The sequence below is a fragment of the Robertmurraya kyonggiensis genome (genome assembly GCF_005116465.1).
In the GTDB taxonomy this organism is placed as follows: Bacteria; Bacillota; Bacilli; order Bacillales; family Cytobacillaceae; genus Robertmurraya; species Robertmurraya kyonggiensis.
In genome coordinates this window covers 519,044-576,714 of the sequence record NZ_SWBM01000001.1, presented here as the reverse complement: position 1 = coordinate 576,714, position 57,671 = coordinate 519,044, and the positions used below count along the sequence as shown (strand labels likewise).

Genomic DNA, 57,671 nt, shown 5'->3' with positions numbered 1-57,671 from the left:
AGTCATGTCAGCGATTATTTTCTCAGGTGCGATACCTGTCTTTATTCATCCAGAAGTCGATGAGCGCTTAGGGATCTCCCACGGGATCACTACAGAGTCAGTTGAGAAAGCATTGGAACAACATCCAGATGCAAAAGGAATACTGGTTATTAATCCAACTTATTTTGGAATCTCTGCTGATTTAAGAAAAATTGTTGAAATTGCTCATTCACATAATGTGCCTGTCTTAGTTGATGAAGCACATGGTGTTCATATTCACTTCCATGAAGAATTGCCGATGTCCGCAATGCAAGCTGGGGCGGATATGGCTGCAACCAGCGTTCATAAGCTTGGTGGCTCAATGACTCAAAGTTCTATTTTGAATGTTAGAGGCAACCTTGTTTCTCCAAAACGAGTACAATCCATATTAAGTATGTTAACGACGACATCCACTTCATACTTACTATTGGCCTCTTTAGATACTGCACGTAAGCAACTTGCGATAAAAGGTCACGAACTGATTGATAGAACCATTCAATTGGCTAATTATATTCGTAATGAAATCAATGAAATGGAGCATCTATTTTGCGTCGGGGAGGAAATTCTCGGTTCAAAAGCAACGTTCGATTATGACCCAACCAAATTGATTATCTCTGTAAAAGAACTTGGCATTACTGGATTTGAAGTCGAAAAATGGCTAAGAGGAATGTACAATATTGAAGTTGAACTTTCCGACCTGTATAACATTCTTTGTATTGTCACACCTGGTGATACGAAAAACGAAGCCGACATTTTATTAAAGGCACTTCGCGAGCTATCAACAATGCGTATTGAAAAAACGCAGGCACTTGATGCTAAGGTACTGTTACCGGATATTCCATTACTCTCTTTAACACCTAGAGATGCATTTTATGCAGAAACTGAGCTTGTTCCATTTGATGAATCAGAAGGAAGAATTATTGCTGAGTTTATTATGGTATACCCACCAGGTATTCCAATTTTCATCCCTGGTGAAATTATCACAAAGGATAATCTCCTTTACATTAAGAAAAATATTGAAGCTGGCCTCCCTGTTCAAGGACCAGAGAACTTTGATGCACGTATGCTAAGAGTAATAAAAGAACATAAGGCAATCGAATAACATTAAAATCGGCATTATTGCCGATTTTTTTATGTCTTATTTTTCATAAAAAAACTTAAATGTGTTATACAATTTATCCTTGAAATATTAATAGTGTTATATTATTATTGATTTATAGATAATTAAACGTTTTCAAAATCGTTGTTTCCTTAATAAAATCCCTACTTTTTATTATGGGAAGCAATAATTAAAATAAATTATAAATAAAGGATCTTACAAAGGAGAAGTGAGAAAAATGGGCACTATCGTTTGCCAGACATGTGAGGCTACTATCGATCATTTTGAAGATGAAAAGGTAACTGTCCTTTACGCAAAGTGTGGATGCTGTGACTCTCCAAAAGAAGAAAAATAATTTCTATTCCTTTATTTACACGGAGCACTCAAAGAAGTGCTCTTTTTTTATGTTCAGAATTTTTTATTCTCGCATCAAATGATATTTTTTTACTTGGCATATCTCCGTCCAGCTCCATAAGGAAATCATCGATAGCTTTTAGTTGGAGCGCCAATCGCCTAGCAAACTTCAGGTCCCCAGGTAAAAATTGAAGTGCATTTTTACTACCTACCATAAGTCAATTGTAAATTGCTTGCAATTCAAATTTCCTTTATAGAAAGAACAGGCCCTTCCAGTTTGTACGGCGATGTTCAAGACGCTTGCGCTTTTGTACTTGTCACCCCTTTCAAAACTTTGCTAGAATATAATTGTATTAAAATTGATAAAAATGTATGGGAGAATTGGGGGAAGCAAAATGTCTAGTCATGCATACATAAAGCTCGTACCTTCATCTGAAAAGGGAAGCGTTACCACTGAAGATGTTATTGAATTGTTTCAGTATTATAAGGATATAACCGGAAAAACAGGGAAACAACTCGATTGGCAATATGGGGAAGCCTCTTTTCCTTATGAAATCAAAGAAAAACCTGAAGGAAAAGGCAAATGGTTTTATCTTAAATCAGAACAACACAATTATCATATCATGCTTCTCGGTGTTGATAATGAGCTTGTGCGTGATGAAGACGGTACAGAACGAGAGCAAACTTATATCCAAATTACCCTCCCTGAAACATCAACCTTTGGGGATAAAGGAAAGGCAAATGAATTTAGTAAATTCCTTGCCAAAAAGCTCAAAGGGGAATTACATTTATTTAACGGAAGAATCATGTATTTTTATCCTAGAAAATGACCGAAGAGGACGACACATTTACTGTCGTCTTCTTTTATCAATTTAGAGTTTTAATTAAGTCTGTATCCACAATTTGATACCCCTTTCCTTCAAATCCTCTAACAATATCAGCGAGCGCATCATTGGTCCATTTCCGGTCGTGCATGAGTAAATTTGCCCCATTATGAAGAAATGGTGAATTGACCATTATTTCTGTGATGGCATCCTTAGATTGAAACTCTGGAACCCAATCGTATCCGTATGTCCAATTCATCATAACCATTTTCTCTTTTGCTGCAATCTTTCTTGAGACATCTGTATTTTCTCCGAAAGGAGCTCGGAAAAATTTTGGCCTTTCACCAATAATCTTTTCAACTCGGTCATTTAACGAAACAATTTCTCGGTACTGTTCCTTTTCCGTTAATTCCGCTAAATGACTGTGAGAATAGGTGTGATTTCCAATCGGAAATCCTAAATCATGAATTTGCTTAAGAACCTTTGCTTCTTCTTCTGTATCAATAAAATGCCCATTTACAAAAAATATTGCTTTAACACCTAAAAATTTAAGCGTATTTGCCATCTCTAGAGCATACTTATCGGGTGCATCATCAATTGTCAATAACACAACCTTTTGATTTGCATCTCCTATCGGCTCCACAGCCCACGAGGTAGGATTAATACGATAAAGAGGTTCCTTTTGTACAGATACAACTGTCTCATCTTCTGGTAAAGACTCATCCACTGACTCTAATGCTTCTTCTTGTAAAAGCGTGGCACTTTTCTCTACTTTTTCTACATTAGTCGCTTCAGCTTCTTTACTAAATAACTCCTCTTTGTTACTACATCCAAATAGCAATAAAATAATGAGCACTGCAAGTATTTTCTTCAAAGCTGTCACCTCAAGATTGTCATTGTCTATTATTATTGTAAGCAAATAAGAGACTTTCGGCTAGAACTGATTCAAGGTGACGTGAATCGAGCTATAAAGTATTAAGCTAGCTAGGGTAATTAATAGAGTCTTCTTCGTTGATTTTAGAATATAATTTCCTAAAATCACAGCTATATAGACGAAAACGAAAAACATTAAAATATTGTAAATAATTTGGTCGTCCTTTGACAGCCACTCAGTCAAAGTATAGCCACTCCAAAGTATTAAATGTAATAAAAGGACAACGTAATTCTTCAAAACAACCACCTACTAATTATTTTTCAGACCAAGTTAAAAGGAAAAATTACTATTCCTGCTTGAAAATCAACCTTAAAAACAAACTACTATTATTAGTGTATGACAAATTTGCAAATGATATTTTTCATTTCTTTAACATTTGGATGACATTGCCTTTTTTGGTTATCCTCTATGTTACTATAAAAGAAAATTGGAATTTGAAATTTATGTAATCTGCAGTGCAATTGATCGATAATTTATTGAAGGAAATGTGAGGCTATGCTATGAAGGTCTTGCCAATAATATTGATGGCCCTATTCTTATCTACTTCATGCGCGAACAACGAAGACGCCCCTTTAGATTTGGACAGTAGTATGAAGCAAATTATTTTTTTATCTGATGAAACAGAATCTGTTAATCTGCAAACGGAAGCCCCCTACTACAATGCGATAATTGAATTGAGACAACAATTCCCGAACGAATTCAAAAACATGAAAACCTTATCTCCAAATAAAGTAGAGGATTATTTTGATTCCATTGAAATAAAAGAATGTCCAGCTCTCTTAGTCATCCAGAACGACAAGGTTTTAGTAAAAATTGTAGGTGAAAGTAGTAAAGAAGAAATCATTCAACCCGTTGAAGCAGCCCTAACTAATTGATTCCATACAAAAAGTCCTTCTCAATTCATCGAGAAGGACTTTTTCATTCTTATTCGGTGTTTTGGTAATGATTGTGTTTTTTCTCGTAAATGTCCAACGGCCGACATTTACACCTCCTATGAGGTTCCTATTCACACATTATTTTTGCTCGGCACTTTTCGCGGCCATCGGTCTTTTAATTGAGTTTAAATTTGAAATGCACTTACCAAGTTATAACTCAAAAGCAACAATGTTTGCGAAAAGAGCCTTCTTATTTAATGATATGGATTGGGCTACCTAGAGCAACTTCTGCAGCTTCCATTGTAATTTCACCTAAAGTTGGGTGAGCATGGATAGTTAGAGCTAAATCTTCAGCTGTCATACCCGCTTCGATTGCTAAACCAAGTTCAGCGATCATATCAGAAGCACTTGGACCAGCAATTTGTGCACCAATTACTAATCCATCTTCTTTACGAGTTACAAGCTTAACAAAACCGTCTGTGCTATCAAGCGCTAATGCACGACCGTTTGCAGCAAATGGGAATTTCGCAACAACTACTGCAATTCCTTCATCCTTCGCTTGCTTTTCTGTATAACCAACTGTTGCAAGTTCTGGGTCAGAGAATACAACTGCAGGGATTCCAAGATAATCAATTTGTGCATTGTGTCCAGAAATAGCTTCAGCAGCAATTTTACCTTCGTAAGAAGCTTTATGTGCAAGCTGTGGTCCTGGAACAATATCACCGATTGCATAGATGTTAGGGATATTTGTGCGGCATTGGTTATCAATGTTGATTACACCACGATCAGTCATTTGAACACCAACTTGCTCAAGACCCATTTCATCTGTATTTGGACGACGTCCAACTGTTACTAAAACATAATCTGCTTCAATTGTTACTTCTTCACCTTTTGCTTCATAAGTAACTACAACGCCATCTTCTTTTTCAACAACACCTTTAGCAAGTGCTTTTGTTACGATTTCAGCGCCTTTTTTCTTCAGGTTACGTTGAACGATAGATGTCATTTGCTTTTCGAACGCACCAGCAAATAACTCTTCGCTTCCTTCAAGAATTGTTACTTCAGTTCCGAAGTTAGCATAAGCAGTTCCAAGCTCAACACCGATTACTCCACCACCGATAATAACTAATTTCTTAGGAATTTCAGGTAAGCTTAAAGCACCAGTAGAATTGATAACACGATTCGTATACTTGAAAGTAGGAATCTCAATCGGACGAGAACCAGTTGCGATAATCGCATTCTTAAATTTATAAGTTTGTGCAGAATTATCATCCATAACACGAATTGTATTCGCATCAACGAAATAGCCTTCTCCACGTACGATTTCAACCTTATTTCCTTTTAAAAGGCCTTCAACACCGCTAGTTAGCTTGTTAACAACGCTAGATTTCCATTCTTGAACCTTTGTGAAGTCAACTGTTACGTTTTCAGCTTTAATTCCAAGAGACTCTGAATGTAATGCTGTTTCATAACGGTGACCAGCTGAAATTAACGCTTTCGAAGGAATACATCCAACGTTAAGACAAACACCACCAAGGTTTCCTTTTTCTACGATTGTAACTTTTTGTCCAAGCTGAGCTGCACGAATTGCAGCTACATAACCACCAGGACCTGCCCCTAAGACAAGAGTATCTGTTTCAATAGGAAAATCGCCAACTACCATTTTATTACCCCTCCATTAACATTAATTCTGGGTCATTTAATAAACGCTTAATATGGTTTAGAGCATTTTGAGCTGTAGCACCATCGATCATTCGGTGGTCAAAGCTTAAAGATAAAGCAAGAACAGGAGCAGCTACAATTTCACCATCTTTAATGATTGGCTTCTCTGCAATACGACCGATTCCAAGAATCGCAACTTCTGGATGGTTGATTACTGGAGTAAACCATTGTCCACCAGCAGAACCAATATTAGAAATTGTGCAAGATGCACCTTTCATTTCGTCCGGAGCTAATTTACCATCACGAGCTTTAACTGCAAGTTCATTAATTTCTGCAGAGATATTGAATACAGACTTACGGTCAGCATCCTTTACAACTGGAACTAATAAACCTTTTTCAGTATCTGCTGCAATACCGATATTGTAGTAGTGCTTATGAATGATTTCACTTGTTGCATCATCTAATGATGTATTTAGTGCTGGATACTCACGTAATGCACTTGTTAAAGCTTTTACTACGTAAGGAAGGAATGTAAGCTTAATTCCTTTGTTAGCAGCTACTTCTTTGTACTTCTTACGGCTTGCTACAAGCTTCGTAACATCTACTTCATCCATTAAAGTAACGTGTGGAGCTGTATGCTTAGAGTTAACCATCGCCTTAGCAATCGCCTTACGGATACCGCTCATTTTTTCACGTGTTTCAGGATATTGACCTGCAGGAATTGGAGCTGCTGCTGGTTTTGCAGTTTCTGCTTGTGCAGCTGTTGCTTCTTGAGTTGTTGCAGCCGCTGCTGGTGCTGCTCCACCATTTAAGAATGTATCGATATCATCTTTAAGTACACGACCATTGTCGCCAGAACCACTCACTTGACGAATATCTACACCTTTATCACGTGCATATTTACGAACTGAAGGCATTGCGATAATGCGACGGCTTGGATCGCTTGAGTCAGCGTTTGCTGCTGTAGCTGCAGGTGCTGACTCTTCCGCTTTTGCAGTTGCTGCTTCTGCAGGTGCATCATGGCCTTCGTCACCTTTAAATTTAAGATCTTCATATCCTGGTGCATCGAAGGTAATAAGTACTTGACCTACTGTCGCTACTGTACCTTCTTCAACTAGTACTTCTAGAACTGTTCCTTCTACTGGAGATGGAATTTCAACGACTGCCTTATCATTTTGAACCTCACAAAGCACGTCATCTTCTTGAACTTTATCACCTGGTTTTACAAACCATTTTACGATTTCACCCTCATGGATACCTTCACCAATATCCGGCAATCTAAATTGGAAAGCCATTGATTCATCCTCCTAAAATTCATGTTTGTTTGCTGTTCCGATCAAATTTAAGGGTAAATGGAAGCCCATTTCCCTTAAACCCTTTTAATATTTGAAACTAACGATTCTAATTAAAATTAGAAATTAAGTACTTTTTTACTTGTTTCAATAATATCTTGTACGTTAGGAAGCCATACAGATTCAGCTTCCGGGAAAGCAAATACTGTATCTGGAGCTGCAACACGTAATACTGGAGCTTCTAGGCTAAGGATTGCACGGTCGTTAATTTCTGCAACTACATTAGCTGCTACACCAGCTGATTTTTGTGCTTCCTGTACAACAATTGCGCGGCCTGTTTTTTCAACAGAAGCAATGATTGTATCAATATCAAGTGGGCTTACTGTACGTAAATCTACTACTTCAACAGAGAAACCTTCTTTTTCAAGCTCTTCTGCTGCCTTGATTGATTCATGAACCATTGCACCATAAGTAATAATAGAAAGATCTGAACCTTCACGCTTCACTTCTGCTTTTCCTAGTGGAATCGTGTATTCGCCTTCAGGTACTTCTTGTCTGAATGAACGATAAAGCTTCATATGCTCAAGGAAAATAACCGGATCGTTATCACGAATTGCAGAAATTAATAGACCTTTTGCATCGTAAGGTGTTGATGGAATAACAACTTTTAAACCTGGTTGTTGAGCCATTAAGCCTTCTAAGCTATCTGCGTGCATTTCTGGTGTATGTACACCACCACCAAATGGTGAACGGATTGTAACAGGTGCATTATAACGGCCGCCAGAGCGATAACGCATACGCGCTAATTGACCAGAAATAGAATCCATTACTTCATATACGAAACCAAAGAACTGGATTTCAGGAACAGGACGGAAGCCTTGTAAACTTAGACCAACTGCCAATCCACCGATACCAGATTCAGCTAGAGGCGTGTCAAATACACGATCTTCGCCGAATTCTTGTTGAAGACCTTCAGTAGCACGGAAAACCCCGCCGTTAACGCCTACGTCTTCTCCGAAAATTAATACGTTCGGATCATTTCGTAATTCAGTACGTAACGCATCCGTGATTGCTTGAATCATTGTCATTTGCGCCATGGCTTACTTCGACTCCTTCTCTTTATATATTTCATTTTGCTCCACAAGGTTTTGCGGAAGCTCTTCATACATAATTGAGATCAAATCCGTTACCTTTTGCTTTGGAGCACTATCTGCTTCTTTTATAGCAACTTTAATATCTTCTTTTGCTCTTTCAATTGTTTCATTTTCCATTTCTTCATTCCAAATTCCTTTTTTCTCTAGGAATTTACGGAAACGAACAAGTGGATCTTTCTTTTCCCATTCGTTATCTAAATCAGATGTACGGTAACGAGTTGGGTCATCTCCAGCCATTGTATGTGGACCATAACGGTAAGTCATTGTTTCGATCAATGTTGGACCTTCACCGTTTACTGCACGCTCACGAGCTTCTCTAACAGCTGCATATACAGCAAGTGGATCCATACCATCAACAACAACACCTGGGATACCAGCAGCAACTGCTTTTTGTGCTAATGTTTTAGCAGCAGTTTGCTTTTCACGTGGTGTTGAAATCGCGAATTGGTTGTTTTGAATAACGAAAATAGCAGGAGCTTTATATGCACCAGCAAAGTTAATTCCCTCAGAGAAATCACCTTGTGAAGTACCACCGTCACCAGTGTAAGTAATCGCAACTGATTTTTGACCGCGCTTCTTCATTCCAAGAGCAACTCCTGCTGCTTGAACATATTGAGCACCAATGATGATTTGTGGAGAAATAACGTTAACGCCTTCTGGAATGTCTCCACCTTTAAGATGTCCTCTTGACCATAAGAACGCTTGAGATAGCGGTAAACCATGCCAAATCATTTGAGGCACATCACGATATCCTGGAAGGATAAAGTCTTCTTTTTCTAAAGCGAACTGGGAAGCAAGCTGAGAAGCCTCTTGACCAGCAGTTGGTGCGTAGAATCCAAGACGACCTTGTCTGTTTAAAGAGATAGAACGTTGGTCAAGAATACGTGTGTATACCATACGTTTCATTAGCTCTTGTAATTGTTCATCACTTAATTCAGGCATTGCAGCCTCGTTTACGACCTCTCCTTCTTCATTCAGGATTTGAATCGTTTGAAACTGTTCTTCTACTTTTTCAAGCTGCTTCATTGCATCTAAACTTGCTTTATTAGTTTTAGAAGCCATTAAAAAGTCCCCTTTCATATAAAATAGGATATTGTTTTTAAATTTTTGGTTTCTCAGGCATTATGCATTTTTATTTCTTGTCATTATGTAGGATAAGTAGCCGTAATTTGGCACTTTCTTATTGTTTAGAAACAACGCATTCTGACCGAAAACCGCGAAAATAGTGGAAAGCATACTACCAAAAGTAGTTTTCCACAATACTGCTCAAATAAAACGCGCGTTTTATACTTGCTGATAGTATAAGCTGTATTATAATTTTTGTGAAACAAATTGATACAACTACGAACTTCGTTTTAAGTGTACACCAAGCAATTCAGCATAGTCAATTACTTAGTATCAAGTTTTTTCAATCTAATCATAGTTTTTATCTGATCATGCATTTTTCAAACTGTACCATAAATAATTGACTTCTGTACTATAAAAATCAGTACAATTCGACACTGTTATAATAAAGATATTTATGTAATAATTATTTTAAAATAAAGCGTTTTAATACGAAATGCGGAAGCGCCTGGGCATCACCGTACAAACTGGAAGGGTCGCGACTGAGATATAGGAAACTTGCAGCGCATTGTTGACTTATCGTAGGGAGGGAACCTGAAGTTTGCTAGGTGATAGGCTACTTTCGCTAGACAATTCTCCATTGTACTGTTCATTTTTACTATTTTAGACAAAAATATAAGAATCGACATAGTTGTCGATTCTTATTGACTGTTTCCTTCTTCGTCTACTTCAATTCCTGCTGCTTTGTAAAAATCAAGTTTTATTTCATTATATTTTTTCGTATGCTCATTAAATTGTTCATTTGACTCTAAAACAATTTTGTACGTGTCATTTATTTTAGTAATTTGCTCTTCTAATTGTTCGATCGATAATTCTTCTTTTTGGAACATTTCGTACAGTTCTTTATCATATCCTAAACCTTTTGTGTAATTTGCAAATAAAGCATCATGACTTTCATATCTTTCCATCATCGTGTCATAAAGCTCATTGGCTTTCTTTTTTAAGTTTTCGTCCTCTAATTCTCCAATCAAAGGTTTTAGCTTTCCGAATTCCTTTTTGGATGCTTGAATACTATCTTCTTCTTTTTGCATGAATTCCTGACGCTTTCCTACGATGGTTAGAGCCTCATTTGAAAGGGAAACAATTTGATCGAATTCCTTCATACCCAACGCAATAATTTGGCTATAAATATCCTTCTCTTCTCTCTCTAATTCGACTAATGGTTCTTGTTGATCCTCGAATTCCTTTTCAAGTGACACCACATTTTCTAATACTTCGTACATTTCATCTTCTGTTGATGTTCGATTTAGACACCCAGACAAAATAGTCGAACTAATAAATAATAAAAGAAACAAATAAATACTATGTCTTTTTAATGTCGACATTTTGCAACCCCCTTATTTTAACATTTATTACTATATCGATTGTTCGGTCTTATTACAATATCCCGAGGGAAAAATTGTAAAAATAATTTCTAATGCATGTCCAAAGGTTGTCAACTCTACTATTTCTTCTACTAATTCATCCTATTCAAATCTAGTAGCATTTATGCCAGATTCAAAATGATATTTTAGTGATAAAAATCATACACATATTATTGAAAGCATCCATCTGTACTGGATTTTCAATTTCTGTTAAAATAATGCCATACAAAAATGAGAGTTAAACTTGGGAGTGAATGGAATGCTAACGATGGAAGACATTATAAGAGACGGTCACCCCACTTTGCGTACAGTCGCAAAAGAGGTTCCGCTTCCAGCATCTGAAGAAGATAAGAAGATATTAAAAGACTTGCTAGAGTATGTTATCTCGAGCCAAAATCCTGAAATAGCGAGTGAAAAAGGACTTCGCCCAGGTATCGGTCTTGCTGCTCCACAAATAAACGTGCCAAAGAGAATGCTTGCCGTTCATGTAACAGATGAAAAGGATAACCTTCACAGCTATGCGCTGTTTAATCCCAAAATCATTAGTCATTCTGTTGAAAAAGCTTATTTAGCTTCTGGGGAAGGATGTTTATCCGTAGATGAATCTATTCCCGGATTTGTTCCGCGTTATGCTAGGGTGACGGTGAAGGCAACCACTCTTGACGGTGAAGAAGTCCAACTTCGTCTAAAAGGACTCCCTGCTATCGTCATTCAACATGAAATTGACCATTTGAATGGTGTTATGTTCTATGACCATATCAACAAAGATGCACCATTTGAACCAGTCGAAAATTCTATAGCTATAGAAAGATAGAAAAAGAAGTTGTCCCAAGAGCGGATTCACATGAAAAATCGATCTTGAGGACAACTTTTTCAATACAGACTTTATTCTTCAGATAACCAGCAGCTTTAAATCACTTCGCCATTTTCCTTCGAACACTATCTATCCTTATTTTTTCAAAAACTCCGTTATTAATTTGTACCATCTTTATCCATGAAAAAAATCAGAGATAAATTCACATAATATAAATAAGAAAGGACTCGTAGGGACTTTACTTTGGACAAGGATCGTATATTATAAGAAGTAAGGAGATGATCCACAATGTTAAAGAAGCTAAAGAAAAAGCTTGTTGAACAGTGGAAAGATTTGCTTCGAAAAAAATCAATTGCCTAAATTTTGAGCCCTTCTAGCTTGCGGAGGGCTCCTTCTTTATAGTAAATTGGATATTGTTGTTTATTACATACATGTAAAAAACTATTCAATACAAGCTTTTTATAAAATGTCAAGAAGAATAAATAAGTAAAATAAATGAAATTAAAGGTATTTTTATATATAATATAAAAAGTTACCATTGATTCGGAAATCTAAAATTTTTTTGAGTCTACAATCTGTACGGAATAATTTGAAGTACATTAAATGAAAATCAACTTTATAAATAGATTAAGGAGAGATTATAAATGATTTTTAAAGTTTATTATCAAGAATTAAAAACAGAAGTACCTGTTCGCGAAAAGACACAAACTGTTTTTGTAGAAGCGGGATCAGTGAGAGAAGTGCGCTCAAATTTGGCAGATCGTCCATTTAATATTGAGTTTATTACTCCTGTTGACGGAGCATTCTTAGAATATGAACAAAAAAATGAAAACTATAAAGTATGGGAGCTAGGATAATTTATGAAATTTGTTAAAAATGATCAAACCGCCGTGTTCGCATTAGGTGGGTTAGGTGAAATCGGTAAAAATACATATGCGGTTCAGTTTCAGGATGAAATCATCTTAATTGATGCGGGAATTAAGTTTCCAGAAGATGAACTGCTTGGAATTGACTATGTTATTCCCGATTATACGTACTTAGTAAAAAATGTAGATAAGATTAAGGGGCTTTTTGTAACGCACGGACATGAGGATCATATCGGTGGAATCCCCTACTTGTTAAGAGAAATCAATGTTCCGATTTATGGTGGAAAACTTGCATTAGGTCTTATTCGTAACAAATTAGAAGAGCACGGTTTATTAAGAACAGCAAAGCTTCACGAAATCCAAGAGGATGACGTGATTAAATTCAGAAAAACATCTGTAACGTTTTTCAGAACTACTCACAGTATCCCAGATTCATTTGGAATTGTTGTTAAAACACCGCCTGGACAAATTGTTCACACAGGGGATTTCAAGTTTGATTTTACTCCTGTGGGAGAGCCAGCTAACCTAACAAAAATGGCGGAAATCGGAAAAGAAGGCGTACTTTGCTTATTATCTGATAGTACAAATAGTGAAGTTCCTGATTTCACTATGTCAGAACGTCGGGTTGGAGATAACATCCATGATATTTTCAGAAAAGTAGATGGACGGATTATTTTCGCTACATTCGCATCCAACATTCATCGTTTACAACAGGTGACGGAAGCTGCGGTTGCGAACGGAAGAAAAATAGCTGTTTTCGGACGAAGCATGGAAGCAGCAATCAATATTGGTCAGGAACTAGGATATATCCGTGCTCCAAAAGATACATTTATTGATGCTCAGTCTATTAACCGTCTTCCAGCTAATCAAGTAACCATTTTATGTACAGGAAGTCAAGGGGAACCTATGGCAGCACTATCACGCATTGCCAATGGAACTCACCGTCAAATTCAAATCATCCCTGGTGATACAGTAGTGTTCTCATCATCACCTATTCCAGGCAATGCACTAAGTGTAAGTCGCACAATTAATATGCTATTCCGCGCTGGTGCAGAAGTAATCCATGGAAAATTAAGTGATATCCATACTTCTGGCCACGGTGGTCAAGAAGAACAGAAGCTTATGCTTCGCCTAATTAAACCAAAATTCTTTATGCCTATCCATGGTGAATATCGCATGCAAAGAATGCATATGAAACTTGCTACAGATTGTGGTGTGAAAGAAGAAAACTGCTTTATCATGGACAATGGTGAAGTACTCGCTCTAAGTGAAGATACTGCCCAAGTAGCAGGAAAAATCCCTTCAGGCAATGTCTACATTGATGGTAGTGGTATTGGAGATATCGGAAATATCGTGCTTCGTGACCGCAGAATTCTTTCTGAAGAAGGTCTTGTAGTCGTAGTTATTAGCATCAATATGAAGGACTTCAAGATTGCTTCTGGTCCAGATATCATCTCACGCGGATTCGTCTATATGCGTGAATCAGGTGACTTAATCAATGATGCTCAAAGCTTAATTTCCAAGCACTTAAATAAGGTAATGGAAAGAAGAACAACACAATGGTCTGAGATTAAAAATGAAATCACAGATACACTTGCACCATTCCTATATGAAAAAACAAAGCGTCGTCCAATGATTTTACCAATCATTATGGAAGTCTAAATAGTAAGGGGGTGTCCGAAATTACGGACACTCCCCTTTTTAAATTAGATATTCATCACTTTCTTTTCAAAACGACTGATGTCTGAATCTGCTCCAATGACAATTAAGACATCATTTTGGAGAATAACTTCAGAAGCTTGAGGAGACACATTTATATCATTTCCTCGTTTAATTGCTACAATGTTAATACCGTATTTTGCTCGTATATCGAGATCGATGATACTGTGACCAACCAAGCCGCCACCAGCAGCAATCTCGACAATGCTATGCTCATCAGACAGTTCTAGGTAGTCTAAAACACTATTTGACACGAGCTTGTGGGCAATTCTTCTACCCATATCTCTTTCAGGATGAACGACGGTGTCTGCCCCAATTTTTAACAGTACCTTTTCGTGGTAATCATTTTGTGCTTTTACAGTTATATGTTTAACCCCGAGCTCTTTCAAAATAAGGGTTGTTAAAATACTAGCTTGAATATCGTCTCCAATTGCTACAATCACATGGTCAAAGTTACGAATTCCTATACCTTTTAAAACAGACTCATCTGTAGTATCTCCCATGACTGCATGAGAAGCTATCATCGAGAATTCGTTAACACGTTCTTCCTTAAAATCAATCGCCATTACCTCTAAGCCTTGATCAGCCAATTCACGTACAATGCTTCCCCCGAATCGACCGAGTCCAATTACAGCAAATTCCTTCTTCACTTTCATTCCCCCGAGTAAATGATGTCCCTATTTTAGCATATTCTTGTAAAAGAAAATACAGTAGTTTATTTGCTACTTGTCATCGCCACGTTTGCTCCTCCAGCTTTTTCTCGTATATAAAAAGATCGGGATACCAAGTACTAAGAGCAATAAAAGAATAGGGATATTCCCAATCACGAGGACCACCAAGCCTGACGCGAGAGAAAGTAAATAATGAAGACTTGTGATGAACTGATTCTTTGTTCGTTCCCAAGTATTTAAATCCTTATTATCCACTTTTGGACTAGCAATTTTGTCTTCACTTAAAGAAATTGTAATAGTTGAAAAAGCACTCTGATTTTCTAGATACTTCATTCTCCCTAATATCTGTTCGATTTCTCCTTGCACATTAGCCAAGTCATTGGATATTTTTAAAAGGTCTTCTGTTTTTTCTGCCTGTTTCATAAACTCTAGCAAACGTTCTTCTACCACACGCTTAGATTTAAGCCTCGATTCAAGGTCTATGTACTCCTCCGTAATGTCTTCCCCATTCACAGTACGATTGTGTACCTTTACCGCCAACCCTTCCGTGTCATTTAGAAATGCCTGAAATTTATCTTGAGGAACCCTTGCGATAATTGTTCCACTATATATTTCTTCCACATCTTGATACGTATTGGATTCAACAATATAACCGCCATATTTTGCTGCTTTCGCTTCAATTTGAGTCATAGATTCTTGAAAATCCTTTACTTCAATACTTAGTTCCGCATTGTAAATGACCATTCGGTTTATCACTTGTGAAGGATTTTCCTCATTCTCACTACTGCCTTCTGTAATTGCAACATTTTCGGTTTTACTACTATCTTCAGCAGTTGCCTTATCCATTCCACTTTGTTCTGTACTCTCTTCCGATGCAGCACTACAAGCAGCCAAAACAAGTACGAGTGAAACTACTAGTAACATCCATAATCTTATTCTATACATCAAAATATCACCCCTTTTTTTGTTTGACGTGTAAAATTGGGAAAAGTTACAAAAATCCACTGTGTCCAAAATAATCGTAAAAAAAACGAACATTGTCACTAATGTTCGTTTTTTTGCTTATTATATTAAATGGCATTCAGCATATTAAACTGGGCTTTGATGAGGTGATAATACTCCCCTTTCAACTCCATCAATTGCTGATGATTTCCTTGCTCGATTATATTTCCATGGTCAAGGACAATAATATTATCCGACTCACGGATCGTCGATAATCGGTGAGCAATAATAATCGCCGTTCTTCCTTTAAGTAACGTACGTAATGCTTTTTGTATCTTTACTTCTGTTTCAGTATCAATACTAGCAGTCGCTTCATCTAGAATTAGAATACGTGGGTTTGCAAGGATTGCGCGTGCGAACGACAGGAGCTGACGCTCACCAACCGATAGCACATTTCCACGCTCTTCTACTTCAGTCTCATAACCATTAGGTAATCTTTCAATGAAGCTATTAGCACCTACAGCTTCTGCTGCACGTCTAACTTCATCATCCGTTGCCCTTGGATTTCCAAAACGAATATTTTCAGCAATCGTACCTGAAAAGATAAAGGTATCTTGAAGCACAACACTTATTTGCTCACGTAAATCCTTCAAGGAAACATCCCTCAAGTCATGTCCATCAATCAATACTTGACCACCTGTTGGGTCATAAAAGCGGCTAACAAGATTGGCAATTGTTGTTTTCCCTGAACCAGTATGCCCTACTAGGGCAACGGTTTGTCCGGCACCCATCTCTAGATTAATGCCTTTAAGAGCTGGACGTTTTTCATCATAAGAAAAGACAACATCCTTGAACTCAATATGTCCTTTTATCTCTTCTAATCGCTTATATTCATCTTTTTCGGAAACAATCGGTTTCTCATCTAAAAATTCAAAGATTCTCTCTGAAGAGGCCATTCCGATTAATAATTGGTTATACACTTGACCTAAACGGGAAATCGGTTCCCAGAACATTCCTAAATAAAAGGCAAAAGATACAAAGACACCGATAGTTAAGGATCCTGTTTGCATTAAGTGAACACCATACCAAATTAAAACCGCCGTCCCCACTGCATTCGTAAGCTCAACAAATGGTCTGAACATAGAGTTTTTCTTAGAGGCGACTCTCCAGCTTTCGAAAGTCTCGGTATTCACACCATCAAAGAATCCCATGTTTTCCCTTTCCTGTGTAAAAGATTGGGTCACTCGAATCCCTTGAATACTTTCATTCAAGTGAGAATTTAGCTTTGATTGATTCAAACGTACAATTTGCCATGAACGACGGATATTTCTTCTTAAGCTCGTCGTAATAAAAAACATGAGAGGAAGAATAACCATGACTGCCAATGTTAATTGAGGGCTTAAAGAAAACAGAATCGTAAATATCCCAACAAGTAAAATCATGTCCATCAATAGATTAATGACCCCATTCGTAAATAATTCCTGTAAGGAATTGATATCGTTCATAATACGAACGAGAATCGAGCCTGCTGAACGTTGATCAAAAAAGCGATGCGAAAGGCTCTGAACATGCGTAAATAGATGTTGACGCAAATCATAAATAACACTTTGCCCTAACTGATTCATCCATCGTATTCTTAGAATATTGGCGATATAAAATAAAGTATACAAAACAGCGATCCAAATAATTAATTGAGTCAACATGCCCGTATCTTTTTCAATAATCGCTTTGTCTAAAACGTATACCCCAATCATAATTGGGATGATGAGACGGACAGCTGTAGTTAGGAGTACCATCAGAACCGACAAAGGTAAGTAATTTTTACTATATGGCTTCATGTAACCAAAGAGCCTGATCATTTGTTGCCAGTTAAAAGGCTTTTCAATTACTTGTTCTGTAGAATACTGAAATCTTTTTAGTACATTTTCATTGATTGATTCCTTTTTCTTGTTCATCGAATCCCTCCTAACCTATCTGCTCTTGCATTACTTTTTCTTGATCCTGATATTGAATATTATAAATACGCTGATATGGACCATCATTCGAGACGAGAAATTCGTGTGTCCCACGCTCAACGATTTTACCATTCTCTAAAACGAGAATTTCGTCAGCGTGCTTCAAAGATGAAATACGATGAGCGATGATAAAGGTTGTACGGCCTTTCATAACTTCTTTTAATGCCTTCTGAATTTGAAACTCTGTTTCCATATCAACCGCGCTCGTCGCATCATCGAGAATCAAGATACTCGGATCAACACAGATAGAACGGGCAATGGCAATTCGTTGTTTTTGACCACCAGACAACCCCATGCCTCTTTCTCCTAACATCGTGTCATACCCATCTGGTAACTCCATGATAAATTCATGAGCTTGAGCTCTCTTCGCCGCATCGATAATTTCCTCCATCGTTGCATCAGGACGCCCGTATGAAATATTCGCCTTAATGGAGGACGAGAATAGAAATGATTCTTGCAAGACAAAGCCGATATTACTTCTTAATGAATGAAGAGAATAGTTTTTTACACTAACACCATCAATTAACACATCTCCGCGGATCGGCTCATAGAACCGTGTCATCAATTGAGTCAAACTCGTTTTTCCAGAACCTGTTGAACCAATTAGTCCAATTACTTTACCAGGTGCGGCTTGGAAGGTGATATCATACAATGCCTCCTGGTCATCTACCCCATAGCGAAGCGTTACATTTTCAAACTCAACATCACCTTTTAGCTTGTTGGCATGAATCGCTTCATCCATTTCCTTGATTTCGTTGTCTTCCTCAAGTATTTCTAGTAATCTCTCTCCAGAAGCCTTCGATTGTGAAAATAGATTGATTACGAAGCCAAGATTTGCAATCGGCCAAATGATATAGCCTACTAAGCTATAAAAAGCAACAAGCTCTCCCGGCTGGAGACTGTCGTTAATGACTAAATATCCTCCATAGGAAAATAGAAGCACGACACTGATATTCCCTAGAAACTCCATAAGCGGAAAATATTTAGCCCATATTCCAGAGGTAAAAAGATATTTGTCTTTATAATCACCATTGGAAGAATTGAATTTATCAATAACAAAGTCTTCACGAGATAAAGATTTTACAGTATTAATTCCGCTAATATTCTCCTGGACGTTTGTATTTAGTTTTCCAAAGGATTTTCGGATACCTCTGAAAGCAGGATGTACGGATTTTTCAAATTTATATACAACTATCGCTAAAAAAGGAAGTGTGGCTAATGTTACAAAAGTAAGCGATGGAGAATAGTAAAACATAACCCCAAATGTGGTTGCAATCAAAATGATCAATCGTAATAATTCAGAAAATCCAAAAGATAAAAAGAATCGAAAGCCTTCAACATCTGAAGTCAGCCTCGACATTAAATCCCCTGTCTTCGCATTATCATAATAGCGAAAAGGCAAGAATTGCAGCTTGCCATATAATGCATTTCTTAGTCTATATACAGAAGTGATCCCAAACAGTTCACCTGTATACTGATGAATATATGTTCCCGCCCCTTTAATAATCATAATCCCGATAAAACCTAGAGCTAAGTATGGAATCCATTCGTATTTTCCACCAAGAACTACTTCATCAATGGTAATTTGAAGAATAATTGGATAGACGACTGTAATTCCTGTAATGAGCAGCATAAACAAAATAGACCATAAAAAATACTTCTTATAAGGCCAATAAAACTCCTTAAGCTTTTTAAAAGTTTCCAAAATCCGTTCCCCCCCAGTTCTTCAAAAAAAAATTAGAACGTAACTACAAATATAACGGATTACGAAATAATTTGCCACTATTTTTGTGAATTATTTTCCTTTTTTGAAAACTTTTTATCTTTGATACAAGTCTGATTAATAAGAATAAGAAAAACCAGAGCTTTTTTGATTTAGCTCTGGTTCCCTTTGAACTTTATATATCTCGAAATGAACGAAATCGCTGTATCGATAGCATCCTCACTTGGATTCAACTTCGAATGGTGCAGACCAAATTCTGAATCAACACCAAGCCATAGCATGAAGCCAGGGATTTCTTTTAGCATATAACCAAAATCTTCGCCAGTCATTGCCTTTTCACATTCAATTACATTGATTTCGGTGTTCTCCGAAACAAAATCCATGAATTCTCTTGTTAATGTTTCTTCATTATATACCTGATAGTACATGCTTCCGTAATCAATGCTTGTTTCACATTCATATCCTACTTCGATTCCTTTTACAATCGCTTCAATTCTCTTTTTCACCTTAACCATTGACTCTGCAGAAAGGGTTCGAATGGTACCTTCAAGCCTTGCTTTCTCCGCAATGATATTTTGTACCGTACCACCTGTAATCTTTCCTATCGTGATAACTGCACTATCTAAAGGATTTACATTTCTTGCAACAATCGACTGTAATTGTGTGACGAGCGAACAAGCTGCCACAACCATATCATTCGTTTGATGAGGGTATGCAGCATGCCCGCCTTTGCCTTTTAAGTCAATAAATAACTCTGACGTATTAGCAAACAGTAAGCCTTCTTTCATTGCAATTGAACCTACAGGATATTCAGGAGCAACGTGAAGGGCAAAAATCATATCCGGCTTCCATTCCTTCATTATCTCCGACTTCAGCATCGGTTCTGCTCCACCTGGTCCTTCCTCTGCTGGTTGGAAAATAAACAATAGGTTATCCCTTATTGGATTTTGCACAAAATGAGTGACCAAGCCTAACGCAATACTCATATGGACATCATGCCCACATGCATGCATATTATCAGGATGCTCTGACTGAAACGGCAGGTTTGTCTCCTCAACGATCGGAAGTCCATCAATATCCGTTCGATAACCGATCGTTTTTTGTGGATTGAGCCCGTCGATCTTGACAAAAATTCCTGTTTTCCATGTTTTTATTTGGAGTCGATCTTGAGGTAAAGATTGTAAGTAATTCAACAAGTAGCTCTGCGTTTTATACTCTTGAAACCCTAGTTCAGGTATTTTGTGTAAGTCTCTACGAATTTGAACAAATGGCATTTCTCATCCCTCCGCCTATTAAGAAAGCGTGGATATATATCCACGCTTGAACTGTTTTATAGATTGCGTAATGACTGAATGATTTCTGTTTTTGATAATGTCTTCTCATCAATTTCTTTGATGACACGTGCCGGAACACCTGCAACCACTGTGTTTGGTGGTACATCATCAATTACGACCGCACCTGCTGCTACACGTGCACCTTTTCCAACCGTTACGCCTTCAAGAACAACAACGTTTGCACCGATAAGAACATCATCCTCGACAACTACAGGCTTAGCAGATGGTGGTTCAATAACACCGGCTAAAACGGAACCAGCACCGATATGGCAGTTCTTTCCGACTGTCGCCCTTCCTCCTAAAACAACGTTCATATCAATCATTGTTCCTTCGCCAATAACAGCACCGATGTTAATAGAAGCCCCCATCATAATAACTGCATTTTCACCGATTTCAACCTGGTCACGGATAACTGCACCTGGCTCAATTCGCGCTTTGATGTTTTTCATATCTAAAAGTGGAATTGCAGAATTTCTACGGTCGTTTTCCACTACATAATCTTCTACTTTTTCTTTGTTTGCTTCAAGAACTGGACCGATTTCGCTCCACTCTCCGAAAACTACACCAGTATTACCCGTGATGAAAGATTTTGAGTCTGTCCCAAAATCAATTCCTTCTAATTCACCCTTCACATATACCTTCACTGGTGTTGATTTCTTGCTATTTGCGATAAACGAAATAATTTCGTTTGCATCCATCATTTTAGTCATTTTTATACCTCCTATGTTTACTCATACATTTATTTATTATGTACATTCTGAATCTTACTTTAGCAAAATAGAAAAAGCAAAACAAGAAAAAACTATTTCTTTTCTTCTTCAATATGTTCTTGTATCAAACTAACAAAAGCCTGAACCTGTTTTAACTTAAAGGCCGATTCATAACCTAAGAGCCATGTATCTCTTTTAAGCGGATCCCCATTTTCATCCAGCAAAGGAATTTTAAAAATATCCTTCTCGCTTCCATTCAATGTAATCGCAGGAAGAATCGCATAACCAATTCCGTTGAAAGCCATTTGCTTACATGTCTCGATTTGATCAACAACGATCGTTCTTTTTGGCATCGTTTGAAATTGACGATGCCACCAGTCCTGAATTTCTTGAAAATAGTTCGAATCACTTTTAAATTGAATAAAAGGACGATCCGTAGTCAGCACTTGTTCGGGAGATGTGATTTCTTTATCAACCAAATATAAATGGTCTTCAAAAAGATGAATTTTCACACCCTTCCAATCAGGCGTCCCTCTGATAATTCCGATATGAACATCGTCCTCATAAATCGAACGTAAGATTTCACTGCTCCATCCAGTAATCAATTGAACTTTAGCATGCGGATACCGATCTACGAATCTCTTTAATACTTTTGGCAGCCAATTTTGACCTACGATAGATGCCACCGCAATTTTTAACGTCCCGTACACTTCAGAATTCATAGCGGTAATGGCTTCTTTCACCTTTTCTTCTTTTTCAAGAACTTCATTGACAAATTTAACAACAAGCTCTCCGGCAGGCGTCAACGTTAGCCCTTTTTGAGAACGAATAAAAAGCTTCGTGCCCCATTCATTTTCAATCGTCTGAAGTCTTTGACTTAAAGCTGGCTGGGATACGAATAATCGTTCTGCTGACTTGCGCATGTTCATTTCCGAAGCTAGCACAGAGAGAAGATGAAATGATGATAATGTTGACATACGCTCACACCTTCTTTATTAGGATTCTTTTTTCTTTGGTAGAAAAACAATTAGGATAAAACTGATCAATGCAAAAGCTAGGACAGCCAAATAAACCGTGTGAATCGATACAGTTAACCCATCTTGAAGTATATTTTTCACGCCATCCGAAAGTGCACTTCTCTGCTCTTCATTTAATAGAATATTAGCTGAGTCGAGCGTAAATTCTTCTGAAATCCCTTTACCATGTTCTTTCATATAAGCAATCATTTGGCTATTCAGAATTCCTCCAAGAAGGGCCGCACCGATCGTATTTCCAAGATTACGCATAAACATATTCGATGCCGTTGCAACACCTCGTTGTTCCCAAGAGACGGTGCTCTGAATTGAAACAATAAACGAAGTAGTCGTCATCCCCATCCCTACACCGACAAAAAAGGATCCAACTGCTGCCCATATCGGTCCCATTTCCGGAGTTAACAGGACAAAAATGATGCTTCCAATTACAAGTGAAACTCCACCAATTAATGATGTAACACGGAAACCAATTTTCAGAAGTAGGTTGCCTGCTACAGTAGAAGCGATAGGCCAACCAATCGACATCGTTGTTAAGGTAAATCCAGCTACAATCGGTTCTTCTTCCATTACACCTTGCACAAAGGTTGGGAGAAAACTTGATAATCCAATCAGCATAACACCTGTTGTCAGTGAAGTTACATTGGCAATAAAAATCGATTTTTCCTTCCAAATCGAGAATGGCATCATTGGTTCTGCGGCTCTTCTTTCTTGGAAGATAAATAGAATGAGTGCAGTAATACTAACTACAATTAACGAAATAGCCGGTGCAGAATTCCAAGCCCAATGAGTGCCTCCTTCTACTAAAATTAGCATTAAGGTTGATATTCCGGTCGTCAATAGAATAGCTCCAAGAAAATCAATCTTATGTTTTTTCTTTTCAACACTTTCATGTAAAAATAAAATCAGTCCGATCATTGCTAAAATACCTAATGGAACATTAATCCAAAAAACATATTGCCAGCTAACATATTGTACAAGAATTCCTCCAATTGCTGGTCCTAGTATGGCCGAAACTCCCCAAACACTAGCTAAATACCCCTGAATTTTTGCCCTTTCCTCCATCGTGTAAATATCTCCAACAATGGTACTAGCTATAGGCATGACCGCTCCTGCACCAAATCCTTGAACAAAACGAAAAATGATCAGCATCGTCATCGTTTCGGCGAACCCACAAAGTATCGAACCGAATAAAAAGACGATAATACCAAAGACAAGGATGGGTTTTCTCCCATATAAATCTGACAGTTTCCCATAAATTAAAACGGTTACTGAATTCATTAGTAGATACGATGAAAAAATCCAGCTATAGCGAGCAAATCCCCCGAGATCACCCACAATAGCTGGCATCGCCGTTGCTACAATCGTCGCTTCAATGGCCGCCATAAACATGGCTAACATCACTGCAGCTAGTACCAATGACCTTTTGGTTTGCTTTTTGTTTTTTATTAACGGGTTATGTATAGCTTCTTCCATTTCACACCTCTACCAACAAAAATTGAGCCCCCTAAATTAGGAGGCTTATGACTGATTATCTGTATGATTACGCATTTTCATTTAGCTGAATTAAAACTGCTCTTCTTGTTAATATTCCTTCAAAAAGTCCTTCTTTGTTTTCAACACAAAGGAACGGATGGTCAATTAACAAGCTAAGGCATGTTTTAAGCGATGAATCAATCTGAATTCTTGGGATTTCTTGATTCATGATTTCTTCGACGCACTGTGTTTCTAATTTCTCAAATTCAATTCTTTCCAAACCAAGGATAGCATCCATAATCAATGGGGTACTAATCAATCCGTGTAGCTTAAATTGTGGATCAAGCACTGGGATAGCTGAATAACCACTTTTGGTCAGTACTAATAGAGCGTGCTCCAAGCTGTTCTTCACTTGAACATGAGCAACCCGTTCAGAAGGAATCATTAAATCTTGAATGTTAATCTCCAAAAATTCTTCACTGTGTAGACTTACCATAGTCGAAAACTCCCCATCATTGTTTTCATTCCTATTTTATTCTATCACAGTTTCGTGCTTGACACCTTGTATAAACACCTAAAAATTTTCCAATTAACCTTTACTTGTTTGAATGTTCCTGACTTCATAATGACACTCAGGACATTTATATATAACATTTTGGTTAGATTGAGCAGTTAAAACATGATCCATTTCTACCTCAGAGTGACACTTAGGACATTTCACTGTTGGCAACAAATACATCACCCCAACTTTTTGGTATTATACTCTACGGGAAAACATCGTGGAATGTTATTTTCCCTTCGCTATACTACGGGAAAAAAATCAAGGAAAGATATTTTCGCTCCGCTACGGGAAAAAAACGTGGAATGATATTTTCGCTCCGCTACGCTTCGCGAAAAATCATTACTGAATTAGGTCAAAGATTTCGATTGTGATCATATCGATATTATCAAACTGATAACGTTTAGGCTTTTCTTTTTCGTAATAAACCTCTAACTCAAAAGTTTCAGTTTTTGGATGATATGTAACCTGACACTTTCGTTCTCCATTCACCTCAAAAAAACGTTGTGCAGATTCTCCACTGCTTCCTTGCTCCTGAAGACTTTTTAAACGTGTGATGATACCTTGAAGCTGTGACATATTCCCTCTCCTTTCAAAAACAAAACCAGTGTATGCTTACGCTTTACAATTAGGTTTCTCTTTTGACATGTTATTATCCATATGGATTAATTTCAGAAAATTCTTTCCGTTACCTTTACATGCCAGTATTAACAGAATAAAATAATGAAAGATGTTTGTACATGAAAAAGCTGTAAAAAGGGGGATTTTTTTTGAAAAAAGTTGAGAAGCTTGCGGATAATATTTACTTAATCGATGGATTTGATCTAAATATGCCTGATCGCACAGGTACATATGTGTTAACTGAAAGCGAGTTAACAATCATTGAAACAAGTGCGAGTCCTTCCGTTCCCTACATTATTGATGGCCTTCATGAATTGGGCTTTTCACCTAAAGATATTAAATATATTATTGTTACGCATATTCACTTAGACCATGCAGGTGGTGCAGGTTTAATATTGGAACAATGCCCTGAAGCAAAAGTCATTGTTCATCCTAAAGGCAAAAGACATTTAGCGGATCCTTCAAGACTAATTGCAGGCGCACGCGCTGTTTACGGTGACAAATTCGATTCACTCTTTGACCCGCTTATCCCTATCCCTGAAGATCGTCTAATCGAAAAGAACGATCAAGAAACTCTTATAATTAGTGAAGACTGCACCTTAACCTTCTATGACACTCCAGGACATGCCAATCACCACTTCAGCATTCACCATCCAAAGGTGAATGGAATGTTTACCGGCGATACAGTTGGAATCCGATATTCAACTTTGCTTGAAGAAGGCGTTGAATTTTATTTACCTAGCACCTCTCCAAATCAGTTTGATCCTAATAAAATGCTTGCATCCATTGAACTTTGTAAGAGCTTAAATTTGAGCGGAATCTTTTTTGGACATTATGGCTTGTCAAAAAATCCAAATGAGGTATATAAGCAGGTAGCTTTTTGGCTGAATAAATTTATTGAGGCTGGGAAAAAAGGCTATTCGGAAGGAACAACATTTGAAGAACAAGCGCAAATTACTGCAGAAGAATTAATACAGAAAGTAACCCTACATCTTGAAGAATTAGGTGTTTCCCGCACTCATGAAGTACACAATGTCCTTAAACTAGACATGGAAGTTAGTTCGATGGGGCTTATTGATTATCTTCATAAGCAAAATCATTTATAATAAGAAAAAGAATGTTTTTGGAGGAAAAGAATTTTGACTACGATCACAATCTACACACAACCTGATTGTCCCCCTTGTGAAATTGCGAAGCTCTTTTTAAAAGAATACGGATTTACTTATGAGCTAAAGGATATTAAACAGGATGGCCATGCTCGAAATGAGCTTATTAATAAATACAACTCATTTTCAACACCGACCTTTGTTATAAATAAGGAAACTGTCGTAACCGGCTTTGATATTGAAAAACTAAAAGAAATCCTACAAATTGAAGATTGAAAAAAGGGCCTCACAAAAGAGGCCCTTACCAATTTAGTACTGCGATTAAGATAATTAGAAGTACTAATACAAAAAACAATAAATAGGTTAAGAAAACAGGATTCTTTTGAAAAATCCCTTCCTGAACACGTCCAGGTATCGCTGTATCGAGTTCTCCTTTTAATCGTCTCTGACTTTTTGCTACTGCGGCCGTATAACCAAGTGCAAATATGACCACTACAACAACAAATATAGCTAATACAAGCATGTATGTGCTCATGTACATCTCACCCTTAAGGAATTGTATTAATGTTACGTTTCCTTGATTAATGGCTCAATATACACTCATACGATTACCAATTTAAAGTAATTCATGATGATCTGAGATGAAATCATAAGAAATATCGATGAATAGAAATTGTTTATCCTTTAGAGGATACGAAAAGGTACGAATATTTTCTCCTGTTTCAATATCACTATATAAATCCGATAAGATCCCCTTTCTCTCTTTACGCATCTTCAGAATATTTTCAAGGAAATACGGTCTCCAGCTCCAATTTTTGTGTAAATATTCTTTTTGAACGAGCCAACCGGATTGGGCTTTAAAAATGTTTGGAGAAAGCTGAAAGCCATCTTCATCACATATATACATTCGAAAAGCGAATTGTTCCATCTCCTTAGCAAGGACCTTAAGCAATTCCTCATATTTTTCTATTTTTCGATGCTTTTGGAGAAGCTCTGATACATTCGTCTGAAAACCTTCTGTTTGCTCAAATTGAGCTTCTAGCTTTTTCTTTTCACTATTGATAAACATTTGGCATTCTTTTTTCAGCTTTTCTTTCAGAACATTGCGATCAACAAATTGAGCATCTGGTTTTTGCAAGTAATAACCCTGATAGTACCTTCCGCCATTTTTCCATGCATATTGAAGCTGGTAAACCATCTCAATATTTTCAAACAGTAAGGTTGCTCCAATTTTTCTCGCTAAAAGTGAGTAAGAATAAATAATATCCTGAAAGCTTGGTGCCAAATTAATCGAACGAAGTGCCTGAAGATCTACCTTTAAAATATTTGGCGAAATTAAACCGATTAGGTCGATTTGATGACTATTATCTCCTAGCTTATCAAAGGCGATTTTTATGCCGTAAGTTTTGTAATATGTAATTAAATGTCCTAGACGCTCCATATCTTCTGGGTTCTTATTTAAAGAAATTTCAATAACAATCCGATCTACACTCATGCCTTGTTTGTCAAATTCTAAAAGAAGATCAAGCAACGATTCGTCATCATACAATAAGAGGTCTGCATCTCGATTAATGAATAACATAATATCGTCATCAAGTAATGAAGCCTGCTCAAGTGCTTTCCGTAAAACCGTATTATCTAGATCGAGGCGATACTCCTCAGGGATTGTTTCATCAAGAAAATATGGACCTAAACTAATGTAACCGTCATCGCTTTTGTATCTACCTAAAACTTCATAACCAACTACACGATGCTCGTCGGCACTGAATATCGGTTGAAAGAAAGGAACAACGTTATCTAGGTCGGTTAAGATATCCAATGCATCCATCTTGCATACCTCCTTATGAAAAAGATTATACCACGCAATTAGGTACCTATAACGAACTAGCTGTTAACAAAAAAGTATAATTAGAGAAGGAAATGAAATTTTGAGGGCGACTTTGAAAAAAAGCCGCGAAATGTAGATTCGTTGAAGCTTCTCCTAACTTATCACACTAAAAAATGAAACATAGTTCATTTTTATTTTAGCATAATCGCATGAATTTTCGTATAAATCGAAAGCAAATTATGAGTGAAAACACCCTTCTTTTTCACAAAATTGTTTGTTAACATAAGAAATAAGGCAAAATCACAAAAATATTGTACAAGTGTCGATTTGTTTTATTTTTAGGATACGCATTAGCGACCTGTTCTCTTAGGTCGACCATGCTCTCTATAGTGCAATCAACAAGTAAGTTTATCAGAATCTGAATGTTAGGTTGGTAGAAAAAATGCCGAAAAAGGTTACTCGAAGGTCCTTTTTAAAAAGACTTCTAGGATCATTTTTTACAACAATTTGCTTTGCTGCTGGAGGATATACATACGCAGGGAGAATTGAACCAAAGCTACTAAAAATCAATAAGCTCCAAATCCAACACAAAGATATTCCCACAAGCTTCCGTAATTTTAGAATTGTTCAATTTAGTGACACTCACTTAGGCTTTCAATATACATTAGAACAGCTAGACAAATTAGTAGACCGTATAAATGAAATTCAGCCAGACATCTTGTTTTTCACTGGAGATTTACTTGACGAACCCAATAAATATATGGAACCAGAGAATGCTGTTGCGATATTGCAAAGACTGCAAGCTCCTTTTGGAAAATATGCTGTATATGGGAACCATGACCATGGTGGATATGGTACTGATATTTATCGAAACATGATGGAAGAGTCCGGATTCAGACTTCTTTTAAATGAATCTACTAAAATCTCGAAAGAAACGGGAGAAGCCCTCTATCTTTTAGGAATTGACGATGCCATGCTTGGTACCCCAGATATATCTGCTGCTACAGCAAATGTTCCTGCAGAGGCCTATAAAATTCTTCTATCTCATGCACCTGATTTGGCTGATATTGCAGAAGACTATAATATTCAACTTCAATTGAGTGGGCATAGCCATGGTGGACAAATCCAAATCCCGTTTCTTGGTGCGCTTGTTAAACCACCCTACGGGGAAAAGTATTTTGAAGGATTCTATACGATAGGGAATGTGAGTCCACTCACTTTATACGTAAATCGAGGTTTAGGTACGACAAGATTACCTTTTCGTTTTCTTTCCCCGCCGGAGTTAACTGTTTTCACTTTAATTAATGGATAGGGTTCAAACAAAAAAATGGCTAAGTAATTTAGCCATTTTTTTGCATTAATTTATAACGATCTCATGATTGCTTTTAAACAGATTGAATTCCACATCCTGTGCACTGATCGGTCTAGAATATAGATACCCTTGTCCTTTGTGACAGTTTGCTTTCATTAGAAACTCGGCTTGTTCCTTCTCTTCAATTCCTTCAGCTACCACCTCTAAGCCAAGACTATTGGCTAAGTGAATAATTGTAGTCGTAATCGCAGCATCTTTTTCATTGCTAATAACATCTCGTACAAACGATTGATCAATTTTTAATACATCAATCGGAAACTGCTTGATGTAGTTTAAGGAAGAATAGCCTGTTCCAAAATCATCAATCGAGATAGTTACTCCTAGTTCCTTTAAGCTTTTTAAAATTGGAGATGTTTCACCTGTATCCTGCATCGCACCCTCGGTAATTTCAATTTCAAGCAAGGATGGTTCAATTTTGTATTTTTCAATCGAATCTTTGATCGTTTCGACTAATTTAGGCTGTAAAAATTGTTTTGGTGAAATATTTATGGCGATTTTTATTCCTCTATCACCTAATGAAGACCATTCACTAATTTGCTTACATGCTGTGTCAATGACCCAATTACCAATAGGAACAATAAGACCTGTATCTTCAGCAAGTGGAATAAAATCATTTGGAGAAATCATCCCCAGCTCTTTACTATTCCAACGTAATAATGCTTCAAAGCTATTCACCTGACCAGATGCTAAATCTACTTGTGGCTGATAATACAAGATAAACTCTTTCTTAGCCAATGCCTTCCGCAAATGTGTCTCTAATTCAACAATATGGGAAACAGCTGAGTTCATTTCCGTTCGATAAAATTGAAAATGAGCCTTTCCTCTTTCTTTCACGCTAAAAAGTGCTTCATCTGCATTTTTAATGAGCATTTCAGCATTTTTTCCATCATTCGGAAACATGCTAATTCCGATGCTTGGTGAAATAAAATATTCTTGATAGTTCAAATAGAAGGATTTCGAAAAGAGATTTAGAATCTTCTGAGCAAGATAAGTTGCCCCTCTTCTATCACCAACATAAAGAATACTATACTCATCTCCACCTAGGCGATAGACTCTGACATTTTTATTACTATATTCACTTAAACGTTCTGCTACTTGAATTAAAATCCGATCACCTGCAAGATGACCTAGCGTATCGTTTAAATACTTAAAACGGTCCAGGTCAATTGAAAGCAAAGCAAATGTACCAGACTTCTTTTTATTTTTCTTAATCGCTTCTTCTAAATCATTTAACAACGCTCTTCGATTATATAATCCTGTCAAATGGTCATGAAAGGCCATATATTTGATCGTTTCCGCATTTTCAGCTTGCTCAGAAATATCTCTTGTCATCACATATGCACCAGTAATTTCTGAGTTGATTACAATCGGAACAATTTTAATTTGTGTCGTTAAGAAGTACCCCTTTGAATGAATAACACGACAATCAAGTGATTCTTGTGCTACTCCGGATGTTGTTGTTTTATTAAATAGCTCCCTGAATTTTTGAATATCTTCCTCAGGTAGTAAGTCATAAAATGAACGTTTACTTACTTGCTTTTTCGTATAGCCTGACAACTTTTGTCCAGCAGGATTAACTTCTAGTATTTTTCCTTCTAAGGTAACAGTAAAAACGCCATCTAAGTTATGATCTACGATGGAACGATATTTCTGCTCAGCATTAATTAGGCTATTTCGTTCTACCGTTAAATCGGTCACATCTCGCGTTACTGCAACAATATATTTAATTTCGTTTTTCTCATTCTTCACAGGAGTTAAGATAGACTCTGCAAATCCCATTTGTCCATTCGGAAACTTAAGTTGGTCTGAGAATGTAACACTCTCACTAGTACTTAATACTTCCTCATATCCTTTTAGTATTTCCATATAACGATCAAGCGGCAAAACTTCTTCCATTGTTTTACCAATTGCATTCTCAGATAAACCAGCGTATAGTAAGCCCATTTCGTTAACAAATAGGTAGCGAAACTTTGGACCCTTTTCTACTTTCATCACATATACCATATGTTTAACATAATTAAATATTAGATTATAGATGATTCTTTCTACAGTTTTGCTGACTTTTCTTGTTTGTTCGATTTGCCCCATTCTCTCTAAGAGAGGATCCATTCTTCCAACCTCATTCCATTGCAAAGGTTTTAATTGCAGCGCCAAAAACCCTTTTTTTCTCTGTCTGTATGTATTTATTATCTGAATAAACTAATAAGTCCTTATTATTATACCATTACTTATTTACTAGAATCAATTTACTATTATTAATTATATAGGAAAAAACGAACATTAAAATGGAAATTCCTCCTTTTTATATTTTATTAACGAAGGTTTTTTGAAAAAATGAATGGCCATATTCGCTTTTTTATCATAATATTTCATTAAACGTTGCAAAAGAGTGAAAATAGTCACAGAATTTTCTAGATTCCAATATTTCATTCGGAAGAGTTTCCATTTTCATAAAAAAAAGAGTATAATAATGCATAATGAAATTATTCGAAAGGAGCTTACACATTGAATCGAGAACGGAATTCTTCCTCTCATTTGAATCCAACGATTGAAAACCTCTCTCAAGCTATCTTCATTGTAAATCGTCATGCCAAGACTGCTCCTGACCCAAAATTTCTTTACAGGTTAAAGCATGATGCCTTACAAAAATTATTAAAGGAAGGAAAAGCGAAAAAGGTAGGTCTTCACTTTTCCAATAATCCGAAGTTTAGTCAGCAGCAGTCTGATGTTTTAGTTGAATGTGGCAAATATTCTTTTCACTTGCCTCCTTCTAAAAGCGACTTTCATTATTTACCCCATTTAGGAAAGTTAGACCAAAATGTGCGGAATCCGAGAGCTCATCTTTCTTTGAGTGAAGCAAAGAAATTGCTCTGTTTTTATACTGGTATGAAAGAAGTCAATCCTTCTCAACCGAGAAAAAGAAAGTATGAGAAGCCTGTGTTTAAGAAGCTCGGGGAGAATTATTTTTGAATAAAAAGTAAAAAGACTACTGATATTTAGATACCTTTCTATCAATAGTCTTTTTATTTTTCACTTGTATTGGAATGCTTATTGATTTCCTACATTTTTCTTAAACCTTGCTGATTTTATATTCCTCAACATATTCTTCATAATCTAATACTTCTATTACGCCTGTCCAATTTAGAACGGTTTCGACAAAGTCTCTTATATCAAGCCGTGGCATTTGATATGATTCATCAGTTTTCTGAAGGTACTTCCCAAACGAAATATTTGCTTGAGAATTGTTTTGTTACTACAATTGCTTGCTCATTATCTTTTGTGAAGATATAACCGCCTCCAAGTTGTTCGATGTATGTCCAATTGTCTTTTTCCATATATTTTTTGAGCATTGTTTCTCTATCAATATTTGATTTTGAGATATATTTAGGTGGCGTTTTGGAAAATTGGATGTAATCGGAGTCTGATGTTTCTAGTTGGATAATGGCTTTTACGATCGGGAGTGGGTTTCCTTCTTGGAAAATAGCGCGCCCGTATATAGTAAAGATGATTAAAAAAATGATGATGATGATTACAGTAAAGGGAAGAATTATGTATTTTCTCATCCAATCAACTCCTTAACAAAAAGGACCTACAGATACTTAATGTTCATCTGTAGGTCCTAGAATGTTTTTATAGTATGTGTTTATCGATGTGTAGTACTAGTTCAGCAATCTCAGGCTTACTGATTTGTGCATCTGCTCCAACCATTTGTCCCTTATGCTTGAGGTCATCTGTGATTAGAGAAGAGAAGATGATAACCGGAAGTTTTGCTAGATCATCGTTTTCTTTAATTCGTTTTGTTAAATGATGTCCGTCCATTTGCGGCATCTCAATATCAGTAATTAGTAGTTGGATCACATCTGTAACCTTTTGGCCAGAGTTGACTACACTCTCCAAATACTCGAGCGCATCACGTCCATTTTCAAAGAATTCAACTTGATTGAATCCAGCTTCTGCTAAAGTGTCATGTAGAAGCTTTCTAAGCAATGGAGAATCTTCAGCCACTACTAAGCGCTTATTTGAACGTTGTCTTTCTCCTAATTTCTTTACCTGTTGAACATTGATCCCTGATTCAGGATTGATTTCGACCACAATTTTTTCAAAATCTAATAAAAGAATCATTTCACCGTTCATCTTAATGACACCAATCACTTGGCTATCCGCACCTTGATACATATCTGACGGTTTTTCGATCTGGTCCCATGAGATACGGTGTATTTGCGTTACTGTATGAACATGGAATACAACTTTTTGTTTGTTGAATTCAGCCACAATGAATTTATCTTGTTCTGGATTTGTAGACTTTGGAAATCCTAGTGCAGCTGCCACATCCACTACTGGTAAAACTTCACCACGAAGCTCGATAATTCCTTCTACATTTGGGTGTGCATGAGGAATCTGTGTAATAGCAACCGGATTAATAATTTCTTTTACTTTAATAACATTGATTCCAAATTTATTTTTTCCAATAGTAAATTCAACAATTTCTAATTCGTTTGTACCACTTTCTAAAAGAATACCTCTATTATCTTCCATTTCTTGCTCGTCCTTCCTTCCAAATACGTATATAGCTACTATACCACGAATAGTTAAAAGTACTTATTCAAATTTTTAAACCACTCGTAAAAAAATGTAACTAATTGCAGCGTAATTTTAAAATTATGTGAACTTTTTCACTATAGTGTAGACATTCTTTTTATCGGATACTACAATGCAATTGTTAATAGCAAATTTATTCTAAAATGAAGGGGCAAATTCAATATGAAAGGAACTGCGATTCTATTTCAAAATGAGCAAATTGTCACTATTATGGAGAATGTCGAGCAATCTGTGTTAGAAGAGCTTCTGGCGGAGCATTGTGGATGTACGTTGAATAAAAAGAATGCTGACCTTGGATTTGTAGCTCCTGTCATTTGGCATGAAGAAGAAATTGATTGGGATTATGGATATTAATCCCCCTAGTCCCCACTGGGTATTTTTTTGCTCTAGGATTACAAAAGAATTTCTCTCTGCTAAAATAGATATCATGATAGAAAGTATCGGAGAGTGAAATTTGTGGAGCACTTAATCAATGAAAATGTTAAAAACATCGAGATTTCAGGGATACGTAAATTTTTCAATCTAGTAGCTGGAACAAAGGATATGATTTCACTTACAATTGGTCAGCCCGATTTTCCTACACCTGCTCATGTAAAAGAGGCTGGTAAACGAGCGATTGATGATAATTTTACATCTTATACGCATAATGCAGGGATGATCGAACTTAGGCAGGCTGCCGCAACATTTGTAAAGGAAAAGTATGACCTGACTTACGAGCCAGAAACAGAAGTTATTACTACAGTCGGAGCAAGTGAAGCGATTGATATTGCCTTTCGTACCATTTTAGAAGAAGGCACAGAAGTTATCCTACCAGGACCTGTATATCCAGGCTATGAGCCTATTATTCGATTATGTGGAGCAAAGCCCATTTATGCAGACACAACCAAGAATCAATTTCGCTTAACAGCAAATATTATTGAAAAATACATAACTGATAAAACACGTTGCATTGTTTTGCCGTACCCCTCAAACCCTACAGGCGCAAGCTTAACACAAAAGGAAATTATGGAGATTGCTGCATTGGTAAAAGGAAAAGATATATTTGTTCTGGCCGATGAAATATATAGTGAACTTGTCTATGACCAGGAACATTTTTCAATCGGAACCATTTTAAAAGAACAAACAATAGTCATCAATGGTTTATCTAAGTCTCATTCGATGACTGGCTGGAGAATCGGATTTATTTTCGCCCCAGAAAATTTAGCAAAGCATATCCTGAAGGTGCATCAATATAACGTATCTTGTGCAACCTCTATTTCTCAAGCGGCAGCACTAGAGGCATTAACTCACGGAAAAGATGATGCTTTGGAAATGAAAAAAGAGTATGTCCTAAGACGTGAATTTGTTTATAACCGACTGACGGAAATGGGCCTCGAAATTGTCAAACCAGATGGAGCTTTCTATTTCTTCGTCAAACTCCCAGCAAAATATCCAAATTCATTTGACTTCGCCTTATCACTTGTTGAAAAAGCTGGTGTCGCTGTCGTACCAGGAAGCGCCTTTTCACCACTAGGAGAAGGCTATATTCGCTTATCCTTTGCATATTCGATGGAAACACTCACTGAAGCGATGAATCGGATGGAAAACTTTTTTAAACAGTAAAAAGCTAGTACTTCCTAAAATGATAGATCGACAGTGATCTATCCTTTTTGTTTTTGATAAAATGAATAAAATGTTTATCGGAGGTATAATCATGGAAAATGAAAATTGTGACTTAGCACAACCCAAAGAGATCAAAAATAAGAAGCAAGAAGTGATTGACGGTTACACATACAAGTACCATGCAAACGGAAAAACCATATGGTCAAAGGGAAAAATGGTTGATGACCAACCAAATGGTTACTGGGAATGGTATCGTGCTGATGGGACAATTAAACGGTCAGGATTTTTTGATATGGGTAACCCGATCGGTGAATGGGTCACGTATGATAGCAATGGCCAAACATACAAAACCACTAATCGAGACAAAAAATAATAAAAGCACATAAAAAATGTAAAAAGCGATTGTCCCTTTGAACAATCGCTCTTTTTTTTGGAAATTTTCTTAAGAATCTTCATCACTACGGTATTCCAAAATATCTCCAGGTTGACAATTCAAAGCCTTACAAATGGCATCTAAAGTGGATAAACGAATCGCTTTTGCTTTTCCGTTTTTTAATATAGAAAGGTTAGCCATTGTTATTCCAACCCTCTCTGATAGTTCTGTCACGCTCATTTTTCTTTTCGCCAACATTACATCAACATTGATAATAATTGCCATATTATTCACCTCAAACCGTTAGGTCATTTTCTGATTTTATATCAATTGCATCTTTCAGCAGCTTTTGAAGAACAGCAGCAAAGACTGCAATCACCATTGAAGCAAAAATAATGACCAATCCGATTAAGATGATCCCAGGGGCATCATCTTTTTCTGCAAGCAGGTAGTATAATGGCATTCCTACTCCAATCACGAAACTAATGGCGATTCCGCAATATTTAATCATTTTTAAAGCTCTAACCGATATTTCCGAGAATGCATTGTTCTTGTCAATATACGTTAACAATTTGAAAGCCTGAAAAAGAGCAAAATAAAAAGGAATCACTGCTACGTAAAGATCGAGGAATATGAGATATTTTATATAACTACTATCTGGATACAATTCTGCTGCAAAATTTCCTATTGCAGGTACAAAAAATATGCATAAAGCAAGAATTGGAATTCCTATAAGAATAAGAGCCATTTTTAAAAAGAGTGTTGATCCTTGTTTCATAAAAAGCACCTCGCTAATATATTGTCATATTGACTTTAACATAACATTTATCGATTTAAAATAAATTTATATTGATTATAATTTTGTTAAAAATCTCCATAAAAATCAAAAAAGTACACCACTCTGAAAGAAATGATGTACTCAATTTAACTATACTCTCTTAACCATTATATTTGCCGTTGTTCTTACTTGCTTTTGCCTTTTTGGCCTTTGATTTTTGAAGTTGATTCGTGTCATGACTTCCCACTTCTTCTGCAAACTCTTGATTCATTGATGCCGAATCAAATCCCTGTTTGTTCTTTTGCTTCGCACCATGCTTCTTTGAACGTTTAGCCACACGTCACACCTCCTCTTTTTAAATCACTACTATTTTGAATTTAAAAAGAGAAACTATGCGTTTTAATCCCTTTATTACTCTTTCCAATATTTATATAACGCCTGTGTTCCGCTATTTTCTTCGCCTTGCTCTGCTAATTGCTTATATAAAGATAGAGCTAAGGACAGGCCAGGTGCTTCCATTCCCATTTTCTCTGCTTCTTCAAAAGCAATCGTCATATCTTTAATAAAATGCTTAATATAGAAGCCTGGCTCAAAATTCCCTTGAATCATTCTTGGAGCCAAATTTGATAGTGACCAGCTACCTGCAGCCCCAGACGAAATGCTTTGCAATACATTCTCTGGATCGAGTCCTGATTTAACAGCGTATGCTAGTGCTTCACTTATACCAATCATCCCTGAAGCAATGACAATTTGATTAACCATTTTCGTATGCTGTCCAGCTCCAGCTTTTCCTTGATAAACAATATTCGTACCTAAGGTTTGTAAAATCGGTAACACGGCTTCATAAGCTTCTTTATCTCCACCAACCATAATGGACAATTTTGCTTCTCTTGCCCCTACATCTCCACCTGATACTGGTGCATCAAGAGCATGCATTCCCATAGCTTTAGCAGCTTCATAAATTTCCTCTGCTAAACTTGGAGTAGAAGTTGTCATGTCAATTAAATATGTATTCTCTTTCCCATTTGTAACTAACCCGTTTTCTCCTAAATATACCTCTCTTACGTCAGTAGGATATCCCACGATCGTAATGATCACATTCGCCTCTTCTGCGACAACTTTTGGTGAATCAGCCCATGTAGCCCCTTTTCCCAACAAACTTTGAGCCTTTTCCCTTGTTCGTGAATACACCACAACCTGATAGCCAGCATTCAAGAGATTCGTAGCCATGCTTTTCCCCATCACACCGGTTCCGATAAACCCAACAACCGTATTATCCTTCGTCAACATAATAAATCCCCTCCCATATGTATTTGTTTTCATTTTATCACTCAATTCAAATATTAACATGCACAATGATTAGTAAAGGATGATTTAAAAATGGTAAAATAGACCAAAAAGGAGTTGTTAATTTGAAAATCCTTAACTTCATCCTATTGCTTATCCTGACATCGATAGTAACATCCTGTACTCAAAATGAATCTACCAACGATTATGACATTCTTTCAGAAACCCAATATCAAGCTTTGCTATTTGTTAACGGAAAAGAAATGCAATCAACTGGAAGCACAACCCAAGAATTAGGAATTACCCCACTAGAACTTATCGGAACTATTAAAGATAAAATCCCAATACAACTAATCCCGAAAGAAAACCTTACTTCCAACTACCTAGAGGCAGGAACTGAAATATACAGTGTAAAAGGAAACGAAGAAATAGTGTTAGCAAAAAAGGAGAATGAGGAATTCGAAGTATTCGAGTAGGCTAAGTCTTATCGCATTATAACGCAAGTTGATTGGACTGAAGAGCGCGAGACTCCTGCGGAAATAGCATGGAGACCACTGAAAAACTTGATTTAAAATAAGGAAATCTGAAAAATAACTCTGAGATTCACTTCTAGGCCATTTTTTCTAACATAGTGAGACATACAGCCCAAAAGAAATACCTCTTTTTCGAGAACCAACATTTTTCAGTGGCCTCAAAGGGCCCATGAAGTCACTAATCAAAGTGCGCTTGCAAATTGTGTCCGCATGAAGAGCTCGAGACCATCGAGCAAACTCTCATTTAAATTATGAAAATCTGAAAAAGGAAAAAAGAACCCTCAAATTCGCTTCTTAGGCCATTTTCGTGATTCAGAGAGAAGAGACATCTCCGCAATGCGAAAAAAGCCCCCCTTATCGAGATACAACACTTTTTCAGTGGTCTGGAATAGCATGCTATCCGGTGACCTCATGGCGTATCCGACACAGCTTCCCACGGAAATCGATTGCCTAGAGTGGAGCTCAACATCCTTATCGAAAAAACACAAAAAACCGACCAGAATAATTCCAGTCGGTCAAAAAAGGGAGAAAATAGATACACCTAGTGACTCTATCCTTCTATACCCCTTTTTAAATATCATAAACCTATTACTTAAGGTTCGCTGCTTCTTTTACAATCTTTACTACTTCATCAGTAGTTGGAAGCTGCAATGCTTGCTCTGCCATTTTCTCCATATCGGATTTACTTAAATGACGGATTTGAGCACGTGCTTTCAAAATAGAAGTAGCACTCATAGAGAACTCATCTAGTCCAAGACCAAGTAGAAGTGGAATAGCTGTTTCATCTCCAGCCATTTCCCCACACATGCCTGTCCATTTGCCTTCTTTATGAGCAGCATCAATCACCATTTTTACTAAACGTAAAATGGATGGGCTGTAAGGCTGGTACAAGTATGAAACTCTTTCATTCATGCGGTCAGCAGCCATTGTATACTGAATTAAATCGTTTGTACCAATACTGAAGAAATCAACTTCTTTAGCAAATTGGTCAGCCAATACTGCTGTAGAAGGAATTTCAACCATGATACCTACTTCAATATCTTCAGAAACTGCCACACCTTCACTGATTAACTTCGCCTTTTCTTCTTCTAACATTGCTTTCGCTTGTCTGAATTCGTTAAGGGTAGCAATCATTGGGAACATGATTTTCAAGTTTCCATATGTGCTTGCACGAAGTAGCGCTCTTAATTGAGTTCTAAACAAATCCTTTTCTTCTAGGCATAGGCGGATAGCGCGGAAGCCTAAGAATGGATTCATTTCCTTCGGTAAAGATAAATAAGGTAATTCTTTATCTCCACCAATATCTAATGTACGAACGACAACTGGCTTTCCTGCTAATCCTTCAAGAACAGCCTTGTAAGACTCAAACTGCTCTTCTTCAGTTGGAAGCTGGTCTCTTCCCATATACAAGAATTCTGTACGATATAGACCAACGCCTTCTCCACCGTTGTTGATAACACCTTCAAGATCCTTCGGTGTACCAATATTCGCAACTAACTCTACATGATGTCCATCTTGAGAGTAAGTTTTTTCGTTCTTAAGCTTTGCCCACTCAGCTTTTTGAGCTTCGAATGCTTCATTTTCTTTCTTATATTGCTCAACTAGTTCTGGAGTTGGATTGATGTGAACCTCACCTTTTAATCCATCCACAATAACTAAGTTGCCATTTTGAATATCCTTTGTTGCTGATTTTGTACCAACAACTGCAGGAATTTCTAAAGAACGAGCCATTATCGCAGAGTGAGAAGTTCTACCACCGATATCCGTAGTAAATCCTTTTACAAACTGACGATTTAATTGAGCTGTATCAGAAGGTGTTAAATCCTCAGCAACTACGATAACTTCTTCAGAAATCATGCTTGGATTAACAATTTTGACACCTAGTAAGTGTGAAAGAACACGTTTCGTTACGTCACGAATATCCGCTGCTCTTTCTCTCATATATTCATTATCCATAGATTCGAACATAGTAATGAACATATCAGCTGTTTCTTTTAAAGCAACCTCAGCATTCACATTTTCAGATTTCACTTTATCTTGAATCGGTGAAAGTAGTTCCGGATCGCTAAGGACAAGAAGATGAGCTTCAAAAATAGCTGCTTTATCAGCACCTAGATTTTCCCTAGCATTATCACGGATTGCCTCTAATTCTGTTTTCGATTGTGCAATTGCAGCATCAAAACGAGCAACTTCAGCTTCCGCGTTCTCGACTGTCTTTTTTTCAAAAGTCAAATCTGGTTCTACTAGGCGGTATGCTTTTGCAATAGCAATCCCGCTTGATGCAGCAATACCTTGTAAAAAGCTCATTATTCTGTTAACCCTTCTTTTTGCATTGTTTCTGCAAGACTTTGAAGTGCATTTTCTTCGTCTGCACCTTCTGCACTGATTGTAATGTCAGCACCTTGACCGATACCAAGAGACATAACACCCATGATTGATTTTAGGTTAACTTTCTTTCCTTTATATTCAAGCTGGATCTCAGATTCGAATTTACTTGCAGTTTGAACTAATAGAGTTGCTGGACGAGCATGAATTCCTGTTTCAGCGATAACTTTAAATTGCTTTTCTACCATGTTTAATCAAACCCCTTATCTTTATTAATTAACTTTGTTGTAATGAATAATTGTGTGTCATATATTCACTTTAATTAAGGAAAATCCTACCCTCATTATTGTAAACAAATAAACACTATTCATGTACATTATAGGAACTTTTTAACTAGAATTGAAGTGTTTTTTACGAAAAAAAAAAGTACCTGTGAAAAGAATAACAAACTCTTAACTTTTTTACAAAAAAATCGCATTAAAAAGATAGAATTTTAAATTGTCATACTTTTTTCATTGATCAGTCGATTAATTAACGGTATGATTCTTGACATGAATCTTAGCTAAAGAGGGATCTAATTCATGCCATATAGACGAGACGAGCCATTCCGTTTTACCTTCGGAACGCCAATCGAAGGCACCTTCAAAATTTTAAGAATAAATAAAAGAGCTAGTACTTCAAAGGAAGGTACTGCTTCCATTGTTGATTTAAGTCCAAATGGAGTTCGCTTTCTTTCTCCTTTGGATTTGCCAATTAACGAGAAAGATCTTTTAATGGAGGTTAACTTTCTATTAAATGAAAAGAACATTTCAATCATTGCCAAACCAAAATGGAAAAAACGCATCAGTCCTTACACTTTTTCCTATGGTTTAGAAGGATTAGATGATGATGAAACGAAGAAGGTAATTGTAGAAGAATTGAAAGAATTCGCAAGAAACCAAAAATGACTTTTTATAGGACTAAATGAGCACGCATCTTGTATTAGTTAGGTCTTTGGTTGCGCAGAAAGCAATAATATTAATTAGAAATTTAATTTAAGTCAAGAAAATATTCTGTTTTTTCTTTACGAATGGTAGATTTTAGTGCAAACTGTTACTTATAAATTGTCATTTCGGAGAAAAAGGAGAGAGACTGGAATGAAAAAGGCCGAGGTTGGAAACATTATTGAATTTAGAGACGGGCTTCAGGGGATAGTAGAGAAAGTAAATGAAAACTCAGTTATCGTTGATTTGACTTATATGGATAACTATCGTGACCTTGAACTTGAACAAAGAACTGTGGTCAATCATAAAAATTACAAGGTAATCAAACCTAGTCTGTAAGCTTTCCCAACAAAAACCCTATAGGTTATCCAATAGGGTTTTTGTATGTCTTTCCACGAACTAACCTTCATCTTTTTCTTTTGAAAGCTCCTTAAAGGACTTCACCTTACCATGGGGATGTTGCTCTTTTTTTCGTATGGTCCAAGCTCTTTCCTTTTCTCTTTGAGATTTCGTCAAATGATTGTCCTCCCTTCTTCTAACATATATAATGGACTAATGAATTGATTCTATTCGAAACAAAACATTACTTTTTTTAAGTTAGAAAGGATTGTTGACCATGTCCATTCCTACTTGGGGAACCGACAAAAGACTTATCCTCGGATTTGTACTATCGCATCTATTGCTTTTCCTTACCTTTCACGATAGTAGTATTTTTTGGTATATTTTCACAGCATCGATGCTCTTTTTGATCAGCTACTCTATTTTTCATGAAGCAATTGAAGATAAAGCTTCTTTTATTACCAAATTAACTTTAGGTGTCTTATCAGGCGTCGCATTATTTGCTCTCTTCTTTATCGGAAGCTGGCTCATACAAACTTTGAATCTGCCATTTGCAAATGAAATAACGAAACTATATAAACGATTATCGCCTACCATGCTATGGCATTACATTGTATTATTATTAGTAATAATTCCTGGCGAAGAAATTTTCTGGAGAGGCTTCATTCAAAAAAGAATCCAAAAAGGTGCTTCAACAGTAACAGCTGTAGTCGTTTCATCTGTCCTATATACATCTGCGCATTTTTATTCAGGCTCAGTAATGCTACCATTTGCTGCACTTGTGTCAGGACTTTTTTGGGGATTCTTATATGCGTGGAAGAAAAGTCTCCCACTTGTGATTGTTTCACATTTAGTATTTGATTTATTTTTATTTATCATATATCCATTGAATTAATAGAAAAAGCGGTAAACCCAATATTCGGTTTACCGTTTTTTAATTCCCTCCAATGGTTTCATCCATAATAGAATGATGAAAAGGATGCTAACGTAACCAAACAGCGGATACAAATAGGAAAGAAGCTTCCCATACTCCACTATGCTAATGGTTAACGACACGGCAAAAAGTACTCCTACTATCAAAAGGCTCGGCAAACGCAAATAAGTCTTGAGTTGCCGCTCTAAACCAAAAATATTCCCAATAATAGAAGTGAAAATTTCTCCATATATAACGAGTATAAAAATCCAATATAGCCCCGGAGCTAGATTTTTCATAATTACAGCCATTGGAATTTCATAGGATTCAAGATTCGGAAGCATGACCAAGGTAAAATGGCTAGTTAACAAAATCACCGTTAAAGCAATTCCACCAATAATTCCTCCCCATTTTACTGTTTCATCATCCCCTATTTCTGCTGAAACTGGCACAAGCACAGCCTGAGCAAGACCAATATTTAACGCCGTATAAGAGAAGGGTGAAACAATAGATTTCCATCCATCCTCAACATATGGAATAAAAAACACGTGATCTAGAAAATTGGGCAATCTCATCGAAAATAACATCAATAATAAGCTAAAGCCTATCATGACCGGAACAACAATACTATTGACAGCAAATAGGCCATTAATTCCTAAAAGCATGACTAAGACAGATAAGACAACTGTAAATGCCAGTCCTATATTCTTCGGAATACCTAGTTGCTCGTTAAATACTGCCCCAGCACCTGACAGCATGACAGCACAAACCCCTAATAACATAAAAAGCATCAAGACATTAATAATAGAGCCGAAAAATTTTCCAAATAAATATTCATTAAACTCTTGATAAGAGCGCGCCCCTATCCTAGCTGATATTCTCATTAATTTTGTTCCATGAAAGATAAAAATATACCCACTCATTAAAATACCAATAAAACCAATAAAGCCAAACCTTGAAAAAAATTCAACTATTTCTCGTCCCGTGGCAAAACCTGCTCCTACAACTGTACCGACATAAACGGCCGCAATTTGGAAGGCTGCTCTCCATTTCGTCTTCATTTAATACCCTCCTCCATTTCAATATATGAGGATTCGGACAAACCATGACCTAAATTTTTTTAATCAAAATACTTGAAAGTCAAAAAAGGTCAAAGTATAATACACTCAAAGGTCAAATATAGTCAAAGTCAAAATAATAACTAAACTATTTAGGAGGAATGTGAAATGCTTTGTCAAAATTGTCAGCAGTCAAATGCACAAGTTCATTTAACAGTGAATCTAAATGGCACGGAGAAACAACTTCATCTTTGCCAACCTTGCTATAATACTGAAAGAGCCAAAATCGGTTCTGCATTCGGCCCTAGCATGTCAGGATTCTCTCCATTTAACCAACAGCCTTTCGAAGAACTTTTTAAAAAATTGGCGTCATCAAACGGTCAACAACATATGAATGTACAACCTTCTCATCAAGGTGGAGGCTTCATTGACCAATTTGGGCGCAACCTTACGCAAATGGCAAGGGCCGGATTACTCGACCCAGTTATTGGCCGTGAAGAAGAAGTTACTCGAGTCATCGAAATTTTAAATAGAAGAAATAAAAATAACCCAGTACTAATCGGTGAGCCTGGTGTTGGTAAAACAGCTATTGCGGAGGATTTAGCAACTAAAATCGCCGAAGGTAATGTTTCAAATAAATTAAAGAATAAAGAAGTATACCTACTCGATATCGCATCTCTCGTTGCTAATACTGGTATTCGTGGGCAATTCGAGGAAAGAATGAAGCAAATCATCCAAGAATTACAGCAACGAAAAAATATCATTCTTTTTATCGATGAAATTCATCTACTTGTTGGTGCTGGTTCAGCAGAAGGTTCTATGGATGCAGGTAACATTTTAAAACCAGCACTCGCACGTGGAGAGTTACAACTTGTTGGTGCGACAACATTAAAAGAATACCGCACGATTGAAAAAGATGCGGCACTTGAACGTCGCTTCCAGCCTGTCCATGTTCATGAACCATCTGTAGTAGAAGCAAAGGAAATTTTAAAAGGAATTAAGGGAAAATACGAGAACTTTCATGAAGTGGTCTTTACAGATGAAGCAATCGAAGCTTGTGTCACTTTATCACATCGCTATATCCAAGACCGCTTCCTTCCAGATAAAGCAATCGATTTAATGGATGAAGCTGGTTCTAAGCTAAACTTGAATTCTGACTATCGTTCAACAGAGCATATCGAACAGCGTCTGAAGGAAATTTCCAAAGAAAAGGAAACAGTTTTAAAAGAGGAAAATTATGAGGCGGCGGCAGCCCTTCGCCAAGAAGAAATGAAGCTTGAACAAGCCTTAACGAATGGCGAACAAGAACGCCCAGTAGTTGAGGTTCACCATATTCAAGAATTAATCGAAAAGAAGACGGGGATTCCTGTAGGAAAGCTTCAAGAAGATGAACAAACAAAAATGAAAAATCTCCATCAAGGTCTATCAGAAAAAGTTATTGGGCAAAAAGAAGCAGTTGAAAAAGTTACGAAAGCAATTAGAAGAAGTCGTGCTGGATTAAAGGCAAAAAATCGTCCAATTGGCTCCTTCTTATTTGTTGGACCAACAGGTGTCGGGAAAACAGAATTATCGAAAACACTCGCTATGGAATTATTCGGCTCAAAAGACGCGATGATTCGTCTTGATATGAGCGAATATATGGAAAAGCATAGTGTCTCTAAACTTATCGGTTCACCTCCAGGATATGTGGGACATGAAGAAGCTGGACAATTAACAGAAAAGGTTCGTCGTAATCCGTACAGTATTATTCTCTTAGATGAAATCGAGAAAGCTCATCCTGACGTACAGCATCTATTCCTACAAATTCTAGATGATGGTCGACTAACAGACAGTCAAGGTAGAGTGGTAAGCTTCAAAGACACGGTCATTATTATGACAAGTAACGCTGGAGTTGGGCAAAAATCCGTGAAAGTTGGTTTTGGTCAAGACCATACAACAAAAGAACTCAACATTCTTGACTCTCTTGGAAGCTTCTTTAAGCCTGAATTCTTGAACCGTTTCGATAGCATCATCGAGTTTAAACCATTAGAAAAAGAAGACTTGTTACAAATCGTAGATTTAATGCTTCTTGAATTAGACGATATGTTGAACGAGCAGGAAATGACGTTCAAAGTTACAGATGAAGTCAAAGAATATCTTGTTGAAAAAGGATACAATCCTACCTTCGGTGCTCGTCCATTACGTAGAGTTCTTCAAGAACATCTTGAAGATAAAATAACAGATTTAATTATCGAGCAACCAGATGCAAAAATTCTAGTTGCAGTGTTAGAAAATGATGAAATCAAGATCAAAAACGGGGACAAGTAGCTGTCCCCGTCTTTGTTTCTCAAACCTCACTCTCAGCGTGCTGGAGATCCGATTTTTCAATTTGAATGGTGGTATGAAGAATTTTAAATTTCGACTCTATGAGATTAATGGCTGTTTGCAAAATAGCTTGGCTATCTTGATTATCTTTAATAAGAAGATGACAGCTAAGAGAATCTAAGCCAGACGTGATCGTCCAAATATGAAGATCATGAACATTAATCACTCCATCTATTTTTTGAAGCGTTGCTTTTACTTCTTGTTGGTCAACTGTGATCGGTGTACCTTCCATTAAAATATGAATACTATGCTTGATAACCCCCCAAGCACTCTTCAAAATTAACAGTGCTACAACAACACTGATAATCGGGTCAGCAATATACCAATCAAATAGATACATCATTCCCCCTGCAATAATGGCACCGACTGAACCTAACGCATCCCCTAACACATGAAGATAAGCACTTCTTAAATTCACATTGTCCTTTACATCGCCTTTACTCATAAGAGCAAACGCACTAAGCAAATTGGCCAATAAACCCATGATGGCGATTAAAATCATAGTTCCACTAGCAACTGCTTGTGGTTCAAGAAATCTCTCGATTGCTTCATAGACAATAAAGGCTGCAATTAAAAATAATGTTAACCCATTAAACAACGCTGCCAATATTTCGAATCGGTAGAACCCATAGGTTTTATTAGGAGAAGCGGGTCTTGTCGCAAACCACATTGCCACTAAGCTCAACGCCAGCGAGCTCGTATCACTAAGCATATGACCTGAATCAGATAATAGAGCCAAACTATTCGTGACAAGTCCCCCAATAAATTCTAATAACATAATCCCTGCTGTTATCATAAGGGCAATCATGAGGCCCTTCTTATTGCCTTCTCTACCATGGTCGTGATGATGATGGTGATGATGTCCGTGGCCATGATCGTGCCCGTGATGATGATGTAGTTCTTGATCATGAAAATGCATTTAGATTCCCCCTAATCATGTAAAGAATGACGAATCATTTGTTTTAGGATTTCAATGACATGCTCATCATCATATCGATAGATGAACGATTGCCCTACCCGTCGAGATTTTACGAGTCTTAGCTGCTTTAAATAGGATAGCTGATGTGACACAGCTGATTGCGTCATTCCAAGAACTTCAGCAATATGACCCACCGAGCATTCCTCTTGTGTTAATAAATACAAGATCTTCACTCTTGTAGGATCTGCAAGTGCCTTGAATTTAGTAGCCACATCCTCAACAGTTTCTTCATTTAGAAAGTGATGATTTTTTTCGTCCATAAAATCCCTCATCCCAATTCATTATATATCAAAGTATGAACATTCGTTCATATATTTATTTAAATTTATCATAGTCCAAACAAAAAGAAAAGACCGATCCAATGGACCAGCCTAAATAATTAAAGCTCTTTATCATTCACTGAATTCAACCAGTTTTCAATTTCGCCAACAACAGACTCCACGCAACCGTCTTCAAATGGTGAAATTAGATTAGCTTCCTTCACAAGCTCGGTGAACGGAAGGCTACCACCTAACTTACATAGTTTAAGGTAATCCTCCCAAGCCTCCACATGATTCTCTCTTGAACGTTTCCAGAATTGGAACGCACAGATTTGCGCTAACGTGTAATCAATATAATAAAATGGAGAATTATAAATATGGCCCTGCCTCTGCCAAAATCCACCATTTTCCAAATACTCATTGCCATCATAATCTTTGTGCGGAAGGTATTTCTTTTCAATCTCTCTCCAAGCTTGTTTTCTCTCTTTTGGTGTTGCTGTTGGATTTTCGTATACCCAATGCTGGAATTCATCAACTGAAACCCCATAAGGTAAAAATAATAACCCAGAACCTAAATGAGAGAACTTGTATTTGTCGGTATCTTCTTTAAAGAAAAGTTCCATCCACGGCCATGTGAAAAACTCCATGCTCATCGAATGAATTTCAGCTGCTTCATAAGTTGGCCAATAATACTCAGGAATATCAAACCCGCGGCTTGAATAGACTTGAAATGCATGACCTGCTTCATGAGTTAATACATCAATATCCCCGGAAGTACCATTAAAGTTAGAAAAAATAAATGGGGCTTTATAATTTTCAATAAATGTACAATAACCGCCGCCAGCTTTACCCTTTTTCGCAACGAGGTCCATAAGATCATTTTCTCTCATAAATTGAAAAAATTCGCCCGTTTCCTTTGAGAGCTCATCATACATTTTTTGCCCATTTTCAATAATCCACTCAGGTCTTCCCTTTGGTACAGCATTTCCAGAAACGAAATTGAAGTCTTCATCATAGAACTTAAGCTTTTCAACGCCAATCCGCTCTTGTTGTCTTTCTCGTAACTTGGTTGTAACTGGGACAATATACTCTTTCACTTGGTCACGGAAATTTGCGACCATTTCCGCATTATAATCCGTACGATACATGCGATAGTAAGCCAGTTCGACGAAGTTTCCGAAGCCTAATTTGTGAGCAATCTCCGTTCTCACTTTAACTAAATCATCGTAAATACGATCTAATTCTTCTTCATGACTAGCAAGAAAACCGAATCGAGCCTCACTCGCCTTTTTACGCATTTCTCGATCCGTCGATTGTGTGAAAGGTTCCATTTGTGAAAGGGTACGTTCTTCCCCTTCAAACATGATTTTCGCAGAAGCAATAAGCTTCGTATATTCTGTTGAGAGCTTATTCTCCTTTTGCAATAGGGGTACGATTTCTGGTGAAAATACCTTTAATTGTGCTTCAGCAAGAGCAAATAATTGTTTTCCCCATTTCGCTTCTAATACGGCACGAAAAGGTGATTCAACTAATGCCAGATAGTATTTCGTAATTAATCCACCAACTTGTGGACCGAGTTCGTCCATAATATCTTGCTCTGTTCTATAAAATTCATCATTTGTATCAATCGTATGACGAATCTCAACAAGGTTAAACATAGTCCCCAATTCATTTCGGATCGCATTAATTTCTGTCATTACTTGATTTTGCTCATCAGCTGATGTCGCTTCTTTGAATCTGTTTAACGCTTCTTCAAAGCTTTTCTCAATAACTTCAAAATTTGGTCTTGTGTATGTATATTGAGTAAACCCCATCCAAAAGCCCCCTTATCAAAAAATTAAGACTTTACTAATCCATTATACTAAAAAATGCCAGAACCTTCTATAAAATTAAAAAACGATCCGTTTTTCGGACCGTTTCAGTGTCAATAATCAATGATAAGCATTCAGTTTCATCCTAAAGCTATTAAGGAGAAACCGATAAACCTAGCTTTTTTAATAGAGCTATAGCAGTCTCTCTTTCTGCTGGAGAAAGCTCTGACATTAAAGAATGAATTCTTTCCTCATGGACTGGAAATACATTTTCAATAAATTGCTTTCCGCTTTCTGTGATTTGAGCAAATGTTACTCGACGGTCATTCGGACATGCAACTCTTGCTAAATACCCTTTTTCCTCAAGCTTATCTACAACATAAGTGATGCTTCCACTTGCAAGAAGGATCTTTCCACCAATTTGCTGAAGAGGTTGATCCCCTTTATGATAAAGAAGCTCTAACACAGCAAACTCAGTTGGGTTCAATCCATATGTGTGGATCAGTTTATTGACATTTTCATTAACCGCTCGATATGCGCGTGAAAGCACAATAAATAACTTTAATGATTGTTTAACATCTTCTGAACTCATTTTTCTCAAATCCTTTAGAGAATTTTTCAAACCAAAATATCTTGATTTAAAACTATTATAGAAAAGTCTCCCTTCCCCTGTCAATTTCGCGGTCTATTCTCTAGTCCCATTTTTTTACAATATGTCGGAAAAGGATTCCCTTTACGCTCCCATTTAATGCTATAATAAACATCGTTAAATGAAATGGCTGTATTCGTAAAAATAGTTGTTAAAATCTTAATGCCGATTTTAACGTAGAAATAGCAATTTGGTGCATCTTAACTAAGTTTGCAAACTCTTTTCTCATTGATTTAAAACTAGTTATCATTGAAAACATAGACTAATTCATCAACTTTTTGTTCCAAAAGCAACATAGTTTGAGAAAAGAGCTAATGAAATAAATGTGTTGGAGTTAATGGATGAAAAGAAAACATAAAAAAACCATTATTTTATATATTTTTATTGTACTGCTCCCGACTATTCTCGGAAGTTACTATTTAATCCACATTCAATCACAAAGAAAACTTGATGAAAGAATGGAGGAGGCCAATTGGGTCGCTCATATTCATGCGTCTCATTGGGACAAATTTATTAGTGATACAGTAACTTCACTTGAAGTACTCTCCTTAGCTGCCAAAACCTTATATACGGATCTAGAGGATATGCAGCCATTGCTAGAACGAACCAATCAATCAGATCCTCGTTATGGTGGTATTTATATACTTAGTATTGATGGGCAAATCATTACAGGCTCAAACAAAATATTTCAAAAGAATGCTTTTTTTGAAATAGATATTGTTCAAGAAGTTGTTAGAACGAAAGATATTATCATTTCGAATAAAGAATTCTCTTTACCGAATGATCAAAAGGTTCTTGCACTTGCCGTTCCGATTCTAAATGATAAAAATGAGTTAATTGCTGTTTCTATGTCTTTACTTCGAGTCGACTATGTGAAAAATTTATTAAATGTTCTTACGCCTGGAGCACAGCTGTTAGTGTTAAATGCCAATGACGAAGAAGTTATGGGATTTAATATTAAAAAGGATGACCCATTGGATAATGACAGATGGGTTTCCGTACCTATAGACCGAATTCCATGGAATTTGCAAGTAAAAGTACCCGAACCCGACGTACGGAATACGACAATGGACTACATTTTCATCATTGGTGCAGTACTGATACTGACGAATATTTTGTTTCTATTAATTATGTATATGTTGCTTAGACGTCAGGCAGCATTAGAAAAACAAGAAAACGAAGTACAGAAACTAGAATTGGTTGGAACTCTCGCAGCCAGTACAGCTCATGAAATTCGTAATCCCTTGACCGGCATAAAAGGATTAGTTCAGCTATTAGGGGAAAAATACGATGACCCAACCGATCGCCTTTATTTTTCAGTAATTAATAAAGAAATCGAAAGAATTAATGAAATCGTTGGTGAGTTTCTAATTTTAGGAAAGCCTACCGCACAAAAAATGCATGCGGTAGATATAGCAAAAGTTCTTAATGAACTACAACCACTCATTCTATCAGAGGCTACTCTAAACAAAATAGATTTGATTTATAATCCGTCAGAACAGCCGATTTTTGTAAAGTGTACGCGAGATCAAATGAAACAGGTTATTTTAAACATTACAAGAAATGCTTTTGAAGCAATGGAAAATGGAGGTCGTCTTACAATTGACCTATCTAAAAAGAACTCCACCTGTGAGCTTATGATAAGTGATACAGGTGTTGGAATTAAAGATGAGGTCATTGAGAAAATTTTCACTCCATTTTATACATCAAAGGAAACTGGGACTGGCTTAGGTCTGGTTGTATGTCGACGAATCCTTCATTCCTTTGGTGGAAAGATTCATATCACAAGTAAAGAAAATAAAGGTACTACTGTAAAAATTACTTTACCTATTGCAAAGACACATTAGAAAAGTCTCTCTACACCAACATAGAGAGACTTTTTTAGTATCCTATTATACACTTAATGTTAATTGAGCTATATCAACAATTGGTTCATTTTGTTCGATCCGTTCTTTTATTTCTTTCATTTGAGCAATCATCTTTTCCGTTCTATCCTCTGGTGAGATTTTTTTATGCAAGACGGAATAAAGAGCTACGTCTCGAAGTCTCAAGAATAAAGGCACCTGCTTTTCCCATCCACTCGGCAAGACATTTTCACTTTTATATCCTGATAAAAATGCATTAAAAAAGATGTTTGCAAAATCATTCCGCACCTCTTTTTTCCCTTGAGGAAACCCATAGAGAACGGAATAATACAGAGGTATGGCAATATCTGAACAGAACCAATGATAACAACAATCATCAAAATCAAAAACGTGAATATTTTCCCCGTCATAAAAGAAGTTTCCCGAATGAATATCCGTATGAATTAACCCATAATTATCAATGTTTTGATCAAGCTTTTGGATTTCCAGCAATAGCTCGTTCGCATTTTGGATAATGAGCTGTTCATCTGTAGGAACATATTTGTCAACGAAGTGAATATCTTCCTCTTCCCAACTTGGTCTTTTAACTAGGTTTTCACCTACCACATATCCCTTCGTCACTTGATGCATTTTTCCAATTGTTTGCCCCCATTTATAAAATAATTCCTGGTCAAATTTTTCGTGATTGGACCTTATATGTGCTCCAGGGACTTTTGAAAAAAGGCTGGCAAAAAAGTTCGTCCCATCCTCCGCTTGTAGACGCACAACTAACTCCCCATTTACGGACTCGTATGCTCTCGGAACAAGAACTTGATTCGTATGTAAATAATTCATCCAATCGATTTCCGAATGCAACTCTTCCTTTGTTCGATGAGAGCTATGCGTCAATCTCAATATAAATGGACTCCCCTCTCTTGTTACTTCAAACACATAATTCTCAAAATCCCCTAGTTTCTTATACTCTTTTTCTAAAGCAAAATGCTGTAATGCTTCATTCATGATTTCTTCTGTAAAGACTTGCTCAACAAATCGTTCCATTAAAAAATCCCCCATTATAAAAATTCATTCCTTTAAGTATTCTACTTAAAATAGGAAAATCCTATTAATCTCCAAAAATTTCAAAAAAGGGATCCACGAGCAGAAATTTTCATGTAATATAGCAATATCAACTTTTGAAAGAAGGGTATTCATTGAGTCAAGCAGCCTTAACATCTCAGCCCTTTAAAAAAGGAATTGAGAACACAAACTACAAAATTTTAGTTATCATCGGGATCTGTCATTTATTGAATGATTCTCTCCAAGCTGTTGTCCCTGCTATGTTCCCAATTTTAGAGGATTCTATGGGATTAACTTTTACACAGCTCGGGATCATTGCCTTTTCGCTAAACATGGTTGCCTCGGTGATGCAGCCCTTTGTAGGGGTTGTAACGGATAAGAAACCGATGCCTTATGCGTTGCCGATTGGGTTAACATCTACGTTAATTGGTGTGTTTGGGTTAGCATTTGCCCCTTCTTTTATTTGGATTGTATTTTCTGTTTTATTTATCGGTCTTGGTTCAGCAGTTTTTCATCCAGAAGGCTCTCGAGTAGCTCATATGGCCGCAGGAACGCGTAGAGGACTTGCTCAATCCATATATCAAGTTGGGGGAAATACAGGGCAAGCATTAGCCCCTGTCATTACCGCATTAATTTTAGTCCCGCTCGGTCAAAAGGGAGCTGCTTGGTTCATCATTGTCGCAGCCATGGCCGTGTTTCTGTTAGTCTATATCGCAAACTGGTACACTCAAAAATTGCAACTAGATGTTAAAAGTGTCAAACGTAAAGGACAGAGCGCAGTTTCTGCTGAAAATCCTTTTACACGAAAAATTGTCTTATATCTCGTCTTGCTCTTATTCTTAATTTTTGCCCGTTCTTGGTATGTGTCGGGTATTACAAACTACTATGCATTTTTTGCAATCGAAAGCTATGATTTTTCAATTGAAAAGGCTCAAGGTTTCCTATTTGCCTTTTTAGTGGCAGGTGCGGTCGGTACTTTCTTTGGCGGTCCATTAGCTGATCGTTTTGGAAAGAGAAATGTGATTTTCTTTTCACTAATTGGAACAGCACCATTCTCTATATTAATGCCTTTTGTATCGCCTACAATTGCATTTATTATTTTGACTATTACAGGTTTTATTTTAATGTCTAGCTTTTCCGTTACCGTTGTCTATGCACAGGAGCTTGTCCCGGGAAAAATCGGCTTAATGTCAGGTTTAACTGTAGGCTTAGCTTTTGGAATGGGCGCAATCGGTTCAATTGTGCTCGGTTACTTAGCCGACCAAATTGGAATTGTCTTAACGATAATCTTAACCGGATTTCTTCCTTTACTCGGAGTCCTGACACTACTACTTCCTAATGATACAGCGAAAAAAGGGATGGCTTAGAGCTCCATCCTTTTTTATACAACTATGAAAGCGTTTTAAATTTCGATTATTGTTAACAATTAGACCATTCGTTTTCGTGAAAACTCTCTATAATTATAGATAGAATAACTATTCAATTTTAAGGAGGAAAAAATCATGCATTTTAGTAATCATCGTGACTTTTATCAAACTTGTCTTTTGCCCACAAGCAGAAACGATATTGTGCATTCCGTCCCAAATGTTTCCCATTGGTTAATTGCTATTGAAGGACATAGAGAATCTGAGCAAGAAGAGTTTTATACTTGGAATGTGGTCATTTACGAAACAAATGAAGACGGTTATTTTCAAAATAAAAAACCCTACTACACCTCTTCTATCTATAGAAATTTTCATCAGGCTTGTAAGGCTGCTACTGAGCTAAAACTAACAATTACAATCAATGGTTTTCATCTTCCTTCTCCTCAAATATGCTAATCTCCATTTCCCCTTTTGCTTTTCTTCTTTTTAAGAATCCATGTGAAAACATATACAGACAGTGAATACGCAACTTTTCTTAATAATTTCATGCATAAAAACACAAAATAGGTTTAGAAGGTGGTGAAATCATGAGCAAAAAGAAAGCTAAAAACAACAGCATTGAGCAAAATCAAAAAGATCATGAGACAGAAAGTGCCTTTCAACAGGATAAAACGAAGAAAACTCGAAGCAAAAAATAATACAACTTAAAGGTGGTTACTATGGGAAACTTAAAAGCATTAGCTGTTAAGTTCATCGCTACTCTTGCTATTTTGTATTTGATTTTAGGATTATATTATGGAATGACATTCGGAACAGTATTCCTAATTACACTCGTTTTAGGAATTGTATCATATTTAGTTGGAGATTTAGGCGTTTTGCCTAGAACCAGTAATATTGTTGCTACGTTAGTGGATTTTGTCCTTGCTCTCTTAATCGTTTGGCTAATGATTTCTTGGCTAACAGCATCGACAACTGCCTTTACCATGGCACTTATTACAGCTATCGGGATAGCGGTTGTAGAATATGTCTTTCATAAGTATATGTTTAATATCACGAAGCACACGGATGACCGAGATCGTACTAATCGCCCAAGAAACCTTCAATATCAAACGGAGGCTTCTGATGAATTCTCCCCTGAACTATCCAAGGATCATGAAAATAGAAAGTGAAAAAAGAGGAAGCGACGGTCATGTCGCTTCCTCTTTCTTTTGAATTTCTACGCCAACCTGAACACAATACCATGGCCGCCTAATGGATATTCCCACTTAATATTTTCATGAGGGCAACCAATTCGACAACTTCCACATTCGTGACAACCTTCATAGCCGACCTGCATTCTTGCACCTTCCCATTTATATACTTCTCCCGGACAAAATAGCGTACATAACTTATCTGGACAGTTTGTGCTACAAATGTCATGATCAAGTACAGTTAAATGTGATTTCGTGTTTGCTTTAAAACGAATCAAATATTGTTTTTCTTCAATCGTTTTTGTGGACATTATTTCACCGCCTTCCATGCACGATAAAGATCTTTCATCACGCCAAAGGTGCCCCTTTCACTGGTGAAACCTTTAATGATTTGCTTCTGCTTTTCCTTCTTCGGTGTTCCATCGACCGTGAAGAATTTACTCATTGCCTGATTCATCATTGGAACATATTCTTTGAAATACTGTGGGCTACTTTCGAACAAATGAGCTGCATCCTTATATTTTTCTAAATCTTTCATAATAGAGCTTGCGTATAGGGCTTCACGATAGCTATTTAAGCTTGTTTCACTATAATCATTACGTTCTTTTGCATGAATAACAGCCTCAGCAGCCATTTTTCCAGAAGCCATGGCCATATTGGAACCCTCTCGGTGTATCGCGTTGACAAGCTGTGCTGCATCTCCAATTACTACAACTCCATTGCCAGCGACTTTCGGAACAGCACGGAAGCCTCCTTCAGGGATTAAATGTGCCAGATATTCAGTAGATTCTCCTCCTGCTAAAAGTGGTGCCACCATAGGATGATTTTTTAGATAATCTAGCAATTCATAAGGCTTCATTTTTGCCTTAATCATGCTGGATAATGTGGTACCGACTCCAATATTTATGCTCTCTTTATTGGTATAGATAAATGCTGTCCCGAGATTTCCTTTGGTAGAGTCGCCAAAGATTTCAATTGTACAGCCTTGATTTTCTTGCAAATTAAAGCGATCATTGATTTTGTCCTTTGGTAGGTTAATAACCTCCATAGCTGTCAATGCAACTTGGTCAGGCTTTAGTTCGTTATGAAATCCAAGCTGTTTAGCTAAAAGTGAATTAACGCCGTCTGCAAGAACAACTACATCAGCGAAAATTTCTCCATCAGGACGATCCGTACGAACGCCAATAACCTTACCATCTTCCACAATACATTCCGTTACAACCGTTTCATTGATTAATAGAACGCCTTCTTCAACTCCCTTTTTGGCAAACCATTGATCAAAATGTGCGCGCAAGACCGTAAAATTATTGTACGGTTCCACTCCCCATTCAAGCCCCTTATAGCCGAAGGAAACCGTAGACTCTTTATCCATCATCCAAAAACGTTGCTCGATAATCGGTCTTTCTAATGGTGCCTCTTTCCAAAACTCAGGAATAATTTCTTCTGTTTGCTTTCGGTATAAAACGCCACCCATGACATTTTTACTTCCAGGATATTCTCCTCTTTCGATCTGCAATACCTTCAGACCGTTCTTTGCACATGTGTAAGCACATGCGGTACCAGCTGGTCCAGCCCCAACGACGATTACATCAAATTTCTCAGACATAGCTTACTTCACCTCCCTGCTTCACACGAATTTGTTTGAACTGCTCAATTAGTTTCGGTACAACCTCAAAGGCATCTCCGACAATTCCATAAGTGGCAGCCTCAAAGATCGGAGCATTTGGGTCTTTATTAATGGCAATAATGAGCTCGGAATTTTTCATGCCTACGACGTGCTGGATAGCACCAGATAGACCGATAGCAAAATAGATTTTAGGCGTGACTGTTTCACCTGTTTGCCCAATCTGCAATT

62 protein-coding genes and 1 pseudogene (2 of these 63 running past the window's edge) are annotated in these 57,671 nt (G+C 36.9%); 24 read left to right on the top strand and 39 right to left on the bottom strand.

Going from position 1 to position 57,671, the window contains the following annotated elements:
- From FA727_RS02870 to FA727_RS02860, 3 genes are all read left to right on the top strand, one after another.
- Positions 1-1,120, top strand: partial view of an aminotransferase class I/II-fold pyridoxal phosphate-dependent enzyme gene (locus tag FA727_RS02870; RefSeq protein WP_136829218.1) — the 3' portion only. Its footprint begins 350 nt before the window's first position; only the last 1,120 of its 1,470 coding nucleotides appear in the window; the start codon falls outside the window, past its left edge; it ends in the stop codon at positions 1,118-1,120.
- Between the two features lie 235 nt (positions 1,121-1,355).
- Entirely contained in the window at positions 1,356-1,472 is a 117-nt protein-coding gene (locus FA727_RS02865; protein ID WP_126408466.1) for a GapA-binding peptide SR1P, read from the top strand.
- 394 nt (positions 1,473-1,866) lie between these two features.
- Complete coding sequence (locus tag FA727_RS02860; protein ID WP_136829217.1) at positions 1,867-2,301, top strand: DUF1885 family protein; 435 nt, start codon at positions 1,867-1,869, stop codon at positions 2,299-2,301.
- A 37-nt stretch (positions 2,302-2,338) separates the two neighbouring features.
- Here the strand turns inward: FA727_RS02860 and FA727_RS02855 are convergent, their stop codons facing one another.
- Positions 2,339-3,178 carry a polysaccharide deacetylase family protein gene (locus tag FA727_RS02855; RefSeq protein WP_438646619.1) on the bottom strand — a complete coding sequence of 280 codons (840 nt, stop codon included), beginning with the start codon at positions 3,176-3,178 and terminating at the stop codon, positions 2,339-2,341.
- Between the two features lie 51 nt (positions 3,179-3,229).
- Positions 3,230-3,475, bottom strand: a complete 246-nt coding sequence (locus tag FA727_RS02850) for a hypothetical protein (RefSeq protein WP_306461648.1) — start codon at positions 3,473-3,475, stop codon at positions 3,230-3,232.
- Positions 3,476-3,729: 254 nt separating this feature from the next.
- Between FA727_RS02850 and FA727_RS02845 the strand changes: the two genes are divergently transcribed.
- Positions 3,730-4,104 carry a small peptidoglycan-associated lipoprotein gene (locus FA727_RS02845; protein ID WP_136829214.1) on the top strand — a complete coding sequence of 125 codons (375 nt, stop codon included), beginning with the start codon at positions 3,730-3,732 and terminating at the stop codon, positions 4,102-4,104.
- 250 nt (positions 4,105-4,354) lie between these two features.
- Here FA727_RS02845 and lpdA read toward each other — a convergent pair whose 3' ends face one another.
- The 5 genes from lpdA to FA727_RS02820 form a co-directional block, all read right to left on the bottom strand.
- Positions 4,355-5,767: a dihydrolipoyl dehydrogenase gene (gene lpdA / locus FA727_RS02840; RefSeq protein WP_136829213.1), complete on the bottom strand. Its 1,413-nt coding sequence runs from the start codon at positions 5,765-5,767 to the stop codon at positions 4,355-4,357.
- A 4-nt stretch (positions 5,768-5,771) separates the two neighbouring features.
- Positions 5,772-7,061 carry a dihydrolipoamide acetyltransferase family protein gene (locus FA727_RS02835; protein ID WP_136829212.1) on the bottom strand — a complete coding sequence of 430 codons (1,290 nt, stop codon included), beginning with the start codon at positions 7,059-7,061 and terminating at the stop codon, positions 5,772-5,774.
- A 116-nt stretch (positions 7,062-7,177) separates the two neighbouring features.
- On the bottom strand, positions 7,178-8,155 hold the full coding sequence (locus FA727_RS02830; protein ID WP_126408457.1) for an alpha-ketoacid dehydrogenase subunit beta: 978 nt from the start codon (positions 8,153-8,155) through the stop codon (positions 7,178-7,180).
- Positions 8,156-8,158: 3 nt separating this feature from the next.
- Positions 8,159-9,274 carry a pyruvate dehydrogenase (acetyl-transferring) E1 component subunit alpha gene (gene pdhA, locus FA727_RS02825; protein ID WP_136829211.1) on the bottom strand — a complete coding sequence of 372 codons (1,116 nt, stop codon included), beginning with the start codon at positions 9,272-9,274 and terminating at the stop codon, positions 8,159-8,161.
- A gap of 704 nt (positions 9,275-9,978) precedes the next feature.
- Positions 9,979-10,662, bottom strand: coding sequence for a YkyA family protein (locus tag FA727_RS02820; protein ID WP_136829210.1), 684 nt, complete (start codon positions 10,660-10,662; stop codon positions 9,979-9,981).
- A gap of 298 nt (positions 10,663-10,960) precedes the next feature.
- Here FA727_RS02820 and def point away from each other — a divergent pair, with 298 nt between their 5' ends.
- The 3 genes from def to rnjA all read left to right on the top strand — a co-directional run bounded on the left by def (position 10,961) and on the right by rnjA (position 14,043).
- A complete protein-coding gene (gene def / locus FA727_RS02815) occupies positions 10,961-11,515 on the top strand; it encodes a peptide deformylase (protein ID WP_136829209.1) in 555 nt (184 codons plus the stop codon).
- A gap of 644 nt (positions 11,516-12,159) precedes the next feature.
- Positions 12,160-12,372: a DNA-dependent RNA polymerase subunit epsilon gene (locus tag FA727_RS02810; protein ID WP_136829208.1), complete on the top strand. Its 213-nt coding sequence runs from the start codon at positions 12,160-12,162 to the stop codon at positions 12,370-12,372.
- 3 nt (positions 12,373-12,375) lie between these two features.
- A complete protein-coding gene (gene rnjA / locus FA727_RS02805) occupies positions 12,376-14,043 on the top strand; it encodes a ribonuclease J1 (protein ID WP_136829207.1) in 1,668 nt (555 codons plus the stop codon).
- 44 nt (positions 14,044-14,087) lie between these two features.
- Here the strand turns inward: rnjA and FA727_RS02800 are convergent, their stop codons facing one another.
- From FA727_RS02800 to FA727_RS02755, 10 genes are all read right to left on the bottom strand, one after another.
- Positions 14,088-14,756, bottom strand: a complete 669-nt coding sequence (locus FA727_RS02800) for a potassium channel family protein (RefSeq protein WP_136829206.1) — start codon at positions 14,754-14,756, stop codon at positions 14,088-14,090.
- A 66-nt stretch (positions 14,757-14,822) separates the two neighbouring features.
- On the bottom strand, positions 14,823-15,716 hold the full coding sequence (locus tag FA727_RS02795; RefSeq protein ID WP_136829205.1) for a DUF4349 domain-containing protein: 894 nt from the start codon (positions 15,714-15,716) through the stop codon (positions 14,823-14,825).
- A gap of 125 nt (positions 15,717-15,841) precedes the next feature.
- Positions 15,842-17,668: an ABC transporter ATP-binding protein gene (locus FA727_RS02790; protein WP_136829204.1), complete on the bottom strand. Its 1,827-nt coding sequence runs from the start codon at positions 17,666-17,668 to the stop codon at positions 15,842-15,844.
- A 10-nt stretch (positions 17,669-17,678) separates the two neighbouring features.
- Complete coding sequence (locus tag FA727_RS02785) at positions 17,679-19,433, bottom strand: ABC transporter ATP-binding protein (protein WP_136829203.1); 1,755 nt, start codon at positions 19,431-19,433, stop codon at positions 17,679-17,681.
- A gap of 170 nt (positions 19,434-19,603) precedes the next feature.
- On the bottom strand, positions 19,604-20,725 hold the full coding sequence (locus FA727_RS02780) for an N-acetyldiaminopimelate deacetylase (RefSeq protein WP_136829202.1): 1,122 nt from the start codon (positions 20,723-20,725) through the stop codon (positions 19,604-19,606).
- Between the two features lie 56 nt (positions 20,726-20,781).
- Positions 20,782-21,495 carry a 2,3,4,5-tetrahydropyridine-2,6-dicarboxylate N-acetyltransferase gene (dapD, locus tag FA727_RS02775; protein ID WP_136829201.1) on the bottom strand — a complete coding sequence of 238 codons (714 nt, stop codon included), beginning with the start codon at positions 21,493-21,495 and terminating at the stop codon, positions 20,782-20,784.
- A 92-nt stretch (positions 21,496-21,587) separates the two neighbouring features.
- A complete protein-coding gene (gene ccpC / locus FA727_RS02770) occupies positions 21,588-22,472 on the bottom strand; it encodes a transcriptional regulator CcpC (protein ID WP_136829200.1) in 885 nt (294 codons plus the stop codon).
- Between the two features lie 18 nt (positions 22,473-22,490).
- Positions 22,491-24,002, bottom strand: coding sequence for an MDR family MFS transporter (locus tag FA727_RS02765; protein ID WP_136829199.1), 1,512 nt, complete (start codon positions 24,000-24,002; stop codon positions 22,491-22,493).
- 67 nt (positions 24,003-24,069) lie between these two features.
- Positions 24,070-24,498, bottom strand: a complete 429-nt coding sequence (cbpB, locus tag FA727_RS02760; protein ID WP_136829198.1) for a cyclic-di-AMP-binding protein CbpB — start codon at positions 24,496-24,498, stop codon at positions 24,070-24,072.
- Between the two features lie 405 nt (positions 24,499-24,903).
- Positions 24,904-25,140 carry a YkuJ family protein gene (locus FA727_RS02755; protein ID WP_126408444.1) on the bottom strand — a complete coding sequence of 79 codons (237 nt, stop codon included), beginning with the start codon at positions 25,138-25,140 and terminating at the stop codon, positions 24,904-24,906.
- Positions 25,141-25,331: 191 nt separating this feature from the next.
- On the opposite strand from FA727_RS02755, the gene FA727_RS02750 reads away from it, so the two are divergent.
- Positions 25,332-26,288 carry an MBL fold metallo-hydrolase gene (locus tag FA727_RS02750; RefSeq protein WP_136829197.1) on the top strand — a complete coding sequence of 319 codons (957 nt, stop codon included), beginning with the start codon at positions 25,332-25,334 and terminating at the stop codon, positions 26,286-26,288.
- Between the two features lie 33 nt (positions 26,289-26,321).
- A complete protein-coding gene (locus FA727_RS02745; protein WP_136829196.1) occupies positions 26,322-26,564 on the top strand; it encodes a glutaredoxin family protein in 243 nt (80 codons plus the stop codon).
- Between the two features lie 25 nt (positions 26,565-26,589).
- Here FA727_RS02745 and FA727_RS02740 read toward each other — a convergent pair whose 3' ends face one another.
- Both FA727_RS02740 and FA727_RS02735 read right to left on the bottom strand, forming a co-directional pair.
- Positions 26,590-26,823 (bottom strand): hypothetical protein, encoded by a 234-nt coding sequence (locus FA727_RS02740; protein WP_136829195.1) that lies wholly within the window; start codon positions 26,821-26,823, stop codon positions 26,590-26,592.
- 81 nt (positions 26,824-26,904) lie between these two features.
- Entirely contained in the window at positions 26,905-28,116 is a 1,212-nt protein-coding gene (locus FA727_RS02735; RefSeq protein WP_136829194.1) for an EAL domain-containing protein, read from the bottom strand.
- A gap of 442 nt (positions 28,117-28,558) precedes the next feature.
- On the opposite strand from FA727_RS02735, the gene FA727_RS02730 reads away from it, so the two are divergent.
- Positions 28,559-29,428, top strand: coding sequence for a metallophosphoesterase (locus FA727_RS02730; protein ID WP_136829193.1), 870 nt, complete (start codon positions 28,559-28,561; stop codon positions 29,426-29,428).
- Positions 29,429-29,473: 45 nt separating this feature from the next.
- Here FA727_RS02730 and FA727_RS02725 read toward each other — a convergent pair whose 3' ends face one another.
- Positions 29,474-31,621: a sensor domain-containing protein gene (locus tag FA727_RS02725; RefSeq protein ID WP_246041672.1), complete on the bottom strand. Its 2,148-nt coding sequence runs from the start codon at positions 31,619-31,621 to the stop codon at positions 29,474-29,476.
- Between the two features lie 372 nt (positions 31,622-31,993).
- On the opposite strand from FA727_RS02725, the gene FA727_RS02720 reads away from it, so the two are divergent.
- A complete protein-coding gene (locus tag FA727_RS02720; protein ID WP_136829191.1) occupies positions 31,994-32,458 on the top strand; it encodes a YkyB family protein in 465 nt (154 codons plus the stop codon).
- 100 nt (positions 32,459-32,558) lie between these two features.
- On the opposite strand, the pseudogene FA727_RS24695 reads toward FA727_RS02720, so the two are convergent.
- The 3 genes and pseudogenes from FA727_RS24695 to FA727_RS02705 all read right to left on the bottom strand — a co-directional run.
- A pseudogene (locus tag FA727_RS24695) lies at positions 32,559-32,687 on the bottom strand (cysteine hydrolase); the annotation flags it as partial.
- Positions 32,686-33,051: a hypothetical protein gene (locus FA727_RS02710; RefSeq protein ID WP_136829190.1), complete on the bottom strand. Its 366-nt coding sequence runs from the start codon at positions 33,049-33,051 to the stop codon at positions 32,686-32,688. The gene FA727_RS02710 and the pseudogene FA727_RS24695, both read right to left, overlap by 2 nt.
- A gap of 67 nt (positions 33,052-33,118) precedes the next feature.
- Entirely contained in the window at positions 33,119-34,024 is a 906-nt protein-coding gene (locus FA727_RS02705; protein WP_136829189.1) for a chemotaxis protein, read from the bottom strand.
- A 225-nt stretch (positions 34,025-34,249) separates the two neighbouring features.
- Here FA727_RS02705 and FA727_RS02700 point away from each other — a divergent pair, with 225 nt between their 5' ends.
- The 3 genes from FA727_RS02700 to FA727_RS02690 all read left to right on the top strand — a co-directional run bounded on the left by FA727_RS02700 (position 34,250) and on the right by FA727_RS02690 (position 36,062).
- Positions 34,250-34,441, top strand: coding sequence for a protein YkzT (locus FA727_RS02700; RefSeq protein ID WP_136829188.1), 192 nt, complete (start codon positions 34,250-34,252; stop codon positions 34,439-34,441).
- 102 nt (positions 34,442-34,543) lie between these two features.
- Positions 34,544-35,689, top strand: coding sequence for an aminotransferase A (locus FA727_RS02695; RefSeq protein ID WP_136829187.1), 1,146 nt, complete (start codon positions 34,544-34,546; stop codon positions 35,687-35,689).
- Between the two features lie 91 nt (positions 35,690-35,780).
- Entirely contained in the window at positions 35,781-36,062 is a 282-nt protein-coding gene (locus tag FA727_RS02690) for a toxin-antitoxin system YwqK family antitoxin (RefSeq protein ID WP_136829186.1), read from the top strand.
- 69 nt (positions 36,063-36,131) lie between these two features.
- Here the strand turns inward: FA727_RS02690 and FA727_RS02685 are convergent, their stop codons facing one another.
- The 4 genes from FA727_RS02685 to FA727_RS02675 form a co-directional block, all read right to left on the bottom strand.
- The gene (locus FA727_RS02685) at positions 36,132-36,347 is read right to left on the bottom strand and encodes a helix-turn-helix domain-containing protein (RefSeq protein ID WP_136829185.1); all 216 of its coding nucleotides are present in this window, start codon (positions 36,345-36,347) and stop codon (positions 36,132-36,134) included.
- Positions 36,348-36,357: 10 nt separating this feature from the next.
- Positions 36,358-36,840 (bottom strand): DUF2975 domain-containing protein, encoded by a 483-nt coding sequence (locus tag FA727_RS02680; RefSeq protein WP_136829184.1) that lies wholly within the window; start codon positions 36,838-36,840, stop codon positions 36,358-36,360.
- Positions 36,841-37,000: 160 nt separating this feature from the next.
- On the bottom strand, positions 37,001-37,177 hold the full coding sequence (locus FA727_RS24325) for a hypothetical protein (protein WP_170209232.1): 177 nt from the start codon (positions 37,175-37,177) through the stop codon (positions 37,001-37,003).
- A gap of 74 nt (positions 37,178-37,251) precedes the next feature.
- The gene (locus FA727_RS02675) at positions 37,252-38,190 is read right to left on the bottom strand and encodes an NAD(P)-dependent oxidoreductase (protein WP_136829183.1); all 939 of its coding nucleotides are present in this window, start codon (positions 38,188-38,190) and stop codon (positions 37,252-37,254) included.
- Between the two features lie 62 nt (positions 38,191-38,252).
- Here FA727_RS02675 and FA727_RS02670 point away from each other — a divergent pair, with 62 nt between their 5' ends.
- Positions 38,253-38,603, top strand: a complete 351-nt coding sequence (locus FA727_RS02670; RefSeq protein ID WP_136829182.1) for a hypothetical protein — start codon at positions 38,253-38,255, stop codon at positions 38,601-38,603.
- Between the two features lie 645 nt (positions 38,604-39,248).
- Here FA727_RS02670 and ptsP read toward each other — a convergent pair.
- Both ptsP and FA727_RS02660 read right to left on the bottom strand, forming a co-directional pair.
- Positions 39,249-40,967, bottom strand: coding sequence for a phosphoenolpyruvate--protein phosphotransferase (gene ptsP / locus FA727_RS02665; RefSeq protein WP_136829181.1), 1,719 nt, complete (start codon positions 40,965-40,967; stop codon positions 39,249-39,251).
- Complete coding sequence (locus FA727_RS02660; RefSeq protein WP_136829180.1) at positions 40,967-41,233, bottom strand: phosphocarrier protein HPr; 267 nt, start codon at positions 41,231-41,233, stop codon at positions 40,967-40,969. The genes ptsP and FA727_RS02660 overlap by 1 nt, the downstream gene beginning before the upstream one ends.
- A gap of 333 nt (positions 41,234-41,566) precedes the next feature.
- Here FA727_RS02660 and FA727_RS02655 point away from each other — a divergent pair, with 333 nt between their 5' ends.
- Together FA727_RS02655 and FA727_RS02650 are read left to right on the top strand one after the other, a co-directional pair.
- On the top strand, positions 41,567-41,932 hold the full coding sequence (locus tag FA727_RS02655) for a PilZ domain-containing protein (RefSeq protein ID WP_136829179.1): 366 nt from the start codon (positions 41,567-41,569) through the stop codon (positions 41,930-41,932).
- A 189-nt stretch (positions 41,933-42,121) separates the two neighbouring features.
- The gene (locus FA727_RS02650; protein WP_126408422.1) at positions 42,122-42,307 is read left to right on the top strand and encodes a YkvS family protein; all 186 of its coding nucleotides are present in this window, start codon (positions 42,122-42,124) and stop codon (positions 42,305-42,307) included.
- A gap of 60 nt (positions 42,308-42,367) precedes the next feature.
- On the opposite strand, the gene FA727_RS24655 is transcribed toward FA727_RS02650, so the two are convergent.
- Positions 42,368-42,484, bottom strand: a complete 117-nt coding sequence (locus FA727_RS24655; RefSeq protein WP_220096735.1) for a DUF6254 family protein — start codon at positions 42,482-42,484, stop codon at positions 42,368-42,370.
- Positions 42,485-42,704: 220 nt separating this feature from the next.
- On the opposite strand from FA727_RS24655, the gene FA727_RS02645 reads away from it, so the two are divergent.
- Positions 42,705-43,202 carry a CPBP family intramembrane glutamic endopeptidase gene (locus FA727_RS02645; RefSeq protein WP_306461647.1) on the top strand — a complete coding sequence of 166 codons (498 nt, stop codon included), beginning with the start codon at positions 42,705-42,707 and terminating at the stop codon, positions 43,200-43,202.
- 29 nt (positions 43,203-43,231) lie between these two features.
- On the opposite strand, the gene FA727_RS02640 is transcribed toward FA727_RS02645, so the two are convergent.
- Positions 43,232-44,281 carry a YkvI family membrane protein gene (locus tag FA727_RS02640; RefSeq protein WP_136829177.1) on the bottom strand — a complete coding sequence of 350 codons (1,050 nt, stop codon included), beginning with the start codon at positions 44,279-44,281 and terminating at the stop codon, positions 43,232-43,234.
- Positions 44,282-44,446: 165 nt separating this feature from the next.
- Here FA727_RS02640 and FA727_RS02635 point away from each other — a divergent pair, with 165 nt between their 5' ends.
- On the top strand, positions 44,447-46,585 hold the full coding sequence (locus FA727_RS02635) for an ATP-dependent Clp protease ATP-binding subunit (RefSeq protein ID WP_136829176.1): 2,139 nt from the start codon (positions 44,447-44,449) through the stop codon (positions 46,583-46,585).
- Between the two features lie 19 nt (positions 46,586-46,604).
- Here FA727_RS02635 and FA727_RS02630 read toward each other — a convergent pair whose 3' ends face one another.
- The 4 genes from FA727_RS02630 to FA727_RS02615 form a co-directional block, all read right to left on the bottom strand.
- Positions 46,605-47,561, bottom strand: coding sequence for a cation diffusion facilitator family transporter (locus FA727_RS02630; RefSeq protein ID WP_136829175.1), 957 nt, complete (start codon positions 47,559-47,561; stop codon positions 46,605-46,607).
- Positions 47,562-47,572: 11 nt separating this feature from the next.
- Entirely contained in the window at positions 47,573-47,881 is a 309-nt protein-coding gene (locus FA727_RS02625; protein WP_136829174.1) for an ArsR/SmtB family transcription factor, read from the bottom strand.
- 119 nt (positions 47,882-48,000) lie between these two features.
- On the bottom strand, positions 48,001-49,695 hold the full coding sequence (locus tag FA727_RS02620) for a M3 family oligoendopeptidase (RefSeq protein WP_136829173.1): 1,695 nt from the start codon (positions 49,693-49,695) through the stop codon (positions 48,001-48,003).
- 151 nt (positions 49,696-49,846) lie between these two features.
- On the bottom strand, positions 49,847-50,284 hold the full coding sequence (locus tag FA727_RS02615) for a MarR family winged helix-turn-helix transcriptional regulator (RefSeq protein WP_136829172.1): 438 nt from the start codon (positions 50,282-50,284) through the stop codon (positions 49,847-49,849).
- A gap of 398 nt (positions 50,285-50,682) precedes the next feature.
- Between FA727_RS02615 and FA727_RS02610 the strand changes: the two genes are divergently transcribed.
- Positions 50,683-52,188 (top strand): ATP-binding protein, encoded by a 1,506-nt coding sequence (locus FA727_RS02610; RefSeq protein WP_136829171.1) that lies wholly within the window; start codon positions 50,683-50,685, stop codon positions 52,186-52,188.
- A 45-nt stretch (positions 52,189-52,233) separates the two neighbouring features.
- Here FA727_RS02610 and FA727_RS02605 read toward each other — a convergent pair whose 3' ends face one another.
- Positions 52,234-53,244, bottom strand: a complete 1,011-nt coding sequence (locus FA727_RS02605) for a phosphotransferase enzyme family protein (protein WP_136829170.1) — start codon at positions 53,242-53,244, stop codon at positions 52,234-52,236.
- 152 nt (positions 53,245-53,396) lie between these two features.
- On the opposite strand from FA727_RS02605, the gene FA727_RS02600 reads away from it, so the two are divergent.
- From FA727_RS02600 to FA727_RS02585, 4 genes are all read left to right on the top strand, one after another.
- Positions 53,397-54,629 (top strand): MFS transporter, encoded by a 1,233-nt coding sequence (locus FA727_RS02600; RefSeq protein WP_136829169.1) that lies wholly within the window; start codon positions 53,397-53,399, stop codon positions 54,627-54,629.
- Positions 54,630-54,764: 135 nt separating this feature from the next.
- The gene (locus tag FA727_RS02595) at positions 54,765-55,082 is read left to right on the top strand and encodes a hypothetical protein (protein ID WP_136829168.1); all 318 of its coding nucleotides are present in this window, start codon (positions 54,765-54,767) and stop codon (positions 55,080-55,082) included.
- Between the two features lie 131 nt (positions 55,083-55,213).
- Complete coding sequence (locus FA727_RS02590; RefSeq protein WP_136829167.1) at positions 55,214-55,324, top strand: biofilm-forming protein; 111 nt, start codon at positions 55,214-55,216, stop codon at positions 55,322-55,324.
- A 21-nt stretch (positions 55,325-55,345) separates the two neighbouring features.
- Complete coding sequence (locus FA727_RS02585; protein WP_136829166.1) at positions 55,346-55,795, top strand: YndM family protein; 450 nt, start codon at positions 55,346-55,348, stop codon at positions 55,793-55,795.
- Positions 55,796-55,842: 47 nt separating this feature from the next.
- Here FA727_RS02585 and FA727_RS02580 read toward each other — a convergent pair whose 3' ends face one another.
- The 3 genes in view from FA727_RS02580 to FA727_RS02570 are tightly spaced (each overlapping or abutting the next) and all read right to left on the bottom strand, a layout consistent with a single transcriptional unit that may run on beyond the window.
- Positions 55,843-56,127 (bottom strand): ferredoxin family protein, encoded by a 285-nt coding sequence (locus FA727_RS02580; RefSeq protein WP_136829165.1) that lies wholly within the window; start codon positions 56,125-56,127, stop codon positions 55,843-55,845.
- The gene (locus tag FA727_RS02575) at positions 56,127-57,422 is read right to left on the bottom strand and encodes an FAD-dependent oxidoreductase (RefSeq protein WP_136829164.1); all 1,296 of its coding nucleotides are present in this window, start codon (positions 57,420-57,422) and stop codon (positions 56,127-56,129) included. The genes FA727_RS02580 and FA727_RS02575 overlap by 1 nt, the downstream gene beginning before the upstream one ends.
- On the bottom strand, positions 57,415-57,671 hold the final stretch of the coding sequence (locus tag FA727_RS02570; protein WP_136829163.1) for an electron transfer flavoprotein subunit alpha/FixB family protein. Its footprint extends 769 nt past the window's final position; 257 of the gene's 1,026 nt are visible here — the last part of the coding sequence; the start codon falls outside the window, past its right edge — the gene reads right to left on this strand; its stop codon occupies positions 57,415-57,417. Before FA727_RS02570 ends, FA727_RS02575 begins: the two co-directional genes overlap by 8 nt.

Bases quoted from the DNA above. Each gene is read 5' to 3' on its own strand.
- FA727_RS02865 (WP_126408466.1), top strand. From the start codon at position 1,356: ATGGGCACTATCGTTTGCCAGACATGTGAGGCTACTATCGATCATTTT.
- FA727_RS02860 (WP_136829217.1), top strand. From the start codon at position 1,867: ATGTCTAGTCATGCATACATAAAGCTCGTACCTTCATCTGAAAAGGGA.
- FA727_RS02845 (WP_136829214.1), top strand. From the start codon at position 3,730: ATGAAGGTCTTGCCAATAATATTGATGGCCCTATTCTTATCTACTTCA.
- lpdA (WP_136829213.1), bottom strand. From the start codon at position 5,767: ATGGTAGTTGGCGATTTTCCTATTGAAACAGATACTCTTGTCTTAGGG.
- FA727_RS02835 (WP_136829212.1), bottom strand. From the start codon at position 7,061: ATGGCTTTCCAATTTAGATTGCCGGATATTGGTGAAGGTATCCATGAG.
- FA727_RS02830 (WP_126408457.1), bottom strand. From the start codon at position 8,155: ATGGCGCAAATGACAATGATTCAAGCAATCACGGATGCGTTACGTACT.
- pdhA (WP_136829211.1), bottom strand. From the start codon at position 9,274: ATGGCTTCTAAAACTAATAAAGCAAGTTTAGATGCAATGAAGCAGCTT.
- FA727_RS02820 (WP_136829210.1), bottom strand. From the start codon at position 10,662: ATGTCGACATTAAAAAGACATAGTATTTATTTGTTTCTTTTATTATTT.
- def (WP_136829209.1), top strand. From the start codon at position 10,961: ATGCTAACGATGGAAGACATTATAAGAGACGGTCACCCCACTTTGCGT.
- FA727_RS02810 (WP_136829208.1), top strand. From the start codon at position 12,160: ATGATTTTTAAAGTTTATTATCAAGAATTAAAAACAGAAGTACCTGTT.
- rnjA (WP_136829207.1), top strand. From the start codon at position 12,376: ATGAAATTTGTTAAAAATGATCAAACCGCCGTGTTCGCATTAGGTGGG.
- FA727_RS02800 (WP_136829206.1), bottom strand. From the start codon at position 14,756: ATGAAAGTGAAGAAGGAATTTGCTGTAATTGGACTCGGTCGATTCGGG.
- FA727_RS02795 (WP_136829205.1), bottom strand. From the start codon at position 15,716: ATGTATAGAATAAGATTATGGATGTTACTAGTAGTTTCACTCGTACTT.
- FA727_RS02790 (WP_136829204.1), bottom strand. From the start codon at position 17,668: ATGAACAAGAAAAAGGAATCAATCAATGAAAATGTACTAAAAAGATTT.
- FA727_RS02780 (WP_136829202.1), bottom strand. From the start codon at position 20,725: ATGCCATTTGTTCAAATTCGTAGAGACTTACACAAAATACCTGAACTA.
- dapD (WP_136829201.1), bottom strand. From the start codon at position 21,495: ATGACTAAAATGATGGATGCAAACGAAATTATTTCGTTTATCGCAAAT.
- ccpC (WP_136829200.1), bottom strand. From the start codon at position 22,472: ATGTCAACATTATCATCATTTCATCTTCTCTCTGTGCTAGCTTCGGAA.
- FA727_RS02765 (WP_136829199.1), bottom strand. From the start codon at position 24,002: ATGGAAGAAGCTATACATAACCCGTTAATAAAAAACAAAAAGCAAACC.
- cbpB (WP_136829198.1), bottom strand. From the start codon at position 24,498: ATGGTAAGTCTACACAGTGAAGAATTTTTGGAGATTAACATTCAAGAT.
- FA727_RS02755 (WP_126408444.1), bottom strand. From the start codon at position 25,140: ATGTCACAGCTTCAAGGTATCATCACACGTTTAAAAAGTCTTCAGGAG.
- FA727_RS02740 (WP_136829195.1), bottom strand. From the start codon at position 26,823: ATGAGCACATACATGCTTGTATTAGCTATATTTGTTGTTGTAGTGGTC.
- FA727_RS02735 (WP_136829194.1), bottom strand. From the start codon at position 28,116: ATGGATGCATTGGATATCTTAACCGACCTAGATAACGTTGTTCCTTTC.
- FA727_RS02730 (WP_136829193.1), top strand. From the start codon at position 28,559: ATGCCGAAAAAGGTTACTCGAAGGTCCTTTTTAAAAAGACTTCTAGGA.
- FA727_RS02710 (WP_136829190.1), bottom strand. From the start codon at position 33,051: ATGAGAAAATACATAATTCTTCCCTTTACTGTAATCATCATCATCATT.
- FA727_RS02705 (WP_136829189.1), bottom strand. From the start codon at position 34,024: ATGGAAGATAATAGAGGTATTCTTTTAGAAAGTGGTACAAACGAATTA.
- FA727_RS02700 (WP_136829188.1), top strand. From the start codon at position 34,250: ATGAAAGGAACTGCGATTCTATTTCAAAATGAGCAAATTGTCACTATT.
- FA727_RS02690 (WP_136829186.1), top strand. From the start codon at position 35,781: ATGGAAAATGAAAATTGTGACTTAGCACAACCCAAAGAGATCAAAAAT.
- FA727_RS02685 (WP_136829185.1), bottom strand. From the start codon at position 36,347: ATGGCAATTATTATCAATGTTGATGTAATGTTGGCGAAAAGAAAAATG.
- FA727_RS02680 (WP_136829184.1), bottom strand. From the start codon at position 36,840: ATGAAACAAGGATCAACACTCTTTTTAAAAATGGCTCTTATTCTTATA.
- FA727_RS02675 (WP_136829183.1), bottom strand. From the start codon at position 38,190: ATGTTAATATTTGAATTGAGTGATAAAATGAAAACAAATACATATGGG.
- ptsP (WP_136829181.1), bottom strand. From the start codon at position 40,967: ATGAGCTTTTTACAAGGTATTGCTGCATCAAGCGGGATTGCTATTGCA.
- FA727_RS02660 (WP_136829180.1), bottom strand. From the start codon at position 41,233: ATGGTAGAAAAGCAATTTAAAGTTATCGCTGAAACAGGAATTCATGCT.
- FA727_RS02655 (WP_136829179.1), top strand. From the start codon at position 41,567: ATGCCATATAGACGAGACGAGCCATTCCGTTTTACCTTCGGAACGCCA.
- FA727_RS02650 (WP_126408422.1), top strand. From the start codon at position 42,122: ATGAAAAAGGCCGAGGTTGGAAACATTATTGAATTTAGAGACGGGCTT.
- FA727_RS02645 (WP_306461647.1), top strand. From the start codon at position 42,705: ATGCTCTTTTTGATCAGCTACTCTATTTTTCATGAAGCAATTGAAGAT.
- FA727_RS02640 (WP_136829177.1), bottom strand. From the start codon at position 44,281: ATGAAGACGAAATGGAGAGCAGCCTTCCAAATTGCGGCCGTTTATGTC.
- FA727_RS02635 (WP_136829176.1), top strand. From the start codon at position 44,447: ATGCTTTGTCAAAATTGTCAGCAGTCAAATGCACAAGTTCATTTAACA.
- FA727_RS02630 (WP_136829175.1), bottom strand. From the start codon at position 47,561: ATGCATTTTCATGATCAAGAACTACATCATCATCACGGGCACGATCAT.
- FA727_RS02625 (WP_136829174.1), bottom strand. From the start codon at position 47,881: ATGGACGAAAAAAATCATCACTTTCTAAATGAAGAAACTGTTGAGGAT.
- FA727_RS02620 (WP_136829173.1), bottom strand. From the start codon at position 49,695: ATGGGGTTTACTCAATATACATACACAAGACCAAATTTTGAAGTTATT.
- FA727_RS02615 (WP_136829172.1), bottom strand. From the start codon at position 50,284: ATGAGTTCAGAAGATGTTAAACAATCATTAAAGTTATTTATTGTGCTT.
- FA727_RS02610 (WP_136829171.1), top strand. From the start codon at position 50,683: ATGAAAAGAAAACATAAAAAAACCATTATTTTATATATTTTTATTGTA.
- FA727_RS02605 (WP_136829170.1), bottom strand. From the start codon at position 53,244: ATGGAACGATTTGTTGAGCAAGTCTTTACAGAAGAAATCATGAATGAA.
- FA727_RS02595 (WP_136829168.1), top strand. From the start codon at position 54,765: ATGCATTTTAGTAATCATCGTGACTTTTATCAAACTTGTCTTTTGCCC.
- FA727_RS02590 (WP_136829167.1), top strand. From the start codon at position 55,214: ATGAGCAAAAAGAAAGCTAAAAACAACAGCATTGAGCAAAATCAAAAA.
- FA727_RS02585 (WP_136829166.1), top strand. From the start codon at position 55,346: ATGGGAAACTTAAAAGCATTAGCTGTTAAGTTCATCGCTACTCTTGCT.
- FA727_RS02580 (WP_136829165.1), bottom strand. From the start codon at position 56,127: ATGTCCACAAAAACGATTGAAGAAAAACAATATTTGATTCGTTTTAAA.
- FA727_RS02575 (WP_136829164.1), bottom strand. From the start codon at position 57,422: ATGTCTGAGAAATTTGATGTAATCGTCGTTGGGGCTGGACCAGCTGGT.